The sequence below is a fragment of the Anaerosinus sp. genome, from assembly GCF_965318445.1.
The window spans coordinates 1-57,671 of sequence record NZ_CBDNNH010000016.1; the positions used below are offsets into that span (position 1 = coordinate 1).

A 57,671-nucleotide genomic window follows, 5' to 3' on the forward strand; every position below is an offset into this window, starting at 1 on the left:
AAGACCCCTTGAAGAAGACAAGGTAGATAGGCCAGATGTGTAAGTACAGTAATGTATTTAGCTGACTGGTACTAATAGGTCGAGGGCTTGACTTATAAACAAGCGAAGCAAAGAAGCGGACTGAAAGGAAAGCTGATTTGAGTGAGACGTTTAGTTCCGAGCGAAAGTGAGGAACATCTTATAAAAAATGTAGTTAAGATTAATTTCAAATCTTCTGTATAGTTTTGAAGGAACATATCTAAAAAGAAAGTTCACTTCAAGAAGCACGGATGACTAGAAATGTGCAGATACAAGGCGCAGCGGAAAGAAGAGAGGGAGGCGTAATGAGAATTACGTTGACTGAACGGATTGAGCAGTAACGAAGTAGATGTGCGTTTATAGACAGACGGATCTGGTGTCGATAGCTATAGGGTACCACCTGTTCCCATACCGAACACAGTAGTTAAGCCTATACACGCCGAAAGTACTTGGATGGAAACGTCCTGGGAGGTTAGGTAGTTGCTAGTTAGAGAGGGCCAAATGAATATAAGTATTCGTTTGGCTTTTGTTATATGGTGGCTATGGTGAAGTGGTTAACACGACGGATTGTGGCTCCGTTACTCGTGGGTTCGATTCCCACTAGTCACCCCATATAATACACAGGGGTATAGCTCAATTGGTAGAGTAGTGGTCTCCAAAACCATTGGTTGTGGGTTCAAGTCCTACTGCCCCTGCCAACTTTATATTGTTCATGGAGTGGTACTCAAGAGGCTGAAGAGGACGGTTTGCTAAATCGTTAGACGCGCAAGCGTGCGTGGGTTCGAACCCCACCCACTCCGCCATTATAGGAATGTAAAGCTTTGGATTTATCCAAAGCTTTTTTTGTTAGTATTCTTTACTATTTTGAATGAATTTTCAAATTTTTGTATTAGAAATGACGATAAAGGGAACTTTTAAAATATCGTTAATTACTAGTTGAAGAACGTAAAAAATAACTAATTTATTGTAAATTTTTATTCCTTGACTTTATTGGCAAAATGTGATTTTATTTATGTAGTAGTCTGCCGGATTTTGTCGGGGTACAGGCGTAATTTTATAGAGAAAGGCAGATTTAGTTGATGCATGAACATGAGCAAAATATTATCAATTTAGTCAATCTTACTAAACAATTTGATGATCATACCGTTTTAGATAAGATTAATTTATATATTAGGAAAAATGAGTTTCTAACCTTATTAGGACCTAGTGGTTGTGGAAAAACTACAATGTTAAGGATTATTGCTGGCTTTGAACAAGCAACGGAAGGAACAGTTCTTTTTGAGGGCAAAGATATTAATCATGTTCCACCTTATAAGCGAAGAATTAATACAGTTTTTCAGAAATATGCATTATTTCCGCATATGAATGTATTTGAAAATGTGGCTTTTGGTTTAACGATAAAAAAGGTATCCAAAGATGAAATTAGAAGACGAGTAAAGGAAATGCTCGCACTAGTTAATCTTTCTGGTTTTGAAAAAAGAAAAATTGATTCTTTGAGCGGTGGACAGCAGCAGAGAATTGCTATCGCAAGGGCTTTGATTAATGAGCCAGAGGTATTATTGCTAGATGAGCCGTTAGGTGCATTAGACTTGAAACTTCGAAAGGATATGCAGACTGAATTAAAAAAGATACAGAAACGAGTTGGCATTACCTTTATTTACGTTACGCATGATCAAGAAGAAGCTCTAACTATGAGTGACACTATTGTAATTATGAATGGTGGGCGAATTCAGCAAATTGGTCATCCGGAAGATATTTATAATGAGCCGAAGAATCCTTTTGTTGCTGATTTTATTGGTGAAAGTAATATTATTGATGGAAAAATGATAAAAGATGGTTTGACGTTTTTTGCAGGACGTGAATTTATTTGTGTTGATGGCGGATTTCAAGAGAATGAAGCTGTCGATATTGTTGTTCGTCCAGAGGATATTCAAGTTGTTGACCAAGGATCGGGAATGTTGGTCGGTCGGGTAGAGTCGGTTACTTTTAAAGGAGTACATTATGAGATGATGATAAAAGCGGCCGAGTTTGCTTGGATGGTGCATAGTACAGTAATGGCACCAATTGGAGCAATAATTGGAATGAATATTGGACCAAATGAAATTCATGTAATGAAGAAGGTGAGAGTTTAGTGGAAAAACGTTGGATTGCTTATCCGTATCATATATGGATGGCAATTTTTACAGTTGTGCCGTTAGCATTAATTGTCTTTTATGCTTTTACATTACCGAATGAATTTACATTTTCTTTAGAGAATATAAAGCGTGTAATGGAACCACTTTATTTAGAAGTTTTGTTGCGTTCAATTTATTTGGCATTAGTTAGTACAGTGATTTGTTTTATTATTGGTTACCCAATGGCATTAATTTTATCTGAAACTTCGATAAAGTATCGTAATATGCTAGTTTTGATGGTAGTTATTCCAATGTGGATGAATTTTTTACTTCGTACTTACGCTTGGATGACTCTTTTAGAGAGAAAAGGGTTAATTAACTCTATTTTGACGAATCTACATTTACCTACAATTAATATTCTTTATACCGACTATGCAGTTATTTTAGGGATGGTTTATAATTTTCTGCCATTTATGATTTTGCCTATTTACTCGGTATTAATGAAATTGGATAAGAGTCTTCTAGAGGCGGCTGATGATCTTGGAGCAAATAAATGGACGTCTTTTCGTAAGATTACTTTCCCATTAAGCTTACCAGGAGTCTATGCTGGGATGATTATGGTGTTTATGCCTGCCGTCACTACATTTGTTATTTCACGTTTGCTTGGTGGTGGTCAATATATGTTAATAGGAAACCTAATTGAACAGCAATTTTTGGCGATTGGTGATTGGAATTTTGGAGCATCATTATCTGTTGTTATGATGGCTTTGATTTTATGCAGTTTAGCATTCATGGGACGCTATGAAAAAGATAATAGAGGGGGAGGGATGTTTTGGTGATGAATTTTTTAAAAAAATCTTACACCGGAATTGTCTTTGCCTTTCTGTATGCGCCGATTTTTGTACTCATTATATTTTCTTTTAATGATTCAAAATCTAGAGGCAGCTGGGACGGCTTTACTTTGCGCTGGTATGAGGAGTTATTTAATAATAGTGAAATTTTAACGGCGCTTTATTACACACTCTCTGTTGCAGTAATATCAGCGATTTTAGCGACGATTATTGGAACGGTTGCCGCTTTAGCGATTCATAATCATATGAAGCCTATTCAAAAAAATATCGTTATGAATTTAACGTATCTACCAGTATTAAATCCTGATATCGTAACAGGAATTTCGTTAATGTTGCTGTTTATTTTTGTTAAAATGGACTTAGGATTTTTTTCATTATTGATTGCGCACACGGTCTTTAACGTCCCCTATGTTATTTTGGCAATTTTACCGAAATTGAAACAGTTTAATAATAGCTTATATGAGGCTGCGTTAGATTTAGGAGCCAGTCCATCTTATGCATTTAAGAAAGTTGTTTTACCGGAGATTATGCCGGGGATTATTACTGGAGCATTGTTTGCTTTTACTTTGTCCATTGATGATTTTGTTATTAGCTTTTTTACGACGGGGTCAGGCGTGAATAATTTATCTATTTTAATTTATTCGATGGCGAGAAGAGGGATTCATCCAACAATTAACGCGTTATCTACTTTACTATTTGTTGCTGTTTTGATATTATTATTAGCGGTTAATAGGCGCATTGCAAAAGATGAAGAAAATTTTAAGGAGGCGTGAAATTGGGCAAATTAGCAAAGATTTTATTCTTTATAACTCTATGTGTATTTAGTGTGGTAGCTTTAACTGGTTGTGGTGGCGAAAAAAGTGCACAGCGTCAGTTAAAAGTGTATAATTGGGGGGACTATATTGATCCCGAGGTAATCAAAGATTTTGAAAAAGAAACTGGGATTAAAGTCATCTATGATACTTTTGCAACAAATGAAGATATGTATGTGAAAATTAAATCAGGTGGTAGTGATTATGATGTTGCAATTCCTTCTGACTATATGATTAAACGTATGATTAATGAAGATCTTTTAGAAAAAATTGATTATAACAATGTACCAAACTATAAAAACATTTCTGATAAATTTAAGAATTTAGCATTTGATGCGAAAAATGAATATTCTGTACCTTATATGTGGGGAACAGTAGGTATTATTTATAATAAAGCTATGGTACAAGAGCCAGTGGATAGTTGGGGAATTTTGTGGAATAAGAAATATGCTAAGCAAATTCTAATGGTAGACAGTCCTCGTGATTCTATTGGTGTTACATTAAAATATCTTGGATATTCTTTAAACACTGATAAAGATAATGAAATTGAAGCTGCTAAACTAAAATTAATTGAGCAAAAACCGCTTGTTTTAGCATATGTAGTTGATGAAGTAAAGGATAAGATGATAGCCGGTGAAGCTGCTATGGCTGTGGTATGGTCTGGCGATGCTATGTTCATGAAAGAGAAAAATCCCGATCTAGAATATGCAATTCCAAAAGAAGGAACAAATTTATGGTTTGATTCTATCGTAATTCCAAAAGGCGCAAAACATAAAAAAGAAGCTGAAGAGTTTATCAACTATTTATCAAGGCCAGATATTGCACAAAGAAATGTTGAATACATTGGTTATGCTACGCCGATTCCAGAAGTAGAAAAGAATTTGGATCCAGATGTACAAGCGGATATTGCAGCATATCCTGGAGATCAAATTTTAGCAAACACTGAAGTATTTGATGATTTATCAAAAAATCTTGTAAAATATGATAAAGCATGGACTGAAATTAAAGCAGCGAGATGATATTTAACTAAAATGCATCATTTGATGTAAAAACCGTAAGAAGAACTTTCTTACGGTTTTTTACTTTGGAAAAGCTTTAGAAAAATAGCTGTATCAGGATATAGCTATGATATAATAGTAGAAAATTATTGAATTTATAGGAGATTAGTTATGCTAAGGTTATCTAAGTTAGAGTGGATTACAATTATTTTAGGTATTATATTATTATTGGGAATGGATTTTCAAAATTTAAAATTTTTAGATATTCTCTGTTTGTCTACGTATGGGATATGGATTATTTTAAAAATTGTCGTCATGATGAAAGTTAAAAAACAAAATGGTAATAATAAGAAGGGTAAGAAACCATAAAAATAAAGGTTGAAGATTATATATGGAAAAAAATTTAACGGCAGGAAACCCTGCAAAATTAATTCTAGGCTTTACAATACCGCTAATTATAGGAAATATATGCCAACAATTATATGCTGTAATTGATACCTTAATTGTAGGACGAACCTTGGGAATTCATGCGCTTGCTGCTGTTGGTTCTACTGGAAGCTTAATGTTTTTAATGATCGGTTTTTTAATCGGAGTGACTTCAGGATTCTCTATTGTTACGGGACAACGGTATGGTGCAAATGATAAAATCGGCGTGCGAAAAAGTGTTGTTGCTTGTGTAATTTTAACGTTAATTTCTACTGTATTTTTAACGATTTTTGGTATACTAACTGCACGATTTTTTTTAGAAACTATGCAAACTCCACCAGAACTTCTTGAGGATGCTTATCAATTTATTGTTGTAATATATAGTGGTATAGGAATTACAATGATATTTAATATGTTGTCTAATTTGATCCGTGCTTTAGGAGATAGCAGAACGCCTTTATTTTTTCTTATTGTAGCGAGCTTATTAAATATAGGTCTTGATTTGATTTTTATCTTAGTATTTTCGATGGGAGTTCAAGGAGCTGCTCTTGCTACTGTCATTGCGCAAGCTGTTTCAGCATTATTATGCATCTGGTATATATTAAAATATTTACCCATATTACGTGTTGAGAAATCAGATTGGCGCATTGAATGGAATATCCTTTGGGATCACATAAAAATTGGATTTCCTATGGGGTTTCAGGCGGCGATTATCGCAGTTGGTGCAATTGTATTACAAGTTGCGTTAAATCATCTAGGGGCAAATGCGATCGCCGCATTTGCAGCAGCACAAAAAATTGATATGATTGCAATTATGCCGATGATGTCATTTGGTATGGCAATGGCTGCTTATACGGCACAAAATTATGGGGCGAAAAACATTGCAAGAATTAATCAAGGGGTGAATCAATGCATATTGATGTCTGTTGGTTTTAGCATTTTTATTGCATTGATAAATATCTTTTTTGGCGGTTGGATGACTAGCTTTTTCGTTGGAAATGATGAAACAGAGGTCATTCGTTTAGCACAAATCTATTTAAATATTAATGGTGTGTTTTATTGGGTTCTATCATTATTGTTTATTTACCGATATACTTTGCAAGGGCTGGGAAAAAGTGTAGTTCCTACAGTTGCAGGAATTATGGAACTTATTATGCGGGTATTTGCTGCAATGGTTATGGCAAAATTTTTTGGGTTTGCAGGTGTAGCGAGTGCCAGTCCATTAGCATGGATAGGATCGGCTATCCCACTGATTATTGCTTACTATATAACATTAAAAAAGCTGTTTAAAAAAGAATTTTAGCAGAATAATTAAGCTAAGTAAAACTCTAGGCGAATTAAATCAGTCTGGAGTTTTCTTTAATTTAAGAGCATGAAATTGTAAATATACAGAGAAAATAATTAATGGTATAATAAACTATATGAGTAATATTTTATAAAATAAAAATGAATTTTGTCATTTATATATAGATGCTAGTCATAGTGGAAGGATGTATCTGCATGAAAAAAATAGTAACTTATTTTGAAAATTTTACTCCGCGAATGCTTGAACAATACAATAAAGCTGTACAAAAATTTTATCATGAGCTATATGAAGTTAATGTTACTGATGGAACCTATAAGATTCTTTATCATATGCAGAATAAATATTTAACCTTAATTGAAAATGGGAGTATTGATGAAGGCATAAAAAATGTTACGAACAAAATAATACATCCTGATGATAAAGAGCGTTTTTTAAGATTTGTATCATTGGCGAATGTTAGAGAAAATTTATCTAATGGGAAACCTTTTATTTCAATTGAGCTTCGTCAATTATGGTATGATGGAAAATATCATTGGGTATCGTTATTAATTTTTCCTATGGAGATGGAGGATGAAAAAGAAGCATATATATGTTTTGTAACGGACATTGATGAGAAAATGAAGGTGCAGACTCAATATTTACAGGAGAAACAGTATCAAGATGTCATTATTGCAGATGCTATTCTTTGTGCTGAATTTGATTTAACTAATAATACGATAAAAGAAATAGCTCCAAGAATATTAAAAACCTTATCTTTGTCTAAAAGTGCAAGTTTTTCTGATGTAATTGAAGCAGTTGCAAAGGAGCTTGTTTATCCCAGTGACCGCGAGATGTTTTTGAAGAATTTAAGTATAAATTATTTGGCGTTAGCATCAAATGAAAATAATTATATTTTATCTTTTGACTATCGGTCTTTTCATGCAGCGAGTAATGACTATTTTTGGGCGGCATCTTTTGCCAATTTAATTTATGATTGTAACACTGGGCATCTGTGCTGTCGATGGTATGTAAAAGATATTAATAGTAAAAAGCAATATGAATTAGGATTAAGGGAGCGTGCTGAACGCGATCAGCTAACAGGGGTGTATAATCGCGTTACTTTTGAAATGATCTTAGAAGATCGTCTAAAGAAGATTAGAAGTCAAATGGCCTTGATTGTTCTTGATATAGATGACTTTAAATGGATTAATGATAGTTTTGGTCATGTATACGGTGATCATGTATTGAAAAAAATTACAGCATTGCTAAAATCAATTATTGGCAATTTTGGTGTTATTGGGCGACTCGGTGGAGATGAATTTGCTATTTTTATTTCTTATTTTACTACAAGGGAAGAAGTTTTAAGGAAGGTAGATCAAATATGTAAAGCGATGCCGGATACTATCGATTTTGGCAAAGTGGAATTTAGTTTGTCGTGTTCATTAGGAGTTGCCTTTGCACCTGATGATGGAAAATCTTTTACAGAAATTTATCGATCTGGTGATGAGGCGCAATATCAGGCGAAAAAGAATGGGAAGAATCAATGGAAGATTTACGATAAAAGCATGATTCCTGAACTACAGAAAAAGAAAAATCATCGGATTGAAGGTGTTTATAAAGGAACGGATGAATTTAATAGCTTGCTACCTAATATTTTGTTTGAAAATGGTTTAAACATAGATACGCTAAATATTTTATTAGACTGTGTAGCACGGCATTATGAAATTGATAATATAACGATAGTAAATTTTAGAGAGTTTGGAATTCTTGCACAGTGGTCTGCAAAAAGTAAATTAATTGAATATTTAGATTATTTTACTTTTTTAGGTAAATATAAAGAAGGGGCAATTAGAATAGCTGAAAAAGGTGAAACCTGGATTTGTAATGATGTCAGTTTACTGCCACTTGACCTAAGGAAGTTTTATTTGAATAAAGGGATTCAAGCAGAGTTGGCTATGCCAATTTATTGCGAGAGAAAAGTGAGTGCTGCTGTGATTTTTTCTTTCACAAGGGAAAAACACATATGGACATATGAAGAAATTGAGACTGCCAAACGTGTTGCAAAACTGACCAGTTCTATTTTAGAAAATATTATTTTATTAAAAGATAGTTTAGCAACGACTGCGAAACTTAAGAAGGCGTTAGATGAGTTAAAAGTGAGCGAGGAACGTTTTCGAATTGCTTTAGATAAAACTCATACTTATATATGGGAATTTGATTTGAATAAACATGAGTTTAAGAATGCACAAAAAATAGCTGAGCAATATGATGTTGATTTAATAGTTAAAGATGCGCCATATTCATTGATTAAAGAAGAAATCATACATCCTGATACGGCAAAGGATTATTTAGTTGCTCATCAAAAGATATATAATGGAGAAAAAACAGTCACATGTTTAGTTAAAATTAGAAATATACAAGGAAGATATCTTTGGCATCATATTACGTATACAAATATATTCGATCAATTTGGGCAGCCAATAAAAGCTATTGGAATATCGGAAGAAATAAATACGCAAGAATGACTTTAAATATGTTATAAAGAATCTCGTAAGGTTTTGTTGAAAAATTTTTTTAATATATTTTAATATGAAAATTTTGGCTTTTGTGTAAATCATTTATTTCGTCAAATAAGTAGGATAGTCATTGGATAAAATAAGATGGAGAATTTTTGCTTGGTGAAAATAAAAGAAATATGATAAAATTTATTTATCAAAAATAGGGGCAAGTTTAATTAGCCAAATATGATTGTATTTGGCTAATTTCTATATTATAGGGGGATTAAATAAGTGTTTGTACAAGATCTGATATACCAAGGGCAAGCAGATAAAGTTGCAATTGATGGCGAACTAAAGATTACTTATCGAGATTTACAAATAAGCGTAGAGGAGTATCGTAATTATTTATATTCAATAGGCATTCGTAGAGGTGATAATGTCGGAGTGCTTTCTAAAAATTCTGCGTATTATATTTATGCATATATGGCAATTGTAAGTTTAGGAGCAGTTGTTGTTCCGATCAACTTTCAACTTACTGCACGTGAAATTGCTTATATTGTTCAAGATGCAGAAATGAAGTTTTTTATTAGTGATGTTGAAGTTGAGATTAAAGAAGAACTAGAATTTTATCAGTATAAATTTCCAGTGAAAAAAATGTTGTTAACTGATATTGAAGTCAAAGCAAAGATTAAAGGGAAATATGTTCCTGCACCGAGTTTGCCGGAATCGTTTACGGAAGATGAGGTCTGTGTTATTATTTATACTTCAGGAACAACAGGAAATCCAAAGGGTGCGATGCTTACTCATAAAAATCAGGTGAGTAATGCTCGAATGTTTAAACAGGCAATTGGAATTAATGAAAATGATAATGTTTTGTGTGTACTTCCGATGTATCATTGTTTTGCGTGGACTTGCGCAGTATTAAATCCATTGTATTCAAAAGCTAGAATTACTATTTTAGATGTATTTAATCCAAAAGAAACAGTTGTTGCAATACAAAAGTTTGATGTCAACTTAATTTATGCTGTTCCGGCGATTTGTAATATACTTACCCGTACAGCTCCGATAGAAGCTTTGGCAAATGTTCATACTTTTATCGTTGGCGGAACATCTTTGCCAATAAAAATTGCTACAGATTTTGCGAAAAAATTTAACTTAACAATTTTAGAAGGATATGGATTATCGGAAGCGTCACCTGTTGTCGCGGTAAATACGAAAAATAAATATCGTTTGGGATCTATTGGTTGTCCATTACCAGACATCGAAGTTAAAATTATTGATGCCAATGGAAAAGGGTTGTCTCGGGGTGAAGTCGGTGAATTAATCGTTCGAGGTGATAATGTAATGAAAGGCTATTATCATTTGCCTGAGGCTACAAAGGCTGCACTAAAACCAGATGGATGGCTGCATACAGGAGATATTGCATATCAAGATGAAGATGGATTTATTTTTATTGTTGATCGGTTGAAAGATATGTTAATTAGTAGTGGAGAAAATGTTTATCCGCGCGAAATTGAAGAGGTCCTGTATACGTATGATGGAGTAATGGAAGCTGCTGTTGTTGGTAGGGAAGATAAATTGCGAGGACAGGCTGTAGTTGCTTATATCGTTCCTGCGGATGGTGTAGTCATTGATAAAAAAGAAGTAAAGGATTATTTGCAGCGAAATCTGGCGATTTATAAAGTACCAAGGGAAATTCATATTGTCGATCATTTCCCTAAAAGTCAGACTGGAAAAATATTAAAAAGATTATTATCGTGAGAAGAAAAACAAATTTTTTTGATTTATAAAAATTTAACATGATAATAACAAAAAATCCTCCTTAAGTTGTATGATGAACGTACAAATGTTAAGGAGGATTTTATTTCATGATAAAAATAAAACTAAGAAAAAATTATGTAAAGCAATTCTTACCTCTTAGACAGCTTGGGTATATGGCAGTGAATCCAGAACTTTCTTTTACTGTTCTTTACGTAGTACAACAAGAACAATTGATAACTATTTTGCCGACTCATCAGGCAAAACTTATTGTCAGATAAACCTTTGATTTTCTTATTGAAGTAAAAGAGGTGCAGAAAAAAGGTATTCAAGTAATAATAAATAGAAATTTAGCAGAAAAACATTTTGGAGAACGACGAATAATTCGTTATCAAGTTACTGATGAAAAAGCGATTAAAAAGGTTAAAAATATAATTTTAATGATTGGAGACGGCATAAGTTTGCAGCCAAGAGAATTGTCCCTTATTCCAACTTTGCAAGTTGGAAAACGTGAAATTGCAGATATAATTTAATGCGATATAAAAAAGAAGAGGAATTTTGAAGTTTTGCGCGAATTTTATAAATAAAACAGAATATTTTCGAGAAGATGTAGAGAATGTATTTAATTTAATTATTCATAGGTAAACCTATATACAATGAGACTGGTCTGGCTACTGCTGAATTAGTCTCTTTTTTCTTAAAAAATGATTTTATGGGAGTGGGAGATATGAATAGTCAATTAGTAGAAAAACTCAAATTAAAGTATTCTCCAGTTGCAATTTTGTTTAGTAATGAAAAGCCAAAGGAAGCAATGCAGTTTCAAGAAGGAAAACGCGCTTGCGTAATTGCACTTTTGACTGCGGTCACAAAAGGAAAAACGGCGGTATTTGATCGTAAAACTGCTGGCTGTGTCGGTGGCATGGCAGGAATTTGCTTTGGCAATCAGTATCATTTAATGCCAGGTGGTATTGATTATTTCCTTTCAACGGGTCGGGGCGAAGGCTATCCAGCAGGCGAAGGTTATATAAAAACGCCAGAATTAGCCAAAGCTTTTGTTGATTCGCTTCCGTATACAGATATTGAAGCAGAGTATGTTATTTTCAAACCGTTAAAAGAGGTTGATTGTGCAGCGGAAAAGCCAGCTTTAGTTTGCATGTATGCAAATCCGGATCAGCTTTCAGCATTAGTTGTTTTGGCAAATTATGATAGGGAGACAAATGATAATGTTGTGATTCCATTTGCGGCGGGGTGCCAATCTATCTGTCTATTGCCGTATGCACAAGGGAAAAAATCGTTACCTAAAGCGGTTATTGGTATGACAGATATAACGGCACGCCCAATTGTTCCTGCTGAAACGCTTTCTTTTACAGTTCCTTTTGAAATGTTTCAAGAGATGGAAAAAAATTCAGCAGGGTCTTTTTTAGATAAAGAAGATTGGGGAAAAATAGCGAAGCGAATTTAATTGTAGATTTACAGAATTTATTAGACTAGACTCATATAATATGATAGAATAATGAGCTATGGTATGGTTTTTTGAATGGTTAATAAAATATGATAATATAGAAAAAGGATTGATTAAGTAACATATGATTAGTACGAGTGGTTTAACTTTACAATTTGGGAAAAGAATATTATTTAAAGATGTAAGCATAAAATTTACACCTGGAAATTGTTATGGTGTGATTGGTGCAAATGGTGCTGGTAAATCTACATTTTTGAAATTATTAGCTGGTGATATTGAACCGACAAAAGGTACGGTAGACATTACGCCTGGCGAAAGATTGGCAGTATTAAAACAAAACCATTATGAATTTGATGAATATGAAGTTTTGCGTACAGTAATTATGGGGCATAAACGTTTAGTCGAAATTATGGATGAAAAAGATGAAATTTATGCAAAACCTGAATTTTCTGATGAAGATGGTATGCGTGTTTCAGAACTGGAATGTGAGTTTGCTGAGTTAGATGGCTGGGAAGCAGAGCCAGAAGCAGCTCGTTTATTAAATGGTCTTGGAATTCCAGAGGAACTTCATACACAAAAAATGGCGGATTTGAGTGGGAAAGAGAAAGTACGTGTATTATTAGCACAGGCTTTATTTGGTAATCCTGATATTTTATTATTGGATGAACCGACAAATCATCTTGATATTGAATCCATTAATTGGTTGGAAGATTTCTTGGCAAATTTTGAAAATACAGTTATCGTTGTATCACATGATCGTCATTTTTTAAATCAAGTATGTACGCATATTGCCGATGTTGATTTTGAAGGTATTCAACTGTATGTTGGTAACTATGATTTTTGGCTAGAATCTAGTCAGTTAGCATTACAATTGGCAAAAGATGCAAATAAGAAAAAAGAAGAAAAGATGAAAGATTTGCAAACGTTTATTCAACGCTTCAGTGCAAACGCATCAAAGTCTAAACAGGCAACGTCTCGTAAAAAATTATTAGAAAAAATTACGCTTGATGATATTAAACCATCAACGCGCCGTTATCCATATATCGCATTTAAACCAGAGCGCGAAGCCGGCAATCAATTGTTACAAGTTGAAGGTTTAACGAAAGTTATTGATGGTGAAAAAGTACTTGATAACGTCAGCTTCTTTGTAAATAAAGGCGACAAAATTGCATTTGTAGGTTCAGATGGGTTGGCAAAGACGACGTTGTTTAAAATTCTTATGGGTGAAATGGAAGCGGACGCTGGTGAATTTAAATGGGGAATTACTACAACGCAGGCATACTTGCCAAAAGATAATTCCGCTTATTTTGATGGCGTGCATTTAAATTTGGTAGATTGGCTTCGTCAATATTCTGTTGACCAGGATGAATCCTTTATTCGTGGCTTTTTAGGCAGAATGTTATTTTCCGGAGAAGAATCACTAAAAGAAGCATCTGTACTTTCAGGGGGAGAAAAAGTTCGTTGTATGCTTTCTAAGATGATGCTGAGTGGCTCAAACGTATTGCTATTAGATGAACCAACAAATCATCTTGATTTGGAATCTATTACATCTTTGAATAATGGGCTTATTGCATTTACGGGCACGATGCTTTTCGTATCGCATGACCATGAATTTATTCAAACGATTGCAAATCGTATCATCGAAATTACGCCAAATGGATTAATTGATAGAACGATGACTTACGATGAATATTTAGAAAATGCAGAAGTAAAAAAGCAACAAAAAGAAAAATATAAAAATTAAAATGAGAACCTCGAAGATGATTCTTTGCTTCGAGGTTCTTTTTTACTTATTATGTAATTGTTGTATTAGATGTTAAAGAATTTTTATGAATGATAAGAAAATATGGAGTAAAGTCATGCAGCAAAGCGTACCTGAAGTATGATGGAATGGTCATAAGAAGCATAGAAAGAAGCTTACTAATTCAAAGAAGAAAATATTCAGTTTGGTAGTTTTATCAATGATGGGGTCTAAGACATCTGATAGTCTGCAAATGAATTTGCAGGCATGATAGCATAGCCTTTCCTCAGAATATTATATAATTCTTTTCGACATATTTGCAAAAATTTTATTCTATGATGTTAAAAAGGATACGATTCTATTTCTAGAAAATCGTATCCTTTTCTTGGCTAAAAAAAAATTTTTTTGATAACTGATACAGTCATTTGTTATATGACTACGCAAGCAATTATTTTAACAATGAATTTATACAAAAAGAAAGGAAATGATTGCTATTTTAATTGAAACCGAATATAGAAAGTCGTACCATTTTCAGAGGAGTCAATATTTATAGTAGCGTTATGTTTGATTGCGATATTATAGCAAATTGCTAAACCTAACCCAGTTCCATTTTCTTTTGTTGTAAAAAATGGCGTACCAATTTTCTTGATAATTTCGGGAGGAATTCCTAATCCTTGATCACTGATTGATAGTAATACTGTATTTTCATTTTCTAATTTTGTAGTGATTTTTACTTCGCCGCCGTTTGGCATAGCTTCTAATGCATTGCGAACAAAATTTAAAATAAGCTGACGAATTTCTTTCCCATTCATTAAGAATTTAGGAATTTCATTTAAATCTGTATTGATATCTTGATTAATAATTGTCACGCTTGTTTTTAACAAAGGCATAATACGAGTGATTAAGTCATTTAGGTTCTCCGCATTAGGTTTCATTGGTTTACTGCGAGCTAATAGAAGATATTCGGTAATTATTGTATTTGCACGATCAAGTTCTTCAATCATAAGATCAAAAAAAGTTTTATGTTGATTATATTCGGATTTCTTTTGCATCATTTGCAAAAATCCACGAATTGAAGTCATTGGATTACGAATCTCATGACCAACACTAGCTGCCAATTCACTAGTAGTTTTTAGATTTTCAATATAGGAGTACTCTGTTTCAAGATTTTTTTCACTGCTAAAGGATCTTGGCTGAAGAATTTGTACCGAAGTCATATTTAAAATAGAAATTATGCTTTGGCGGTTCGGAAGAACTGTAACAGATATATATACAGTCAAACTTCTATTATCTTTAAATTTTAAATCAATTATGTATTGGGAAGGTACACTACCAGGATTAATATATCGCTGACGATGATTATAAAGTAAATGTTGGTAGCAATCGCTAGAAAGAATAGGTGATTGGAACTTCTTTCCGATAATGAATTTGCGTTTTACTTGGAATAATTTTTCGTAGGCCGCATTTACTTGGAGTACTTTGATATCGTCATCAATAACAAGTAATGCGGTTGGATTATGTTCAAAAGCTTGAGTATAGAAATCGTCAGTGGATTCCCAAAGTTCATTTATCATTGCACTGCTCATTAAATGTAATCTCCCAACGTAAATTTATTTTACAAATTGCACACAAATATATTATATACCACACGTGGCAATAAATACCTTTTTTATTTTTTTGTTTTTTTACCAGTTTTTTTTCGATTCAATTGTATTTCCAGATAATAGACTGAAAAGTATATAATATACTTTAATGTAATAATAGTATATAATCAAATCAATTGTAGCTCTTGGAGGTAATAAATATGTATAATATAATTTTATTTGACTTAGATGGCACTTTAATAGATTCTGAACTGGGAATTGTAAGATGTCTGCAATACTCTTTAAAAAAGATGGGAATAGTAGAAAGTGATACAGAAAAACTACGACGCTGCATTGGACCCTCATTATTGGAAACCTATTGTAATCTATATGGGATGAATATGGAAGACGGATGGAAGGCTATTCATTTCTATCGGGAAAGATTTGATAAAATTGGAATTTTAGAAAATACTTTATATGAAGGAGTTGATACATTAATTAAAAATTTATCTCAAACGGGTAAAATTGTTTTATTGGCAACGGCAAAACCTACTGTGCAAGCGAAAATTATTTTAGAACGATATGAATTAACAAAATTTTTTCATACAATATCGGGGAGTAATCTTGACGGGACGAGAATAAATAAAGCGGAAGTTATTGCATTCGATTTACAACAGCTGCCCCATGTGAATTTAAAGGAAGTCGTAATGGTTGGTGATCGTGAACATGATATTATCGGAGCCAAAGCGAATGGTATTGATTCTATTGGTGTTACTTATGGCTTTGGGGGAGAAGATGAATTGAAAGCTGCAAATGCTGATTATCTTATTCATTCTGTAAAAGAGCTGGAAAAATTACTATTGCTACATTGATTTTATACATAAATTTCATCAAGAATAATGAACTAAATGGAGTTTATTATTCTTTTTTTTCTTATATACTCATAAACTGAAAGGAAATTTATTTTATTAGGTTGTTTTTATCTGAGGGCTATCCCACTCAAATTAGCGAAATACGGATTCATATAAAAATTTTTAGTATGAATTGCTTATAAAAATCCTATTTTTTATTAATGATAGTTAAGAGTGGCTAAGTTCTAGGATAAGAGTGGCTAGGTTATAAAGTAGCTAGTCTTTATCCGAATCTAGTCTACTTTATAGAAATAAATAATCTGTAGTTGAGGTATGAAAGTATGAAGAAAAATCCTGAACAAAAATTTCGTCGCTTAGTTGCAGGCGTAGATGAATGTATTCCTTTACTTGACGGTTCTGAAGTAGTTGGAATAAATTTTGACAATGCGGCGACAACACCACCTTTTAAAAGTGTGTTAAAAGAGTTAAATGATTTTGCACCATGGTACTCATCTATTCATCGAGGGACAGGATATAAATCAATTTTATCCTCGGATTTATTTGAAAATGGTAGAAAACTTATCAAAAAGTTTGTAGGCGCTGATTGTGATGATATTGTAATTTATACAAAGAATACGACAGAAGCAATTAATATTGTCGCAAATGCATTGCGTTATCAGGCAGAAGGAAAAATTGTGCTTAGTACGGATATGGAGCATTTAGCAAATGATTTACCTTGGCGTAGTAGTTTTGCGATGGACTATGTGAGGATAAATCATGAGGGGAAACTTGATTTAAATGATCTGGAGTATAAATTAAAAGGATACCAAGGAAATGTTCGATTGGTTGCGGTCACTGGAGCTTCTAATGTTACAGGCTATATTAACTCCATTCCACAAATCAGTTACTTAGTACATCGGTATGGAGCTGAGCTTTTGATTGATGGAGCTCAATTGGTTCCACATCGTGAGATTCATATGAAAGAAGAAGGAATTGATTATCTAGCTTTTTCGGCGCATAAAATGTATGCACCTTTTGGTTCTGGAGCGCTGATTGGAAAACCAGAAATATTTACTCACTGCCAACCAAACACAAAAGGTGGTGGAGCTGTAACACTTGTTACCCATGATTTTGTTGATTGGGATAAACCTCCTTATAAAGAGGAAGCAGGGACGCCAAATGTCATGGGGGTGGCAGCCCTGTTAGCTGCGATTCATTGCCTGCAAAAGCTGGATATGGAAGAGGTTCATGAATATGAACAAGATCTGATTACGTATATTATTAAAGGACTCCGAAAAATAAAGGGAATTGGGCTGTATGGATGCCCTAGGGAATGCAAGGATAAAGTTAGTATCATTGCATTTACACTTCCAGAAATAGAGCATCGTTTGATTGCGAAAATTCTTTCTTATGAAGGTGGAATTGCTGTACGTAGCGGATTATTTTGTGCACATCCGTATGTTCAGAAGCTGTTGGGATTAAGCAAGGCAGATATTGAATGGTATCGGCAAAATCCGCAAGTAAATTTTCCGGGTTTAGTTAGAGTAAGTTTGGGGATATATAACACATATCAAGAGGCGGATAAACTTATCCAGCACGTTTGCCGAATTGCAGAAAATATTAGCTACTATAAAAAGAAATACCAAAAAATATATGAGCAAAAGGAAAATAAGTTATTACATCCATTATGTCGGCAGCTACCATAAGCTATTCTTTTAAATAGCCTTGCAAGATGTTGTATTTTCGAATGAAATAATAAGCGAGGATAAATGTGCATAAATCTGCAAACGGTACAACAAGCCATATTCCGTTGATTGAGAAAATTTGTGGCAGGATTGCCATTCCAAGAAGAAAGAAAAATAGGCTTCGGGAAAAAGAAATGATGGCAGATATTTTACCATTAGACAGAGCAGTGAAAAGAGCAGAGGTAAATATATTACTTCCGCTCAATAAAAAACTTAAAGCAAAGATTTTAAAACCGTTTAAAGTAATATCGTAGACTGTTTTTTCTGAAACGGAAAAAATGGCAATCAAATCATCAGCGATAAGAAATGCAACGAAAAATGATAGTACTGAGGTGATACCGATAAAAGTGTAGCTGTACCTTATTAGTACCTTTAAGTTCGGAATATTTTTTCTACCTAGATTATAACTGATTAATGGGGCTGTGCCAGAAGAAAAGCCTATATATCCAGCGGTAAGTAAAAATTCAGCATAAAGAACAATTGTAATTGCAGCAACGCCGCTTTCACCTAGATATTTCAGCATAACAAAATTAAATAAGAACGTTGTGATACCGACAGATAGCTGTGTAATCATTTCAGAATAACCGTTGCTACAAGCTTTTATAATAATTTTAAAATCAAAGATAGGTTGACAAAAAGATAAAAGATTTTTTTTATTAAAGAAAAATAAACTCCCCGTGATTGCCGGTAAGATGTAGCCGAAAATAGTTGCTAATGCAGCACCGCTTATCCCTAATTGATAAACTACAATGAAGATATAGTCTAAAAGAATATTTGTAAATCCACCGAGTAAGGAATTATAAAATCCTAATTTGGGTTTTCCAGCTGTAACGAAAAAATAATCAAATAACATTTTTATGATAATGATGGGAGCACCTGCAATCATGATTTTTCCATAATCAAGGCAATAAGAATAAAGTGCCTGTGTAGCACCTAAAAGAAAAAGTATTTCGTTCAAAAACATAACCCCTAAAATAGCAATGATAAAGCCAGCGATAGTTGCGAAGAAAGTAATGAAGCTAAATTGTCGTTTGGCTAAATCTAAATTACCTTCTCCCATTGTTTTAGCAATAATCGCTGATCCTCCTGTTGCAAACATGATTGCTGTACCTAAAATAAGGTTGATGAGAGGATAAACAATATTTGTTGCAGCTAAGGCATCATCACCCACGAATCGTGCAATAAAAACGCCATCAATGATTGTATAAAGTGAAAATATTACCATCATAATGACAGAAGGGATAGTAAATTTTATTAAGGTAAAAAAGCTAAATGTTTTATTTAAATTATTTGTCATAAAAACTCCTGTATTTGTAAAAATAAATTAAAGCCTAGCTATCTGCTGGGCTTTTTTTATCGTAATTTTATTTGCTAGCTAAGTTGGTTATCTAGAAATTTAAGTGATTTGTACCAAATCAAAGCTTTTAGTTCAGCACTTTACATATCTTGGTTTTGGTAAAAACTAGGGGTTTATAGAGACTTAGATTGCGACTATGTTTTTAGTTAAAATAAAAATATTGGCTGAAGCTTTGCTTATTATAACATGGAAATATTGATTATAGTATGAGGAAAGATTTAATAAAAAATGCACAAGTAGTCCATATATTAAAAATGCGTTAGAAAGGATTTAAGAAATATTTTGTAAAGCTGATAGGATTTTTGACAAATAGTGCGAATAAAAACAGTGTAAGGTTTTATTTTTAGGAGGTTTGACTTTTGCAAGGGATACGGGGCGCAATTACTGTAGGTGAAAATAAAAAAGAAATAATTTTTGAAGCTGTACAAGATCTATTGAATCAATTAGTAGAAAAAAATGATTTAGCGTTATCTGATATTGGAGCTGCTATTTTTAGTGCAACACCAGATTTAAATGCCGCTTTTCCAGCAGCGGCAGCGCGGAAAATTGGTTGGAATTTAGTTCCTTTGTTTGGAACGCAAGAACTTGATGTTGAAAATGGTCTAGATATGTGTGTGAGAGTTCTTTTATTGGTAAATACAGATAAAAAACAAGAGGAAATTGTTCATGTATATTTAGGAGAATCTAACTGTTTAAGACCGGATTTAGCAAAGAATATATTAGATTAATTCATGATAAGGAGTGATGAAATAGTGAAAAAAGTTGTACATTCTAAATGTGCCCCAGCGGCTATTGGACCATATTCGCAAGCAATTAAATCAAATGGTTTTTTATTTGTATCAGGACAAATTCCAATCAATCCAGAAAGTGGTGAGATTGTTGAAGGCGGAGTAGATGTTCAGACAAGGCAATCTTTAGAAAACTTAAAAGCAATTTTAAATGACGCTGGAATTGGTTTTGAAAATGTGGTCAAAACAACTGTATTTTTAAAAAATATTAATGATTTTGTAGCGATGAATACAGTTTATGCAAATTATTTTAAAGAACAATGTCCAGCTAGGGCATGTGTTGAGGTTAGTAACCTGCCAAAAGGTGCATTAGTTGAAATTGAGCTTATTGCGACTATGGGAGAATATTCTTATTAATAAAGAAATGACATAGTTATCATAAGAAATTCGATTTGAATTATTTAAAAAATTTCATTGCGTGATATTTTGGAAATAACCGTCAATCCCCTTGGAAAGACGGTTATTTTTTATGAGTAATAGATATTTGTCACGCTTTTGTCACGGTTTTGTGATATGTTTAATTTAAATTTTGTGATTTCATGGGGTGAATAGAGTGAGATATGATTTGTCTAAGCTTGACAAAAAAAAGTTGGTAATTATCTTAATTTTAACGTGTGTAATATTGAGCGGTTTTCATTTTTTATTGAACCGTAATGAGGTTCAAAAAAATAGAGAGGTAGTCAAGCCAGAAGTTCTCACTTATACTGTGCAGAGAAAAGATATGATGAGAAGGATTTCGTTATATGGAGAAACTATTGCTGAGGCGAATATTGATATTGCTCCTAAATATACGGGGCGAATAAAAGATGTGCGTGTGAGTTTAGGGCAAGTAGTACATAAAGGAGATGTATTACTGGTTCAAGATACTGGTGATTTAGATTTATCTATTTTACAAAATAATGCGGCAAGTCGTCAGGCTGAAGCTGACGCAAAGGAAACAATGGCAACTTATCAAGCGTTGTATGATAAAGTGAATGCAAATTATCAGCATGATAAAACGAATTATGAACGATATGCGACGTTATATGATCAAGGGGCAATTTCAAAAGAAGAACTAGATAAAGTATTGCAGCAAATGATTGATAGTAAATCAGCTTTAGATACACTGCTTAATCAACGCATGGCAGAAGAAACTCCTGCGAGTGTAGAATCAAAGCTTGCGGCTTGGGAAAAATCACAAAAAGGTGAAGCAATGCTAGCGAAGCAACGCGATGATTTAATATTGTATGCGCCGCGTGATGGCGTGATTGGATATCGAAATGCTGAAGTAGGTACGATTGCACAGGCTGGGCAAAAATTATTATCTTTGGTGGATAATAGTAAGATTTATGTGGATTGTGAACTTTCTGAAATGGATATTGCAGCAGTTAAAGTTGGTTTGCCTGTCGATATCAATATTGAAGCTTTAGGCAATACATATCATGGGGATGTTATTTATGTCAGTCCAGCTGCGGACGCGGCAACTAAACATTATATAGTAAGAATTGAATTGAAAAATATAGATGCACAAGTGCTAAGTGGTATGTTTGCTCGTACTGACCTCTATAGTTTACAGCGCAGTCAAACGCTAACAATTCCAAAAGAAGCGTTGATGGAGCGCAATGGGAAAGCATATATTTTCGTCGTTGATGCGAAAAACCAAGCGCAAGAGCAGGAAGTTACGATAGGGCTGAGAAATGACGAAGAAATTGAAATTTTAAGTGGTATTGTCGAAGGAGATATCGTCGCGGTCAGCAATTTGGCAAGATTAAAAAACAATATGTCTATCAATGCGATTAGTCAAGAATCGCAGGTGAATCCATCATGAATTTAACGCGATTTTCGATTCAAAGGCCGATTGGCATAACAATGATTGTATTTTTTTTCGTAGTATTGGGCTTGTTTAGCTATTATCGAATTGGCGTGGAACTTCTACCTTCATTAAATACTCCTTATGTTACGGTTTCGGTAGATTATCCAGGTGCAAGTGTTGAATCGGTAGAACAGCAGGTAATAAAGCCGCTTGAGGATGCTTTATCTTCTGTTCCGGATTTAAAACATATGACGGCAGAGGCATCGTCAGGCAATGCGCGGATTTTTTTAGAGCTGGATTTTTCAGCAAACGCAGACTATTCTTCTATTGAAGCGACGAAAAAGGTAAACGCAATCCGAAGTCGTTTGCCGGATGACGTAAAAGAGCCTGTGGTAATGAAACGGGATATGAATGATTCTCCGGTGATTGAACTGGCGATTTTATCTGACGACTCATTAGGCGATATGTATTCCATGGCAAGTAATACGTTTCAAGAGCGGATTCAGCAAGCTTCAGGTGTAGCCGAAATTGAATTATATGGTGGGCGTGATAAAGAGGTTTCCATTGATATCGATAAGGATAAAATGGCATTTTATCACTTGTCTTTGGAACAGATCATCAATAAAATTAATTCAGAAAATGAACTTATGCCGTCTGGTTCTGTTTATACGGATACACGAAAGACGGATATCCGGATAACTGCGCAATACCAGGATGCCTCTGAAATTGAAAAAATAAAAGTTGCCAATAGTCTGGGACAAAACATTCCGATCACAGCTGTAGCAAATATTAAAGCGCAAGATGCCCGTGCCGATCGTTATGGAAGAGTCAATGGTCAGGATGCAATTTCTTTGGCGATTTATAAAAATAGCGATGCGAATATTGTAGCGACTGCGGATGAAGTGTTAAAAAAAGTTGCCGAACTAGAGACGGAATATCCTAAATATCAATTTATTGTCGTAACGAATTCAGCGGAATATGTGCGAAATTCATTGAATAATACATTGATGACGCTCATTGAAGGGTTATGTACAACGGGGCTAGTCTTATTCTTATTTTTGCGGGGCTGGCGCTCGACGCTTACGGTTATGCTTGCAATACCGACGTCGCTTATCTCTACTTTTTTCGTGATGTATATTGCAGGTTTTACCTTTAATATGATGTCATTGATGGGGATGGCTTTATGTGTAGGGATCTTGGTTGACGATTCTATCGTTGTTCTTGAAAATATTTATCGGCATATGAATATGGGGAAAGAGAGCAAGCTTGCAGCTGAAGAAGGAAGAACTGAAATTGGCATGGCGGCAATTGCAATTACACTTTGCGATGTTGTGGTATTTCTGCCGATTGCCTTTATGACTGGAATGACGGGACAGTTTTTTCGGCAGTTTGCTTTGACGATCGTTTTTGCTACGTTATTTTCGCTGTTTGTTTCTTATACGCTCACGCCAATGCTGGCATCAAGATTTTTTCCCAATGGCATAAAAATGCCTGTGGGGAAAGTTTGGCGATGGATGGATTGGTTAGAAGAATCAGCCGTAGCAAAATATGAGAAAATTTTAAGGTGGAGTTTATCCCACGCAAAACAAATTTTAGCGGGGGCATTATTTCTCTTTGTTTTAGCAATGAGTTTATTTCCCTTAGGCATTATTGGTGCAGAATATATGCCAAAGACTGATGAGAGTAGTTTTGAAATCAATGTGGAATTACCAGTAGGTGCAACGGTTGAACAGACCGATATGGTAATTGCGCGAATTGAAAATTGTGTAGACCAAATACCAGAAGTAAAGCATTATTTATCGCGCATTGGGGGAAAAACGTCAAATAGCGGGAGAATCATGGTACAAACGGTTGATCGTAAAGAGCGGTCGCGCAGTATTTGGGAAATTGCTGATGAAGTAAGATTATTCTGCAAAACAGAGGTAACGGATGCAACGGTAAGGGTAACAGAAACGCAGTCGTCCATTGCCGGGGTATCCGGTGGTGGCAGTAAAGGTGGGAGCGGGAACTCTTTACAAGTCGAATTGTATAGTAATAATTTAGATACGTTGGTAAACACTTCATATCAGGTACAGGATCTTCTCGAAAATATTTCAGGTGTAAAAGATGTGCGCAGTTCCTATACGGAAGGAATGCCAGAAATGCAGCTAACGCTTGACCGAGAAAAATTGAATTATTACAATACTTCAATTGGCGATGTGGAAAAAGCGTTTGCATCAGCGATTGCAGGAAAAGGTGCAGGTGTAATTGCCAATGATGCACATAATAATGATAAAGATACAGACATTAATGTTCGCTTTAAAGGCAGTGACGGGTTTAAACGCTCTGATATCGAGAGAATACCGATTTACTCCAATGGCAGAGCGATCTTTTTGGGGGATATTGCAAAAATTGAAGAAGGTGTTGGTCCGGTTACAATTCGACGTGTAGATAAACAACGCGCAATTAATATCAGCGTGAATCCAGGCGATCGCACGTTAAATGAATTGATGACAGAAGTAAAGCAGGTGCTGGATGGAGCAAATTTAGATAAAAGCATTTCCTATAAATTTAAAGGTGCAGCCGATCGTATGATGGATACTTTTACTGAAATGCTGCAAGCTTTATTTTTATCACTGATTCTCGTTTATATGCTATTAGCTGTTCTGTATGAATCTGTACTTACTCCATTTATTCGGATGTTTTCTTTGCCGCTTGGCATGATTGGTTCATTGTTATTTTTGCTGATGACAAATAATTCAATCAATCTATATTCGTTAATTGGAATTTTAGTGATGGATGGATTGGTAGCGAAAAATGGTACCTTATTACTAGACTATACCTTGACACTTATGGATCGAGGAATGAATGCATACGATGCGATTATTGAGGCTGGCAAGGTAAGATTAAAACCTATTTTTATGACAACGCTTACGATGGTCGTTGGCATGATGCCGACAGCTTTAGCGATGACAGAAGGATCTGAAACTCGCGTAAGTATGGCATGGGTAATTATCGGAGGGCTAGTATCTTCAACTATATTTACTCTACTCGTTATACCAATTATCTTCTTATTTTTTGAGAAAATTCAGCTTGGCATAAGAATTAATCAATGGTATAAGAAAATTTTTTCTTAGTAAAATTCTATTTTTTTATTAAAAAAAATTGCCCTTGCGAATCTAAAACTGCGTACATTACTTCATGTGGACTAATGATATTTTGGTTTTGAAGTTGTGCATCTAGCCATTCTCTTGATAGGTGTTGTTTTACTAGATTTTTATGAATAATTTCACCGTCCATGATCAACTCAATAGGCATTTGGATTTCTTTTGGTGTGATGTTTAAATCTTTTTTGCTTACAGGTTGGTCTTGGACTTTTTTTATTATACTTAACTCGCCAGTAGTTTCAAAGATTGCAAACTGTACTTCGCTAATATCTAAAATTCCCTGTTGGCGTAATTGAGCATTTAATTCATCTAAGTCATAGCGCAAAGATTTCATATTGTCGCGCAGTATCTTTCCATTTTCAATAATAATTGTTGCTGACCCTTCAATAATATGACGAAGATACCTGTTTTTTATTGTAGTTACTGAAAGAAGATAAGTTAAGGTAACAAACAGAATTAGATCATAAAAATGGGGAATAAATTTTTCTTGTTCGGCGGCAACGATATTGCCGGCAATAGAGCCAATCGTGATACCACTGATATATTCATAAAAAGTAAGTTGTCCAACTTGTGTTTTACCAAGAAATCTTGTGAAGATAAGTAAGCTGAGAAAAACGAGAGCTGTTTGCCACGTGTCGCGTAATATTTCATGAAATTCCATTTATACACTCCTTGAATGATATAATTTTAAATAGGTCGCTAATTTTTTTAGGAAAAATGATATTTAAAGATTTTTGTTTATTGTTTGTAGAATCGGTTTATACTATGTGTGCTTTTTTAAATTTTTACGTAAAATAATAAACAAAATGTGATATAATAATATGCATGCTTACAGGGGGCTTGATTTGATGAACAACCTCTTTAAAATTCTAGAATTTTAAAAGAAGAATCAAGTCTCACTTTAAAAGGAGTGTCTAAATGAATATTTTTCGGAGAAAAAGTATGGAAGTTTTATCTCAGGAAGCTTCCAATACATCGTTAAGAAGAACGCTTGGAGCGTTTGATGTTGTTATGCTAGGCGTGGGGATTATTATTGGAACTGGGATTTTTGTTTTAACTGGTGTAGCGGCGGCGCAATATGCGGGGCCAGCGCTAATGCTATCTTTTGTGATTGCGAGTGTCACTTGTGCATTTGTAAGTTTGGCATATGCAGAGTTAGCTTCAATGGTTCCGGTTTCTGGTAGTGCTTATACATATACATATGCTTCAATGGGAGAATTTCTCGCTTGGCTAGTTGGATGGAATTTAATTTTAGAATATTCAGTGGGTGCTAGTGCTGTAGCTGGTGGATGGTCTGCTTATTTTGTTGGATTGATAAAATCGGCTGGCATTGATATCCCTTTAGCAATTACTGCAGTTCCGGCCGATGGCGGAATCGTGAATTTACCAGCGATTATTATTACTTTGTTGATGACTTATTTATTAGTTTTAGGAATTAGAGAAAGTACTACAGCAAATAAAATTTTAGTAACTGTAAAATTTGGTGCGATTTTCTTATTTTTATTTCTTGCGGGGCCTAAAGTAGATGTAACAAATTGGCAGCCATTTATGCCATTTGGTTTTGCTGGTGTTTCAGCAGGGGCAGCAGTTATTTTTTTCGCCTATTTAGGATTTGATTCTGTCGCAACAGCAGCAGAAGAAACAAAAAATCCTAAGAGGGATATGCCAATTGGTATTATTGGGTCCTTGATAATTTGTACGCTGCTATATATTTTGGTGTCAGGTGTTATGACGGGGGTTGTCCATTATGAATTACTTGATACAGCAGAACCGGTTACTTTCGTTTTAAGGCAACTTGGTTATCATTTTGGTTCAGCGATTGTGGGGACGGGTGCATTAGCAGGTCTTACGACTGTTTTATTGGTTATGATGTATGCGCAAACACGGGCATTTTATGCAATTTCACGTGATGGACTCATTCCTGAATGGCTTTGTACAATTCATCCGCGCTTTGGAACACCTCATATCATTACAATTTTAGTTGGTTTAGGTGTTGCATTGATTAGTGGATTTACACCAATTCATTTAGTTGCTGAAATGTGTAGCAGTGGAACATTATTCGCATTTATTATTGCCTCAATTGGTGTTGTTGTGATGAGAAAAAAATATCCTGATGCAGAGAGACCCTTTAAATGTCCGGCAGTTTATGTGATTGCAGCTTGTGCAGTCATATCATGTGCTTATGTTATGTTGAATTTGGCATTTATGACATGGGTTAGATTTATTGCATGGAGTATATTAGGTACAATTATTTATTTTGTGTATGGTTATTCACATAGCGGATTAAATCATAAATAAAAGCTATTCTTTTTTATAAGTATAAGAGAAGCAAAAATCTTTTGTAAAAAGATTTTTGCTTCTCTTATTGATAGTGTAATAAATTTTATTTATAAATACCGGCTTTCTTATAGATTATAATAATATGATTAAGCGGTATATATTTACTTTTTACTTTCATCATTGTATAATATCAATAATAAAGGAGTAACTGGCGAATAAAAATAAGAAGAAAAAGAATAAAAATACACTAAATGGATATAAAAATAAAATAATTTGCTTATGTATTATAGTAACCTTTGAATATTTTTCTATTTAAAGCGTTACTATATTTCATATAAAGGTAATTTTCTAATTTAGTGAAGTGTTGTAAAATTTTATTGATTATATTACAGGGATGATAAGGAGGATTTATTATGGGAAGAAAAATGAAAACGATGGATGGTAATGCCGCTGCGGGGTATATTTCTTATGCTTTTACTGATGTTGCGGCGATTTACCCAATTACTCCATCATCGCCAATGGCAGAGTATGCTGATGAAATGGCTGCAAAAGGAAAGAAAAATATCTTCGGGCAAACAGTAAAAGTGATTGAATTACAGTCAGAAGCAGGAGCAGCAGGAGCAGTTCATGGCTCATTACAAGCGGGTGCACTTACAACTACTTATACAGCATCGCAAGGTTTATTGCTAATGATTCCTAATATGTATAAAATCGCAGGGGAATTACTACCAGCAGTATTTCATGTTAGCGCTAGAGCTATTGCGGCAAATTCCTTAAATATATTTGGTGATCATCAAGATGTAATGGCAGCTAGGCAAACTGGTTGTGCAATGCTTGCCGAAAGCAGTGTACAGGAAGTTATGGATTTAAGTGCCGTTGCGCATTTAGCCGCGATTAAAGGGAGAGTACCGTTTATTAATTTCTTTGATGGTTTCAGAACTTCACATGAAATTCAAAAAATTGAGGTGCTTGAGTATAACGAGCTGGGAAAACTTCTTGATATGGACGCTGTTGAAGCATTTAGAAAATCAGCATTAAATCCAGATCATCCAGTTTTGCGTGGAACAGCACAAAATCCAGATATTTACTTTCAGGAACGCGAATCTGTAAATAAATTTTATAATGCACTTCCAGAGATTGTTGAAGAATATATGGAAAAAATCAATGCAATTACAGGTAAAGATTATCATTTATTCAACTACTATGGAGCAAAAGACGCAGAAAATATTATTATTGCAATGGGATCAGTTTGTGAAGCGATTGAAGAAACTGTTGATTATTTAAGGGAAAAAGGAGAAAAAGTCGGACTACTAAATGTCCATTTATATCGTCCCTTCTCTATTGAACATTTCTTTAAATACTTACCGAAATCAGTAAAACGGGTAGCCGTTCTTGATAGAACAAAAGAACCTGGAGCCTTGGCAGAACCACTGTATTTAGATGTGAAAAATGCATTTTATAATACTGATATGCGTCCGACGATTATTGGCGGACGTTATGCATTAGGTGGCAAAGATATTACGCCTAGTCATATTGTTTCAATTTACGAAAATTTGAAACAAGAAAAACCAAAGGATAATTTCACAGTGGGAATAGTAGATGATGTAACGTTTACGTCTTTACCATTGCCAGAACATGATATTGATACTACTCCAGAAGGAACTGCGGCATGTAAGTTTTGGGGAATGGGTTCTGATGGTACAGTTGGTGCTAATAAAAGTGCAATCAAAATTATTGGTGATAATACCGATTTGTATGCACAAGCATATTTTGCTTATGATTCTAAAAAATCTGGTGGGATTACAATCTCGCATCTTCGTTTTGGAAAATCCCCAATAAAATCGCCTTATTTAATTCATAAAGCAGGTTTTATTTCTTGTTCACAACAAGCCTATGTAGATAAATATGATTTATTGGCTGGGCTTAAACCAAATGGAGCATTTTTATTGAATACCAGTTGGTCTAGAGAAGAATTAGAGCAAAATCTACCTTTAGCAATGAAACAGTATATTGCAAAAAATAAAATTAATTTTTATACAGTAAATGCAGTTGGTATTGCCCAGGAAATTGGGTTAGGTGGACGTTTTAATATGATTATGCAATCGGCTTTCTTTAAATTGGCTAATATTATTCCGATTGATATGGCAGTAAAGCATTTGAAAGATGCCGTTATTACTTCCTATGGAAATAAGGGTGAAAAAGTTGTCAATATGAACTGTGCGGCGATTGATCGTGGAATTGACAGTTTAGTTAAAGTAGAAGTGCCGGATAGCTGGGCTGATATAAAAATTCCAGAAATGAAGCGAAGAAATATTCCTGATTTCGTTAAAAATATTCTTGAGCCAATGAATCGTCAAGAAGGTGACAGTTTACCAGTTAGTGCATTTCAGGGTATGGAAGATGGTACTTTCCCGCTTGGAACATCTGCATATGAAAAACGTGGAACTGCAATTAAAGTTCCAGAATGGATTGTTGAAAATTGTATCCAATGCAATCAATGTTCTTATGTTTGTCCGCATGCAACGATTCGGCCAGCTTTACTTAATGAAGAAGAGGCAGCAAATGCACCTAAAGAGATGAGGTTAAAAGATGCTGTTGGAGCTAAAGGCTTGAAATATACGATGGCGCTTTCTCCCTATGACTGTACAGGATGTGGAAATTGTGCACAAGTATGTCCGGCGAAAGAAAAAGCATTGGTAATGAAACCTCTTGAAACGCAGATTCATAAAGAAAATACAAATTGGGAATATGCAATGAATGTATCCCCTAAACTAAACCCTATAAATAAAATGACGGTAAAAGGAAGCCAGTTTGAAAAACCTTTATTGGAATTTTCTGGAGCTTGCGCTGGGTGTGGAGAAACCCCATATGCCAAACTGGTTACACAATTATTTGGTGATCGCATGATGGTTGCAAATGCAACGGGGTGTTCTTCTATTTGGGGAGCGAGTGCACCGTCTATTCCATATACAACAAATCATAAAGGGCAAGGACCAGCATGGGCGAATTCATTATTTGAAGACAATGCGGAATTTGGCTTAGGGATGTTGCTTGGAGTGAATGCGATTCGTGAAGGGATTGCAGAAAATGTAAAAGCAGTATTAAATGAAGCGATTAGTCCAGAATTAAAAGCTGCTTTGACAGAATGGCTGGATAAAATGAATGAAGGTGCAGGAACACGTGATCGTGCTGAGGCTGTAGTTGCGATTTTAGAAAAAGAAAAAGGTGATGACAGATTATTAAATAAAATCTATGATAATAAAGATTTCTTAGTAAAACGTTCGCAATGGATTTTTGGTGGCGATGGCTGGGCTTATGATATTGGTTTTGGTGGATTGGATCATGTATTGGCATCAGGAGAGGATGTTAACGTCTTGGTATTTGATACGGAAGTGTATTCCAATACAGGTGGGCAATCCTCGAAATCAACGCCAGCGGCAGCAACTGCACAATTTGCAGCGAAGGGGAAAATGACGCGAAAGAAAGATCTCGGGATGATGGCAATGAGCTATGGTTATATTTATGTTGCGCAAGTTGCGTTGGGAGCGGATAAAAATCAAACATTAAAAGCGATTGCAGAAGCAGAAGCATATCCGGGGCCATCTTTAATTATTGCGTATGCACCGTGCATTAGTCATGGAATAAAACTAGGGATGGGATCCAGTCATTTCGAAACTAAGCGTGCGGTAGATGCAGGATACTGGTCAATGTATCGTTATAATCCGTTATTAAAAGATCAGGACAAGAATCCATTTATTTTGGATTCTAAAGCACCTACAGCAGACTTTAAAGAATTCCTTGAAGGTGAAGTTCGTTATACTGCATTGCAAAAACAATATCCTGATATTGCAGAAAAGTTATTTGCAAAAACTGAGCAGGATGCGAAGGAACGTCGTGAAAACTATGAAAGATTAGCTGGTAAATAATAAAAATTCCTGTAGAAGGTAGATTTTTAAATCTATGACTCTACAGGATTTTTTATGTTTTTTAGAAAATTTAGGACTTGTTTACTATAAGGAAAAAATATAATATATAGGTAAATATAGAGAGATATAATCATAATTTTCTAAATTATGAATGAAATATTTTAGAGAATCGTATAAAATGGGAGGAATGAATAATGCATCAAAAAGGCTGGATTTTAATTGACGTTATTATTGGTATTGTCATTTTAAGTATTGCTTTAGTAGCTATTATTGGCGCATATAATACGATTCCTTATCGGGTAAATTATGCTGAGAATTATCAATCGGCACTCTCTATTGCACGTGAACAAGTAGGATATGTTCGTTTAACAAAAGGAATTCTAAGTAAAGTGGAAAAACAAGTGCCATCAGCAGAAGGAAAACAATATACGGTATTAATAGAACCTACGACAATTACCGGGAATCTACAAAGAATTGATATTACAGTAAAGTGGAATGATATGAATAAAGTTGGGCAAGTGCAGCTGACGAGTTATCATGATGGGAAAGAAGGATGATAACTCGAATGAAAGATATGGAGGAAAGCGGTTTTACACTAATTGAATTATGCATTGGTATTGCATTATTTGCTATCATTTTTGCAGGAATGTCACAAATTTTCGTAGCTGCTTATCAGGTTTATGAAAGCTCGATACAGCGCGATACGGCTTTACAAAGTAGTCGAGCCGTATTAACGATTGTAAAGGGCGAGATAGAAGCAGCTGAAAGTATTAGCAGTCCAATTGTAGAGGAGAAGGAGCCCATGGCAGTTTCTCTCTTGCAATATCAAAAGAATGGTCAGCTTTATGCGTTATATCAAAATGCAAATAAACAAGATGAATTGCGCCTTGAGTCAAATGCAGATACTAAGACTTTTCATATTGAAGGTTTGCAATCAATAAGTTTTAATAGGATAAATCAACAGCAAATAGAATTTACGGTACATGTTGTATATAAAAAGCAAAGTAAAATAATGAAAGAAGTTATAACGATGCTTAATTAGTTTAGATTTGTGTGAACAGTAAATGGAAGTTTGCCAATCAGAAATTTTTGCTAGGCTGGTGATGAAGTGACCACATTAAAAGAAAAGCAAAGTGGAAGTACCGTGATTTTTGGGCTATTGGTATTGATGGTATTAAGTATCCTCTTAGGTGGTATATTTGCTTTCGCGAATATGGAAGTGAAGGCTGGAGTCGTGGCGCGGGATGCTAGCGAAGCAAAATATGCGGCAGAAGCAGGCATTACGTTTTTAGCATTAGAAGATAAAAAAGCCAAAATGGCAAACTGGTCTTGGCTTCGGACTTTACAGGATTTTCGTAATGGTGGTGTGGCGAACGAGAGTTGCCAAGAAACTTATACAGTGGAAATTGAAAAATTAGTTGGAGAGAATCAATATGAACCTTTTATTCCTGTCGATAATGAACAACTTCCAGCGGGTAATTATAAAATTAAATCAACAGGAAAAGTTAATTCGGCGAAAAAGAAACTTGTTGCTAATCTTAAGGTGATTGATTCCGGAATACCTTTTGATGATCTTAGTAAGTATGTTATTTATTCAGGAAATGACAATGTAATTTATAATTTAGATATAGTTAATAGCCAAATTAATGGTGAAATTTATAATTATAATAAAGGTATAAATGATGGAGTTGGATGGCCATTTGGTACATATAATGAGTTTAAAGAAAAATATTTCAATTTATCATCGTCAAAGGTGATAGCAAAGGATGAGATAAGAACACAATACGTAAAAAAGAATAGTACCTATGTAAATAAGGAAAATAACAGGGTAATAGATGCTACACAATCTACTTTTGTAATTAATAATACGATTGAAAACCAAACGCTTGTGATAGAGGGAAATTTATTTATCGGTGAAAGTGCTAATATCCATAATTGTAGAATTATTGTAGACGGAATAGTGTCTTTATCGCCACTGAATAGTGGAAGGGCTCTTGTGACAAAAGATTGCCTTATTGTTGCCGGTAAAGCGTTAAGTATAATGGGAGCTGGAGGACAAAATGATATTCACGGTAAATGGATGTCTTTTTCTGAAAATGGAGTGCCAGAGGGTGTTTCTAATTCGGTATTAACTGGTGTTCTATATGCAAAAGGAACTTTTAATATATTTTCTTCAACGATTAATTATGAAAAACCATCTGATTCCTCTGATGAAAATGGAACGGGACGGAGCTTTGTACTTAGCAATAAACGGTTTGAATAAGTAAGGAGGATGCCAGAACTGGCATCCTCCCGTCATTCGTAGTAATTAAGATTGTTGGTTTGAATCATAAGAAGAGGTTAAAGAACCTTGATTTGGGGTAGAGTTTTTTTGGCTGCTTTGTGAATTCTTCTTATAATCTTTATTGCTATCTTCTAAAGCGGTCATTGTACCGTATTCACTCATGCTTTCTGAAGTAATAGAGCTTGTAGCTGAATTGCTGCCAGTTGAGCTAGTATAATCGTTGTTTGCATCCGCTGAAGCAGTCATTGTACCATATTTCTTTTTGCTGTCTGCAGTTTTGTTTTTGTTTGTTTTCATAGAAAAAGCCTCCTTTTATATCTTGAATTTTGGGAACGACATTATTATTTGTTTTTTCAATGAAAGAATACGTGACATTATTTGTTGTGTATGTTTTTTAAAATAAAGATTTTTGTTGCAAAAAATCTTTACTAAAAATACGGACTTTACAAAAAAACCTTGACAAAGTTTAAAAATACTGCAATAATGTATACAAATTTGATTTAAATTTACAAGTTTACATATTGATTTTTGATTTAACTTGGTGTAAAATGAATAAGCAAAAGCGATGAAGAGGTAAAGGATTTTACAAGAACATTTCAGAGAGCCGATGGTTGCTGTGAATCGGTATGGAAGTATAATCTGACTTCGCCTGTGAGCTTTTCTGCTGAAACTTCTTGAGTTAGGCGGAAACGTTGACCCAACGTTAGAGGGGAGCCTGGTTACGGGTGATATAAGTATAATGTAGGGTGGTACCGCGGATTTTATCCGCCCCTATTGATGGAGTAGATTCTGTCAGTAGGGGCGGTTTTTATTTGGTTATTTTAGGAGGGGAAAGCGGTGAGTAAGCGACATATTGTATCAGTCTTGGTACAAAATCAGCCAGGTGTATTAGTTCGTGTGGCTAGTATGTTTTCTCGCAGAGAATTTAATATTGACAGTTTATCTGTTGGTGTAACTCAATCACCAGAGTATTCTCGGATGACAGTTGTTATTCATGGTGATAAAGGTGTAATATCACAAATGGTAAAGCAGCTAGAAAAACTTTTGGAAGTCGTTGCTGTGCAGCTTTTAGAAGCTGATTCAGCTGTATATAGAGGAATGACACTGCTTAAAGTCAAAGCGGAGGAAAGCAATCGCTTAGACATTTTAAAAATTGCTGAAATTTTTAGGGCAAAAGTAGTAGATGTGCAGAAGGCAACACTTATTTTTGAGATTACTGGCGATGATGAGAAAATAGATGCTTTTACAAGGCTGTTATCACCGTATGGTATTCTTGAGACAATTCGTACAGGTCTCATTGGACTTGAACGGGGTGATCATACGATTTATCAACAACGAGAAGAAAGAGATTATTATGGTGAGGATGTATTATAATTTATTTTCAAGTAATAATTAATCTTTATTTTATTTAATTTTAGGAGGAGTTAAAATGGCGAAAATTTATTATCAACAAGATTGTGATTTATCTTTATTGAAAGGGAAAACAATCGCTGTAATTGGTTATGGTAGCCAAGGTCATGCGCATGCATTAAATGCAAAGGAATCCGGTTGTGATGTTATTATCGGTTTATATGAAGGAAGCAAATCTTGGGCAAAAGCCGAAGCACAAGGTTTTAAAGTATATACAGCAGCCGAAGCTGCAAAACTTGCTGATGTCATTATGATTCTTATTAATGATGAAAAACAAGCAAAAATGTATAAAGAGTCTATTGAGCCAAACTTAAAATCCGGAAATATGTTAATGTTTGCACATGGTTTTGCAATTCATTTTGGGCAAATTGTAGCGCCAAAAGATGTAGATGTAACGATGATTGCTCCTAAAGGTCCTGGACACACGGTAAGAAGTGAATACCAAGCTGGTAAAGGTGTTCCAAGCTTAGTTGCTGTACATCAAGATGCAACAGGGAATGCTCTTCAAATGGCACTTGCTTATGCTGCAGCAATTGGTGGTGCTAGAGCTGGTGTTCTTGAAACTGATTTTAGAACTGAAACGGAAACTGACCTTTTCGGTGAACAAGCTGTACTTTGCGGTGGTGTTTGTGCTCTTATGCAAGCTGGTTTTGAAACATTAGTTGAAGCTGGGTATGATCCTAGAAATGCATACTTTGAATGTATCCATGAAATGAAATTAATCGTTGATCTTATTTATCAAAGTGGTTTTGAAGGGATGAGATATTCCATTTCTAATACAGCCGAATATGGTGACTATATTACTGGCCCAAAAATCGTTACTGAAGATACGAAAAAAGCAATGAAAAAAGTTCTATCCGATATTCAAGATGGTACTTTTGCAAAAAATTGGTTAGTTGAAAACGAAGTAGGTTGTCCACAATTTAATGCAATGCGCAAAAATGCAGTGTTGCATCCATCGGAAGAAATTGGTAAGGATTTGCGTAAATTGTACAGCTGGAATGGCGAGGATAAATTAATTAATAACTAATTGAATAGAAAGCTAGATAAAGGCGGGTCCATAAATTAAGACTCTGCGTGAAAGAGAGGGGATGTTGCTGAGCAGCATCCCCTTTTATAACGGGATTTCTAAGGATGAAGGAGGCGGAGAAGATGGGAAAAATCAAAATATTTGATACAACTTTGCGCGATGGAGCACAAACATCAGGCGTCTGTTTTGAAACTCATGAGAAAGTTGAAATCGCTGAAGCTTTGGCAAAGATGAAAGTAGATATCATCGAAGCGGGTTTTCCTGTTGCTTCCAAGAGTGATTACCATGCAGTAGAAAAGATTAGTCAAACAATTTCCACTTCAATTGTTTCGGCATTGGTACGGGCAAATCAAAAAGATATTGATATTGCAAAGCAGGCGCTGGGGAAAAATGAGAACGTGAGAATTCATACTTTTTTAGCGACGAGTGATATTCAATTAGCGCATAAATTGAATATGTCGCGAGCGCAAGTTATGGCACATGCGCAAGAAGCTGTACGTTATGCGAAACAATTTATTGATGATGTAGAATTTACGGCTGAGGATGCTTCACGTTCTGATTGGGATTTTCTTTGTCAGGTTTTTAATGGTGTAATTGCAGCTGGTGCGACGACAATTAATATTGCTGATACTGTAGGATATGCTACACCAGATGAATTTGGACATTTAGTGAAGTATGTGAAAGAGCATGTTCATGATATAGATAAAGTAACAATTGGTGTACATTGTCATAATGATTTAGGAATGGCAACAGCGAATTCTTTGGCTGGGGTTATCTATGGAGCAACGCAGGTGGAGTGTACGATAAATGGGTTGGGCGAGAGAGCTGGCAATGCCAGCTTGGAAGAAATCGTTATGACGTTGGCAACTCGTTATGAATATTACAAGAAATCGACGAATATTGATACTCGGCAAATTTATCGTGCATCTAGATTGGTAAGTACATTAAGTGGAATTATGGTGTCGCCGAATAAAGCAATTGTTGGAGATAATGCGTTTATTCATGTGGCGGGAGGTCATCAGCATAGTGTAGCAAATCATGCGCCGACCTTTGAAATTATGCGGCCTGAATCAATCGGAATCAGCCGAAATACGATGGTTCTTAATAAATTATCGGGAAGACAGATGTTTGAAGAACGAGTAGCGCACCTTGGCTATGAATTAAGTGCAGATGTGGTTAACCAGTTATATGTACAATTTAGAGAATTGGCAAAGCGGAAAAAACTTGTTTACGATCGTGATATTGAAGCGCTAATTAATTCAAAAAAACAACAAATTCAGGAACATTATCGTTTGCTTTCTCACAGTATTTTAAGTGGGAGTGCTACGATTGCAACAGGTTCAGTTCGGTTAGAAAATATGAATGGTGATGTCTTGGAGGAAGCGAGTTGTGGTGACGGGCCAGTAGATGCATTATTTAAGGCGATAAAAAAAGCAATTGGCAGAGAGTTTTCTTTAAAGGATTATCAACTAAAGGCTGTTACGTCTGGGCAGGATGCATTGGGGGAAGCGACTGTTTGGCTTGAAGAGGCCGGCATTGTTTATAGTGGGCGCGGACTTAGTACTGATGTATTGGAAGCAACCGCAAAAGCATACGTAAATGCAATCAATAAACAAGTTGGGTCGAATGGGAGTTTTAAACTGCCGTTATTAAATGAAGCAGAACAAATGAATTAGGGGCTAGCTATTGAATAAATAAAGTGAAGTTATTATGTGGTAACTTGGAGGAGGATTTTTGCATGGGAATGAATATGACAGAAAAGATTTTTGCCAAACATGCTGGGCTAGATAAAGTGGTACCAGGACAATTGATTAAATGTAAATTGGATTTGGTGTTAGGGAATGATATTACAACACCACCAGCAATTAAAGAGTTTAACAAGATTGGTAAGCCTGTATTTGATAAAACGAAAATTGCATTAGTGCCTGATCATTTTACACCGAATAAAGATATAAAATCTGCTGAAATGGCAAAAATCGTACGTGATTTCGCATGTCAGCATGAAATTGTTCATTATTTTGAAGTGGGGCAAATGGGAATTGAACATGTAATTTTACCGGAAAAAGGCTTAGTTGCACCGGGAGATTTAATTATTGGTGCAGATTCACATACTTGTACCTATGGCGCAGTTGGTGCATTTGCTACTGGTGTTGGTTCAACTGATATGGGTGCGGCAATGGCGACAGGTGAAACTTGGTTTAAGGTTCCATCGGCAATCAAAGTTGAATTGACAGGAAAATTAGCACAAGGCGTTACGGGGAAAGATGTCATTTTAACTTTGATTGGCAGGATTGGTGTGGATGGTGCACGCTATCAATCGTTAGAGTTTGCAGGCGCAGGGGTGGCCAGCCTTACGATGACGGATCGTTTAACAATAGCAAATATGGCAATTGAAGCAGGGGCGAAGAATGGAATTTTCCCTGTGGATCAAGTAACGATGGATTATATTACAGGCAGAGTAAAAAAATCTTATGCTTGTGTACGCGCTGATGAAGATGCTGAATATGAACGCACGGTAACGATTCAATTAGATGATTTAAAACCTGTAGTTGCTCTACCTCATTTACCTGAGAATGTAAAAGTGGTTACGGAATTAGAAGACATTAAAATTAATCAGGTTGTTATTGGTTCTTGTACGAATGGTCGTTTAGAAGATATGGAACAAGCAGCTAGTGTATTGAAAGGGCATAAAGTGCATAAAGATGTACGGGCGATTATTATTCCTGGTAGTCAGCAGGTGTATCTTGATGCAATGAAAAAAGGCTATATTGAGACGTTTATTGAAGCTGGTGCGATTGTCAGCACACCAACTTGCGGTCCTTGTCTTGGTGGATATATGGGGATTTTAGCGGCAGGCGAACGTTGTGTATCTACGACAAATCGTAATTTCCGTGGACGTATGGGGCATGTAGATAGTGAAGTGTATTTGGCAGGGACTTATGTTGCGGCAGCAAGTGCTATTTTAGGTAAAATTGCAGTTCCAGAGGAGGTAAAGTAAGATGATATTAGAAGGAAAAGTGTGGCGTTATGGTGATAATGTAGATACGGATGTAATTATTCCTGCACGTTATTTAAATACAGCAGATCCAAAAGAATTAGCAATGCATTGCATGGAAGATATTGATTTGACATTTGCCCAGAAAGTACAAGAAGGCGATATTATTGTTGCAGATAAAAACTTTGGCTGTGGTTCATCACGTGAGCATGCTCCGGTAGCGATTAAAGCGTCTGGTGTGCCTGTGGTCATTGCGGATAGCTTTGCCAGAATTTTTTATCGTAATGGAATTAATATCGGTTTGCCGTTATTAGAAATTGGTGAAGCTGTAAAGAATTTTAATGCAGGTGATAAAATTCGTATTGATTTAAATGCAGGTACCATTGAAAATTTAAATACAGGGATTGTTTGTAATTCTCAGCCACTACCAGGCTTTATTCAAGATATTGCAAAAGCTGGCGGCTTAGTAAATTACGTAAAGGAGAATTACTAATATGGCAAAGATTGTTGTTATACCAGGAGACGGAATTGGGGAAGAAATCACGACTGCAGCAGTTTTGGTCTTGAAAAAAGTTGCTGAAAAGTGTAATCTTAAATTAATATTTGAAACGCATCATGCAGGCGGAACTGCATATGATTTATATGGTACTCCATTGCCGCAAAGTACAATTGATGCTGCTAAGGCATCTGATGGTGTATTATTTGGTGCAGTGGGCGGAGATAAATGGGATAATGTTGATCCTTCATTGCGACCAGAAAAGGCAATCTTAGGATTGCGTAAAGAACTTGGGTTATATGCAAATTTACGCCCGGTAAAAGTGCCAGATTCACTTTGTGAATATTCACCGCTAAAGGGAGAAATCGTAAGCGGTACGGACATTGTAATTGTTCGCGAGTTAATTGGTGGAATTTATTTTGGTGAGAAATGTGAATCTGAAATCGTTGATGGGGTAGAACGTGCATGGGATTTAGAAAACTATAGTGTACCTGAAGTTGATCGTATTGTACGTCTCGCTTGCGAGACCGCACAAAAACGCCAGGGAAAAGTCGTATCGGTAGACAAAGCGAATGTATTAGCTTCTTCTAGATTATGGCGTAGAACCGCGGCGGAAGTTGCTGAAGAATATAAAGATATCGAACTATCAAATATGTATGTGGATAACTGTGCAATGCAATTGGCATTAAAACCGAAAAATTTTGACGTTATCGTTACTGGAAATTTATTTGGTGATATTTTAAGTGATGAAGCCGCAGTACTTGGCGGTTCAATTGGCATGATGCCATCGGCGAGTATCGGCGAATGCACGAGCCTTTACGAACCAATTCATGGTTCGGCACCGGATATTACTGGGCTTGGTATTGCAAATCCAATTGGTACGATTTTATCAGCGGCAATGCTGCTCCGTTATTCTTTAAATGAAGAAAAGGCGGCAGTTTGCATTGAAGAAGCTGTGGAAAACGCATTAAAAGATGGTTACCGGACGGCTGATTTATATAGAGATGGCTTTAAAAAGGTAACAACAGAAGAGATGGCGGCGCGAATTGCCGAACGTATTTAATAAATTTAAGGGGGAATCATCATGCTGGTTACAGGAGCTGAGGCGATAGTACAATGTTTATTAGAACAAGGTGTGGATACCGTCTTTGGTTATCCAGGCGGCATGGTATTACCTCTTTATGATGCATTATATGATGAAAATAAAATTCATCATGTATTAACTGCGCATGAGCAAGGTGCAGCGCATGCGGCAGATGGGTATGCCAGAGCGAGTGGGAAAGTTGGTGTCTGCATTGCAACTTCTGGGCCTGGAGCGACAAATCTTGTTACGGGTTTAGCGACTGCATTTATGGATTCGATTCCAGTTGTTGCGATTACGGGGCAAGTGCCAACTTCACTATTGGGGCGTGATGCTTTTCAAGAGGTCGATATTATTGGTGTGACTATGCCTGTAACGAAGCACAATTTTCAAGTCAAAGATATAAATAAGTTAATGCAGATGATAAGATTAGCTTTTAAAGTAGCAAGTTCAGGCAGACCAGGTCCTGTTCTCGTTGATATTCCACGTGATATTTTTTATCAAAAAGTAAATTTTGACCCTATACCAACGGCAATTATGCCAGAGTGCAAACGAAAAGACGATATAGAAGATTTGATGATGCAAGTAACCGAAGTCTTAAATCAGGCAAAAAAACCATTGATTGTTGCCGGTGGTGGTGTAATTTCAGCAGGAGCAAGTGAAGAATTATTAGCTTTTGCCGAAAGACACCATTTGCCAGTAGTAACAACATTAATGGGACTAGGAGCATTTCCAAGCAATCATGAGCAATTTCTTGGAATGACAGGGCTGCATGGCTTGGAAACTGCAAACAATGCTGTGTATGAAGCAGATGTTATTATAGCGGTAGGCAGCCGGTTTAGTGATCGTCTTACTGGAAATCGTGAAAAATATATTAAAGGAACGAATGTTATACATATTGATATTGATCCGGCAGAAATAGACAAAAATGTAATGAGCAGTATTGGCTTAGCCGGAGATATGAAGGCTATACTTATGATGCTTACAGATATAGAGAGCATTGGGAATCATAATGAGTGGTGGAAGATGATTTTTCAATGGAGAGAAAAATATCAATTTGTATATGATGATACCTATTTAAATGTACCTTGGGTAATGAGAACTCTTGCAGAGCAAACGGAAAATTTAGATATTGTTTTTGTTACAGATGTGGGACAGCATCAAATGTGGGCTGCGCAACATCTTAGGTTAAATGAACCTCGCAGTTGGATTTCTTCGGGTGGACTAGGAACAATGGGGTTTGGATTGCCAGCAGCAATGGGGGCCCAGCTGGCAAAGAAAGAGAAACGGGTTATTCATATTGCTGGTGATGGCGGGATAAAAATGACGGGGAGTGAATACTATACCATTGCAGCACAAAATTTACCAATTATTTCAATCGTCATAAATAACAGCAGTTTAGGAATGATACGGCAGTTACAACATGTTTTCTACCAAGATCGTTATGCTTCATGTTTGCTAGAAAAAGAAATGGATTTTGCTGCCTATGCAAGGAGTTTTGGCATAGAAAGTGTAGCTGTAAATACAAATCAGGAATTTTGTTTAGCATTTAAACATGCATTACAAAATAATACGCCGCAGGTTATTGTTGTCAATGTGATAAAAGAATATGTAAGTCCGATGGCAAAAGCTGGAGCGGCGATTAATCAATTTGTGGATTTGTAATATAATATATATTTGTAAATACTGTAGAACCTTTTGGTTCTATAGTATTTTTTATGATATTTATACGTTATAATATATTAAGAAGGCTTTGAGAGGAGGCGTGAGAATGAATGAATTTTTAGATATTGAACAAGAAGTTGAGAGTTTATGCCGCTGGGGTGCTGCTAGAGCCGGTGCAATTGTTGTTTTACCTCTAGTAGGGAGTTTGACTCTCATGGCAAATGAATTTTATATGATAAAAAAAATTGCTGATTTATATGGATACAAGCTAGATAAAAGTGCAGCAGGGGCGTTTTTTGGTGCTTTAGGAGGCGTATTTGTAGGTCAGACTTTAACTACGGTTTTTCCTTTTCCTCCATTGCAAATACCAATAGGAATTTGCACTACTTATGCAATTGGGAAAGTGGCACATGAGTGGATTAAAGATGGTATGCCTTCTTTTTCAAATAAATATAATGCTATCTTTAAAAAAGCCAAAAAAGAGGCTGAAAGTTTAGTGCTAATGTTAACCCAAAGTCCTTTGAAAGACAAGCCATTGGGCGATGAAAAAGCTAATCTGAACTTCGATTATGGGAAATAATGAAAATTGTATAGTGTATACAAAAGTTAGAATAAATTTAATAATAAATAAAAAAAGTGTTAAAATATTCTTAGTGTAAAAGAAGTTTGTACTTTATTTTAAAAAATAAAGTAGGCATATTGACAAGGGTAATAAAAAAGTAGTATTATACAAAACAATATAAAAATAAGGAAAATAACTTTAAAGAAAAGAAGGTATAGATATATGGCATATTATTTTTCAGAAGCATCTCATACTTTTGGTGAATACTTATTAGTACCTGGATATTCTTCTACAGAATGTATTCCAGCAAATGTGAGTTTAAAAACTCCTCTTGTAAAATTTAAAAAGGGTGAAGAACCTTCGATTTCTATGAATATTCCATTAACTTCTGCGATTATGCAGGCCGTTTCTGATGATAAAATGGCTGTTGCTTTAGCTAAAGAAGGTGGTGTTTCATTTATTTATGGTTCTCAATCTATCGAAAATGAAGCAGCGATGGTTGCTAGAGTGAAAAATTACAAATCAGGTTTTGTAAGAAGCGATTCTAATATTCTTCCAAGTACAACTTTACGTGAAGTTGTCGACTTGAAAGAAAGAACAGGTCATTCTACGATGGCAGTTACTGAAGATGGTACGCCAGAAGGAAAATTACTTGGTATTGTAACAAGTCGTGACTATCGTGTAACAAGAATGTCTATGGATACAAAAGTTGCAGATTTCATGACGCCTTTTGAAAAATTAATCTGGGCAGATGCGGATACGACTTCCTTAAAAGATGCGAATAACTTAATATGGGAACATAAATTAAATATGCTTCCGTTAATAGATGAAAATCAACGCTTAAAATACATGGTATTCCGTAAAGACTATACGGATAATAAAGAGAATACAAATGAATTAATTGATGCGCAAAAACGTTATGTTGTAGGCGCTGGTATTAATACACGTGATTATGCGGAACGCGTTCCTGCGTTGATTGCTGCTGGTGCAGATGTACTTTGTATTGACTCTTCAGAAGGTTTCTCTGAATGGCAAAAAATCACACTTGAATATATTCATAAAAATTTTGGTAGTGAAGTTAAAGTTGGTGCAGGGAACGTTGTAGATCGTGAAGGCTTCCGTTTCTTAGCCAAAGCAGGTGCTGACTTCATTAAAGTGGGTATCGGTGGTGGTTCTATTTGTATCACTCGTGAACAAAAAGGGATTGGACGTGGACAAGCCACAGCGTTGATTGATGTAGTTGCTGCACGTGATGAATATTTTGAAGAAACAGGAATTTATATTCCGGTATGTTCTGATGGGGGTATCGTGCATGATTATCACGTAACTTTAGCTTTAGCTATGGGCGCTGATTTCGTAATGCTCGGTAGATACTTCTCTCGCTTCGATGAAAGTCCAACAAATAAAGTTAAAATTAAAGGCAATTATTTAAAAGAGTATTGGGGCGAAGGTTCCAATAGAGCGCGTAACTGGCAGCGTTATGATATGGGGGGGGATAAAAAATTATCCTTTGAAGAAGGTGTTGACTCCTATGTTCCATATGCTGGTAGCTTAAAGGATAATGTAACAGTTACGTTAAATAAAGTTCGTTCAACGATGTGTAACTGTGGTGCCTTAACAATTCCTGAGTTACAAAAAAATGCGAAATTAACATTGATTTCTGCAACAAGTATCGTTGAAGGAAGCTCTCACGACGTTATCGTAAAAGATAAATATTATCGTAATGAAGAATAAATAGCGGATAACCGCCCTTTGCAAAAATGCAAAGGGCGGTTGTTTTTTATATTGACAGTAAATCAATGGATTGATAAAATTAATTCAAACAATCGTTTGTTTGGAGGTTGAAATGGATAAGGATACGCGTACAAAACTAATTGAAATTGCTACGAAATTATTTGCTACAAAAGGATTTTTTGCTGTATCAGTAAGGGAAGTAACAAGTATAGCTCAGGTGAATGTATCAGCAATTTCTTATTATTTTCAGAGTAAAGAAGGGCTTTATCAGGAGGTACTTAAGAATCAATTAAAACCGGTTTTAGAAGCTTTGGATTTAGTTGAAAAACAAATCGGTTTATCTGCTATGGAAAGATTTCGTTTTTTTGCAAACCAGGTTGCAAAAGTTCATTTAAATTACCCTTACTTGACAAGATTTATGATGAATGAAGTAACAAGTCCGACAGAATATGGAGGAGCGATAGTTGAGAATCAAAGTTTGAAAGTTTATCGTTTTATTTATCAAACGATAAAAGCTGGTGTAGAAGATGGGGAGTTTAAAAGTGATTTAGATATTCCACATACGGCATTTTCTTTAGCTGGAATGATGATTTTTTATTTTGTTACGAAACCGATTCGTAACAAAATTATGCCGAATGAAGAAAATTCAGTGGATACTTATCTAACTAATGTACTAAAAAATTATCTTTATGGGATTGCAAGTGAGTAAATATGATTTAAAAAAGAGGTGAAGGAAATGCAGAAAAAAAAGAAGGTTTTTATTTCCATATTTTTAATTATATTATTCTGTGTAGCAGGCTATAAATTATATAAACAGCAGGAAGATGTACTTGTTTATACAGGAACGGTAGAAGTGACAAAAGTAGATATTACAACGAAGACGAATGGGTATATAGATTTTCTTCAAGCAAAAGAAGGTGATACAATAGCGAAAGGGGCGTTAGTAGCTAGAATTGATCAAGCGGATAGCAGTGCGCAATTAGAGCGTGATACGCTGGCATTAGAAAAAGCAAAAGTTCAGTTAATGGATTTAGAAAAAGGTGCAAGAATTGAAGAAATCAATGCGGCAACGGCAAGTACAGCGGCGATGGATTCAGTTTATCAAAAAGCGTTAGCTGATTATCAGCGTTATCAAGAATTGTATAACAGTGATGTTGTAGCAAAACAAAGCTTAGATAATGCAAAATCAGCTTATGAAGTTGCTTATCAAAATTTACAGGCTGCAAAAGAAAATGAAAAACTGGTTTTAGCAGGGAATCGCAGTGATGTTATTCTAGCGCAAAAAATTGAGGTTGAGCGATTAACGGCTGTGTTAAAGGCATCGAAGCTTAATTACCAAGATCATAATGTTTATAGCCCGATAAATGGTGTTGTATTGACGAAAAACTTTGAGGCTGGTGAATACGTCGGGGTTGGAAACTCACTTTTTACTTTAGGAGACTTATCGGATTGTTGGGTGAAAATCTATATTCCCTCAACTGAGATTGGTAAGGTGAAATTAAAAGAAGAGGTAAAAGTTTTTGTAGATGCTTATCCAGAACGGGTCTTTGTAGGCAGGGTAAAAGAGATTAGTGAAAAAGCTGAGTTTACACCACGACAAAGCATTACGAAAAATGAACGCACGAATATGGTGTTTGCAGTAAAAATTGCGGTGGAAAATACAGAAGGCATATTAAAGCCAGGAATGCCTATGGATGTGAGATTTAATGATTGAGTTCATGAAGGTAACTAAAAATTTTTCGGAGGTAATTGGCGTCCAAGATTTGAATTTACGAATTGAGCAAGGAGAAATTTTTGGTCTCGTGGGACCAGATGGTGCAGGGAAAACGACAACAATCCGTTTAATGTTAGGTCTTTTGAAGAATTTCACAGGGAAAATCACGGTTTTAGGAACAGAGAATATCGAGAGAATCAAAGGTCGCTTTGGTTATGTTCCACAAAGATTTAGTTTATATCAGGATTTAAGTGTGCTAGAAAATATTGAGTTAATCGGTGCATTATATGGTGTAAAAAGCAGTGAAATTCAAGAAAAAGCAGAAGAGATTTTAACATTTACTGGTTTGTGGGAGTTTAGACATCGTTTGAGTGGAAATTTATCAGGTGGAATGAAACAAAAATTGGCGTTGGCGGCAGGCTTGATGCATAAGCCTGAGGTGTTTTTCCTTGATGAGCCGACGACAGGTGTTGATCCTGTAGCGAGAAGAGAGTTTTGGCAGTTACTCTACGAGTTGAATAAAACAGGGATGACAATTATTGTTGCCACTCCTTATATGGATGAGGCCGAATTGTGTCATCGAGTTGTATTGATGAAAGATGGTAGTTTGGTTTCGTGTGCGACACCAAACCAATTGATAGAGAATTATCCCTATAAAATATTATCCTTGGAAACGCCGATGAAAGATGAACGTGTGCTTAGTGAGTTGTTAAAATTTATTGTTTTAGATATTAATTCTTTTGGTGAAAAATATCATTTGATTGTGAAGGATGATAAAGTCGCGAAAAAGGCGATACAAGACACGTTAGTAAATCACAAAATTGCAATAAATCGTTTAGAAAAAATAACCCCGTGTTTAGAAGATGTCTTTGTTGCTATCGCGCATATGGGTGGTGAGAAATAATGGAGTTGGCAATTGAAACTAAGGATTTATTATGTAAATTTGGTGATTTTATTGCAGTGAATAAACTTAATTTTCAAGTGAAACGTGGGCGAATTTGTGGGTTTTTAGGACCAAATGGATCGGGAAAATCTACAACAATACGAATGTTATGCGGTATTTTATCACCAACTTCCGGTAGTGGAAAAGTATTGGACTTTGATATTGCGAAGGAAAGTGAGCAAATCAAACAAGAAATTGGTTATATGTCGCAGAAATTTAGTTTGTATCCTGATTTGACGGTAACAGAAAATTTGGATTTTTATGCAGGAATGTATGGGTTAGCAGGGAGAGAAAAAGAAAATCGAATTCGTGAGGTAATGCAAACGGTAAATTTGGGAAATATGATGTCAACACTTGTAGCCAGTCTATCTGGAGGGATTAAACAACGTTTGGCATTGGGGTGTGCGATTTTACATCAACCGAAATTACTTTTTCTTGATGAACCCACCGGTGGGGTAGATCCAAAAGCGCGACGGATGTTTTGGCAAATTATTTATGACTTGGCGGAGCAGGGAACAACGGTTTTGGTTAGTACGCATTTTATGGATGAAGTAGAACACTGTCATGTTGTTGGGTTTATGTATCAAGGAGAATTAATTGCTTTTGGCAGTGTAGGAGAGCTTAAAAAAAGTATTGATGGGACGTTGATTTTACTGGAAAGTAATGACTCATTAGGCTTATTGCAAGAGATAAAAGAGAACGGGTTACCATTTAAAGATGCATATATTCATGGAAAAACTCTTCGTGTCCTTTTGGAAAAAGATGATGAAAGCTATTTTTCAGCATATACATATAAAAAAATTGTACCGACGATGGAAGATGTATTTGTTTATTATGTCAAGTTAAAGCGAGGTGAGATTAATGATTAGACTTAAAGCATTGTTGAAAAAGGAATTTATTCAAATGCGGCGTGACAATTTAACTTTAGCGATGATGCTGGTCTTACCGATTGTTCAATTGCTGATTTTCGGTTTTGCAATTAATACGGATGTTAAGCACTTAAAAACGGTTGTTTTTGATCAGTCACTTAGTACAGAAAGCAGAGAGTTATTGGCGAGTTTTACCTCCAGTGAATATTTTTCTGTAGAATATGTAGTAGATGATTTTTCAAAGGTAAATCACCTCATTGAAGATGGATCAGCGAAAGTTGGGATTATTATTCCGCCCGATTTAGCAGAGAATATTAAACATGAAAAATCGACACCAATTCAAGTATTAGTGGATGCTTCGGATTCTATGTCAGCATCTTCGGCAATTGGTGCTGCACAATCTATTGGACAGTTAAAATCACAAGAAGTGTTGCTTAACAAAAAAGGAAAAGACACACAGGTGAATTTATATGATATACGAATACGTAGTTGGTATAATCAGGATTTTGTGAGTGCATATTATATGGTTCCTGGAATTATGGGGGTAATTTTAACGATGACGATGGTGATGATTACTTCTATGGCAATTGTTCGAGAACGGGAAAATGGTACGTTGGAACAGTTAATTGTTACACCTCTTAAATCATACGAATTGATGTTAGGTAAAATTATTCCTTATAGCTTTGTGGGTTATGTACAAGCCACTATTGCCTTATTGATAGGGATTATCGTATTTGATTTACCGATTCGAGGTAGTATAGCTTTGCTATATGGGTTGACATCTTTATTTATTATTGCTTCCTTAACTCTGGGAATTTTGATTTCGAGTTATGCAAGAACGCAGATGCAGGCAATGCAGATGTCGTTGTTTATTTTCCTACCAAGTATTTTATTATCTGGATTTATGTTTCCGCGCGATGCGATGCCAGAAATTTTTTATCATCTCGGAAGATTACTACCAATTACTTATTTTCTTGAAATTTTGCGAGGAATTATTTTGAAAGGGAATAGCATTCAGTTGCTTTGGGGGCAGATATTGGCGCTGGTTATTTTTATTACAGCAACATTAGGAATCAGTATTAAAAAGTTTAGCAAAACCTTAGATTAAATGAAAAAATTAATTTTAAGCGAATCTCGATAATAAAATTTTAATTTATGCTATTAGCAAATGAGTCTATAGCATAAATCATTTGACATCATCTATTTATAAATTTGGCAGGAGTTTCAAATTTATTTGAGAATTAAAACAGAAATTATCTTTCATGCTAAAGCAGTAGGAGGAAAAAATGGATTATACATATGCAAAACGTTTAGAAAAATTTGAAACAGGAATATTTGCATCGTTAGATGAAAAAAAGCAACAGCTTATATCACAAGGGCGAAAGGTGTACAATTTATCCATTGGTACGCCTGATTTTAAACCTCCAATACATATTATAGAAGTAGCCAAAGCAGCCGAGGAGCTTGCAGAAATAGCAAAACTAATCGGACGTATGTGAAGTGAAAAGAGCTGTTCTCGTAAGAGTTTTTTCTCTTATGATAACAGCTCTTTTTTATTTCCCGGAAAATAACGGAGAACGTTTTTCTTTAAATGCAGATAGCCCTTCCTGGTGGTCTTTTGTCTGCATGCAGATAGTCTGTAAGGCGGCTTCTTTACTCAATAGCGTATTTAAAGATAAATCATCGGATTCATTTAGCGTTTGTTTTATCATTGCTAAAGCGATTGGAGCTGATTCTTTTAGCTTTTTTGCAAAAGCGTAAGTTTCATCTGCAAGAGCATTATCTTCAGAAATATGGTTAATTAGCCCGAGTTGATTCGCTGCTTCTACATTAATTAAATCTGCAGTAAACATCAATTCTTTTGCTTTAGGCAGGCCGATAATTCTTGGTAATAAGTACATGCCACCGCAATCTGGCACAAGTCCCACCTTGGCGAAGCTCTGGGCAAAGCGTGCGGATTTTGCTGCATAAATAATATCACAGGCAAGGACGAGATTAAAGCCGGCACCAGCAGCTACACCGTTTACCATCGCGATGACAGGTTTTTGAATTGCTTGAATTTGCTTGACGAGATTACCAACCTTAGTGATAAATTCTTTTGCTTTGATTGGTACGGTTAATGTAGACAAGTGCGCTAAATCACCACCGGCACAAAAGGCACGGCCATTCCCTGTGAGGATAATCGCACGGCTTTCATCTTGGCTTGCCCTGGTTAAGTAATGCCCAAGACTGTCAACAAGTTCTTCATTCATTGCATTCAGTGATTTAGGTCTGTTTAATGTAATTGTTGCAATCTCATTTTCCAATGTGTATAATACAGTTTCGTTTTCCATATATTCCCCTCCAAATCTTCTTTAGTTTATTCTAGCACGATTTTTCTTTTTCAGCTATTTTTCATCTTTGCGGTTTATAGTGGTAGCAGTAGATTTAGAAAATAGGTGATTTTGTGGAAAGAAAAAATTTAGATGTGATAATTATATTGATCGTGGCTGGATTTATTATGTTATTTAAATTAGGGGCAGTACCACTTTTAGATCCTGATGAACCAGTGTATATACAAACGGCACTAGAGATGCTAAATCATAATGATTTTATTTCACCAAGAATATATGGGGATTTTTGGTATGATAAGCCGCCAATGTATTATTGGTTGATTGCATTGGCTGTAAAATTTTTTGGAGCAACTGAACTTTCGGCGCGTTTACCGTCAGCAGTATTGGCAATTGCTGGAGCTATGCTCGTTTACTACTATGGTAATCGTTTATTTGATCGTAGGTCAGCGCTATATGGAGCTTTGATTTTAGTAACGAGTTTTGAATATTTTTATCTAGGGAAAGCTGCGGTTACTGATATTACCTTAAGTTGCTTTTTTAGCGGAGTAATATTTGCTTATCTTAGCAGACAATATAGATTAATGTATGCATTTATGGGGTTATCGGTCTTAACCAAAGGTCCAGTAGGCATTGTTTTGCCACTTGCAATTATTTTGTTGCATTTAATTGCAACAAAGAATTGGTTGGAAATCTTTAATTTGAAAATTTTTCAAGGTGGTATAATATTTTTGTTAATTACTGTTCCGTGGTATGGAATGATGTATAATTTACATGGAATGGATTTTATTGAAACTTTTCTAGGCTTTCATAATGTTACGCGATTTTTATCACCAGAGCATGAATCAGGACAGATTTGGTATTATTATCTTCCTGTTCTTTGTATAGGATTTTTCCCTTGGGTCAGTTACTTACTGCCAGCTCTTTATGAAGGGTGGAGGGAGAAAAACAAAGAAAATGGGAAAAATATTTTAGCTTTGATGATATGGCTTAGTATTGTTTTTGTATTTTTCAGTGTTTCACAGACAAAATTAATTTCTTATATTCTACCGATGTATCCACCAATGGCATTATTAACAGGATGGTATATGAATCGCTGTATTAAAGAATTTCGAATAAAAACATTAAATTTTGCCGGAGCAGGAATGCTGTTGATTAGTCTCTTAATTTTTATTGTATTGGAAATAACGGCCGAATATAAATTAGGAATGCAAATTAACGGAATAAAATATCTGGGCGTTCTTTTTGTGGGAATGGTTAGTTGGGTGTTTTTGAGTAATTTTGTAAAGAATAGACGATATTATTTATTGGGAATTGTTGTTGGAATGATGGGGTTTGTTGTTATTTTAATGAATTGCATTTTTCCAGCTATTGCTGACTTTGTATCAGTAAAACCGACTGCTGAGGTTTTTAATGAAGTATATGTCAATCAATCTACACCTGTATATGTTGAAAAGTTTTACCGACCAGGTTTTTGTTATTATACGGGAGTTGCCGGACAGGAATTAAAAACAGATTTACAGGCGGCAGTGAAAGGGGAAAAAGAAGCGTACTTTTTAGTTCGAGAAAAGAATTTTGATCAATTATCAATAAAGGAAAAAGAAAGTTTAATGATTATTAATAAACAAAAAGATGTATTATTACTCTATAAAGTCCAAAGCGGGTGAGTTTATGCGAATTTTATTAGCTGAAGATGATATGAAATTAGGTAAATTAATTCAATATATGTTACAGCAAAAAGGACATTTTGTTGATTGGGTAACATCGGGAGACATGGCATATGAATATGCCATGTTTGATCCTTATGAGATCATTATACTAGACTGGATGATGCCGGTTGAAAGTGGGATAGATGCTTGTAAAAGATTGCGAGAAAATGGTTGTGAAAGTTCAATTCTAATGTTAACGGCGCGTGATTCGATTGAAGATCGAGTGGTGGGACTTGATGGAGGAGCGGATGATTATTTAGTAAAACCGTTTGAATTTGAAGAATTATTTGCAAGAATTCGTGCACTAGCAAGACGGACTAATTTAAAAATACAGAAGGAAACAATTGCTTTTGGAGAGTTTACTCTAGATAGAACACAAAAACTAGTAAAAAGATGGGATAGCGTGATCCAATTATCACCGCGTGAATTTCAGATTCTCGATTTGCTTGTTCAAAATAAAGGAATCGTAATATCGCGTGATCGAATTATTGAACGAGTATGGGGAATGGAAAGTGAAGTTAATTCTAATATTATTGAGTCTTATATAAAATTGTTAAGAAGAAAAATGGGGCTTGATGAAACTGGAACTATGATTAAAACAATTCGTGGGATTGGATATAAATTGGAGGAATAGCTACGTGTTTAATGAAATTCACCGCAAATTAAGTCTATATTATACTGCGATTATGGCGATGTTTTTTATCGTATTAGTTTTTTGTGTACATGAGAGTATGATATGGTCAATTACGAATGAACAAGAGCATGAAGTCTTGTTGTACGCACAGGAAGAAGCGGTTGAACATGCAATATTTTTTCAACATAATGAGTTTTTTATGGATGAAGATGAAGACAACAACAATCGCCGTTTATTTTTTTATGCCTATGACAATAGTGGGCAGTTATTTAATGCGCTGAATCCGGCCGAGGAGATAAAAGGACAGGTATTGGATAAAATTAATCATTGGCAAGATGGTACTGGAAAAATTACGACATTAAAGTTTGATGATGAATATAAAATTATGATGTCAGCGCTTCCAATTGTGGTAAATGGTGAAAAAGTAGGAATGATTTATGTTGGACGTGATGTAACTACGTATTATAAAGGAATGCGTAAGGCCACAACAATTATAATCATTGTATCAATGATTGCTCTCATCATAGCGGCAATCGCTGGTCATGTCATGGCTAAAAAAGCAATGGTTCCGATAAAGCTGGCATACGATAAACAACGACAATTTACTGCGGATGCCTCGCATGAGCTTAGGACTCCATTAAGTGTAATTATGTCTTCAGTTGAGGTGATCGAACAAGAGCAGACATTAAGCAAATCGCCCTTTATTGAACAAATTATCATGGATATGAAAGATGAAATTCGCAAAATGTCAAAGCTGGTTACGGATTTGTTAGCCCTGGCCAGGTCAGAGGGGCAAGGGTATAAATTAAACAAGACCGAGTTTTCTTTAGGAGAAGTAATTGAGGAAACGATACGAAAACTCCGTTCTTTGGCAGGTGAGAAGTCCATAGAAATTCGTTTTTATAATGAATTTGACATCAAAGTTTTTGCTGATTTAGAGCGAATAAAACAACTTATTTTAATCTTGATTGATAATGCAATCAAATATACATCAGATGGAGGCGAAATAATGATTAAAGCTAGCTTGAATCGTTATGAAAATAATGTTTTCATTCAAGTTATCGATACTGGAATTGGAATATCTGAATCTGATCAAAATCATATTTTTGATCGATTCTATCGTGTGGATAAAGCTCGTTCGCGAGCAATAGGTGGAAGTGGCTTGGGCTTATCTATTGCAAAATGGATTGTAACTATGCATAAGGGAGAAATAAAATTGATGAGTAAATTGGGAGAAGGAACTACATTTACTGTAGTCTTACCGAAAAGATGAAATACCGTAATGAATGTTTAATTTTTATTTCTTGTTTAATTTTTTATGGGATGTTTACTTGGAGCTTTCCAATTACAGATCCAGTCGAATCTAATTATGCGCTCACGGCTAAAGAAATGTTGTTAAGTCATGATTTTTTGTCTATGCGAATTTACGGTGAATATTGGTATGATAAGCCGATATTTACGTATTGGATGCTGATTTCTAGCTATAAAATATTTGGGATAAATGAATTTGCCGCACGCTTTCCTATGATATCTGCTAGCTCTTTAAGTGTTGCTTTTATGTATTGGTTTGTATGGCACAATGAAAAAAGCAAAACGATGGCTTTTTTGAGCGCATTCATATTAGCGACATCATTACAATTTTGGGTACTATCTAGAATAATTGTTACAGATGCATTTTTATTTTTCTTTCATAATGCTGCACTAGGTCTATTTTATTTAGCGTGGAAAAAAGAAAGAGTAATTTATGGGATAATCGCTTATATTGCTTTAGGATTGGCAGTGCTGACGAAAGGTCCGATAGGGTTCTTATTACCAATGCTAACGTTACTTGCATATATTTTTATCACGAAGTCTTGGGGGATGTTTAAGTATTTATATGTATGGCAAGGTATTTTAGCCTTTGTTTTCGTAGGAATGCCATGGTATGTTTATATGTTTATCCATCATGGCTGGGATTTTATTGATAGCTTTATTGGTCTTCATAATATTGCAAGGGCTACAATATCAGAACATCCAGAAATGAATGTTTTTTATTACTATCTTTTAGTGTTACCGGTTGCTCTACTCCCTTGGACTGGTATATTTATCAGAACAATTTATGAGATAATCAAAAAAAGAAATCTAACCGATCGAAATTGGTTTTATCTTATTTGGTTGGTTCTACCTGTAGCTTTTTACACCTGTATGGCGACAAAATATTTAACTTATAGCTTTCCGGTTTTATTTCCAGCGGCTATTCTAAGTGCATATACATTAAATGAATTTTTGAAGAGGGACGATAAAAAGATTTGGCTATGGGTAATGATTCCAATGTTATTTTTGCTTCTTGGCATAGGTGTGGGGAATGCAAAAGCGATAAAGACAAATGAAGAATTTATTTATTTTGGCTGTGCTATATTTGCTTTATGGGGCGGGTCTTCAATTTTATTTGCCAGAGAACAAAGGAAAATTTTATGTAATATTGCTGTAAGTTTTATTTTAGGCTATCTTTTATTGGCTGGGATCATTTTACCCAATTACGCACAAATGAGGACTGCAAGACATTTGGCGGCGTTTATTCCACCAAATGCAATTGTAGAAAATATCGGAGATTATCAAACATCAGCTTTATTTTATTGGAATGGTGAAATAAAGTCGGTTATCTTACCAGATGAACATGTAGATACTGGAATTTGGTCAAGAAAATATTTATACCCTAGAGAGAAACTTGAAGATTTTATCGAAAGAACAAAAGAAGAAAAAGAAGTTTATTTAATTGTACACGAATATAGCTTGAGTAAATTTTCACAAATGCAGGTTGCAAAAGATTATTATCCTTTGGTTTCCAGCGAAAAAGGCACACTGTATAAGAAACGTTTATATTAGGGTGATGGATAATCATTATGCTTACCTTTGCTCAATTTATACGATGAGTTTCAAGGATAGAATTTAATAAAGATACTCCATAAAGAATTAGCCAAGGAGACAGGGAATACAGATAGAAATGTTGAAATGAGTAAGTGGATATTTTTTAAGGTGAGGTGTTCATGATGAAGATTGTCGTGTTAGACGGATATGTACTCAATCCAGGGGATTTAAGTTGGAGTGGAATTGAAGCGTTAGGGGAATTAAAAGTTTATGATAGAACTACACCAGAAGAAACTTTAACGCGTATTGGTGATGCGGAGGCCATCTTCACTAATAAGACAGTTTTAACGAATGAAATACTAAAAGCGTGTCCAAAGTTAAAATTTGTCGGTGTTTTAGCTACAGGTTATAATGTGCTTGATGTAAATTATGCACGTAAACTAGGAATTACTGTTTGCAATGTGCCAGCCTATAGTACGATGTCGGTTGCGCAATTTACATTAGGGCTATTATTGGAGATTTGTCATAACATTGGCAGTCATAGCATTGGAGTTATGTCAGGCGAATGGACGAGAAGTAAGGATTTTTCTTATTGGAATACACCGCTTATCGAGCTAGACGGAAAAACATTTGGGATTATTGGTTTTGGCAAAATTGGCAAAGCTGTAGCAAAGATTGTTCAAACATTAGGAATGAAAGTGGTTGTTTATAGTCATTATCGAGATAAGAATTTAGAAAGTGATACGTTTAAATTTGTTTCATTGGATGAGCTCTTTACTGTTTCGGATGTGATTTCACTTCATTGTCCACTATCTGAAAAGACACAAGGGATTATCAATAAAGAAAATATTACAAAAATGAAAGATGGCGTGATTATTTTAAATACAGGACGTGGGGCTTTAGTTGTTGAACAGGACTTAGCTGATTCACTAAATACAGGTAAAGTTTATGGAGCGGCAGTAGATGTAATTGCTGTTGAACCAATGCAAAAAGATAATCCGTTGTTAAAGGCAAAAAACTGCATTATTACGCCGCATATTGCATGGGCACCTTTGGAAGCCCGCAGGAGATTAATGAACATAGCAACGGATAATTTAACAGGTTTTATTTCAAATGCGCCGATAAATGTAGTCAATTAGACAATATATCTGGAAAAGTTTTAAAGAATAACATCAAACGACTATTTACAATAATGATGAAAATGTTGTAATATAAATATGGTTATGGGGTTATGCCCTTTTAACGTGTATTTGGGTTAACAACGATTGCCGATTATTTGGCAGGAGTTTATTTATTTTGAGAGGAGAGCTAATATGATTTACTCGCATGAAGTAGAAGCAATGACTTGTGTAGCACGTGCTACAAATCATGGTGCAGCACCAATTCCGCAAGAAGGAAAATGGACAAAATCCAAAGAAATTAAAGATATCAATGGCTTAACACATGGTATCGGTTGGTGTGCGCCTCAACAAGGAGCTTGTAAATTAACACTTAACGTTAAAGATGGTATTATTCAAGAAGCTTTAGTAGAAACAATTGGTTGTTCCGGTATGACACATTCTGCCGCAATGGCTTCTGAAATTCTTCCTGGTAAAACTTTGTTAGAAGCATTAAATACTGACCTTGTATGTGATGCAATTAACACAGCTATGCGTGAGTTATTCTTACAAATTGTTTACGGTAGAACACAAACTGCATTCTCGGAAGGCGGACTTCCAGTAGGTGCAGGTCTTGAAGATTTAGGTAAAGGTTTGCGCAGCCAAGTTGGTTCTACATATGGTACATTGGCAAAAGGCCCTCGTTATTTAGAATTAGCAGAAGGCTATATCTTAAAAATTGCTTTAGATGAAAATGATCAGATTATTGGTTATAAATTTGTTCATCTTGGGAAAATGATGGAAATGATTAAAAAAGGCATCGCTCCAGCTGAAGCTATG

Annotated in this window: 49 protein-coding genes, 3 tRNA genes, 2 rRNA genes and 1 other annotated feature (1 of these 55 running past the window's edge); of the genes, 49 read left to right on the top strand and 5 right to left on the bottom strand. The window is 35.2% G+C overall.

Annotation, left to right across the window (positions count from 1 at the left end; genetic code table 11):
- From ACWZFG_RS07020 to ACWZFG_RS07100, 17 genes are all read left to right on the top strand, one after another.
- Positions 1–95: ribosomal RNA gene (locus tag ACWZFG_RS07020) — 23S ribosomal RNA — on the top strand; the annotation flags it as partial.
- Positions 96–390: 295 nt separating this feature from the next.
- Positions 391–507 (top strand): 5S ribosomal RNA (gene rrf / locus ACWZFG_RS07025).
- A gap of 47 nt (positions 508–554) precedes the next feature.
- Positions 555–630, top strand: a tRNA-His gene (locus tag ACWZFG_RS07030).
- A gap of 10 nt (positions 631–640) precedes the next feature.
- Positions 641–716, top strand: a tRNA-Trp gene (locus tag ACWZFG_RS07035).
- A 16-nt stretch (positions 717–732) separates the two neighbouring features.
- Positions 733–821: transfer RNA gene (locus ACWZFG_RS07040), tRNA-Ser, on the top strand.
- 276 nt (positions 822–1,097) lie between these two features.
- On the top strand, positions 1,098–2,150 hold the full coding sequence (gene potA / locus ACWZFG_RS07045) for a spermidine/putrescine ABC transporter ATP-binding protein (protein ID WP_177504819.1): 1,053 nt from the start codon (positions 1,098–1,100) through the stop codon (positions 2,148–2,150).
- The gene (locus tag ACWZFG_RS07050) at positions 2,150–2,971 is read left to right on the top strand and encodes an ABC transporter permease (protein WP_177504820.1); all 822 of its coding nucleotides are present in this window, start codon (positions 2,150–2,152) and stop codon (positions 2,969–2,971) included. Before potA ends, ACWZFG_RS07050 begins: the two co-directional genes overlap by 1 nt.
- Complete coding sequence (locus ACWZFG_RS07055; protein WP_177504821.1) at positions 2,971–3,756, top strand: ABC transporter permease; 786 nt, start codon at positions 2,971–2,973, stop codon at positions 3,754–3,756. The genes ACWZFG_RS07050 and ACWZFG_RS07055 overlap by 1 nt, the downstream gene beginning before the upstream one ends.
- Positions 3,757–3,758: 2 nt before the next feature.
- Positions 3,759–4,814 (top strand): ABC transporter substrate-binding protein, encoded by a 1,056-nt coding sequence (locus tag ACWZFG_RS07060; protein WP_455577298.1) that lies wholly within the window; start codon positions 3,759–3,761, stop codon positions 4,812–4,814.
- Between the two features lie 150 nt (positions 4,815–4,964).
- The gene (locus ACWZFG_RS07065; protein ID WP_177504823.1) at positions 4,965–5,162 is read left to right on the top strand and encodes a hypothetical protein; all 198 of its coding nucleotides are present in this window, start codon (positions 4,965–4,967) and stop codon (positions 5,160–5,162) included.
- A 22-nt stretch (positions 5,163–5,184) separates the two neighbouring features.
- Entirely contained in the window at positions 5,185–6,522 is a 1,338-nt protein-coding gene (locus tag ACWZFG_RS07070; protein ID WP_177504824.1) for an MATE family efflux transporter, read from the top strand.
- 197 nt (positions 6,523–6,719) lie between these two features.
- Positions 6,720–9,029: a diguanylate cyclase domain-containing protein gene (locus ACWZFG_RS07075; protein WP_177504825.1), complete on the top strand. Its 2,310-nt coding sequence runs from the start codon at positions 6,720–6,722 to the stop codon at positions 9,027–9,029.
- 264 nt (positions 9,030–9,293) lie between these two features.
- Positions 9,294–10,763, top strand: a complete 1,470-nt coding sequence (locus tag ACWZFG_RS07080; protein WP_177504826.1) for an AMP-binding protein — start codon at positions 9,294–9,296, stop codon at positions 10,761–10,763.
- Positions 10,764–10,870: 107 nt separating this feature from the next.
- A complete protein-coding gene (locus ACWZFG_RS07085) occupies positions 10,871–11,041 on the top strand; it encodes a hypothetical protein (RefSeq protein WP_177504827.1) in 171 nt (56 codons plus the stop codon).
- Positions 11,042–11,071: 30 nt separating this feature from the next.
- The gene (locus ACWZFG_RS07090) at positions 11,072–11,293 is read left to right on the top strand and encodes a hypothetical protein (RefSeq protein WP_177504828.1); all 222 of its coding nucleotides are present in this window, start codon (positions 11,072–11,074) and stop codon (positions 11,291–11,293) included.
- Positions 11,294–11,487: 194 nt separating this feature from the next.
- Positions 11,488–12,222 carry a DUF169 domain-containing protein gene (locus ACWZFG_RS07095; protein ID WP_177504829.1) on the top strand — a complete coding sequence of 245 codons (735 nt, stop codon included), beginning with the start codon at positions 11,488–11,490 and terminating at the stop codon, positions 12,220–12,222.
- 124 nt (positions 12,223–12,346) lie between these two features.
- On the top strand, positions 12,347–13,966 hold the full coding sequence (locus ACWZFG_RS07100; protein ID WP_147669728.1) for an ABC-F family ATP-binding cassette domain-containing protein: 1,620 nt from the start codon (positions 12,347–12,349) through the stop codon (positions 13,964–13,966).
- A 488-nt stretch (positions 13,967–14,454) separates the two neighbouring features.
- On the opposite strand, the gene ACWZFG_RS07105 is transcribed toward ACWZFG_RS07100, so the two are convergent.
- Positions 14,455–15,549, bottom strand: a complete 1,095-nt coding sequence (locus tag ACWZFG_RS07105) for a two-component system sensor histidine kinase NtrB (RefSeq protein ID WP_147669729.1) — start codon at positions 15,547–15,549, stop codon at positions 14,455–14,457.
- A 218-nt stretch (positions 15,550–15,767) separates the two neighbouring features.
- Between ACWZFG_RS07105 and ACWZFG_RS07110 the strand changes: the two genes are divergently transcribed.
- Both ACWZFG_RS07110 and ACWZFG_RS07115 read left to right on the top strand, forming a co-directional pair.
- Positions 15,768–16,418: an HAD hydrolase-like protein gene (locus ACWZFG_RS07110; RefSeq protein ID WP_177504830.1), complete on the top strand. Its 651-nt coding sequence runs from the start codon at positions 15,768–15,770 to the stop codon at positions 16,416–16,418.
- A gap of 320 nt (positions 16,419–16,738) precedes the next feature.
- Positions 16,739–18,103, top strand: coding sequence for an aminotransferase class V-fold PLP-dependent enzyme (locus ACWZFG_RS07115; RefSeq protein WP_177504831.1), 1,365 nt, complete (start codon positions 16,739–16,741; stop codon positions 18,101–18,103).
- A gap of 1 nt (position 18,104) precedes the next feature.
- On the opposite strand, the gene ACWZFG_RS07120 is transcribed toward ACWZFG_RS07115, so the two are convergent.
- Entirely contained in the window at positions 18,105–19,439 is a 1,335-nt protein-coding gene (locus ACWZFG_RS07120; RefSeq protein ID WP_177504832.1) for an MATE family efflux transporter, read from the bottom strand.
- Between the two features lie 419 nt (positions 19,440–19,858).
- Between ACWZFG_RS07120 and aroH the strand changes: the two genes are divergently transcribed.
- From aroH to ACWZFG_RS07140, 4 genes are all read left to right on the top strand, one after another.
- Positions 19,859–20,227 (top strand): chorismate mutase, encoded by a 369-nt coding sequence (aroH, locus tag ACWZFG_RS07125; RefSeq protein WP_177504833.1) that lies wholly within the window; start codon positions 19,859–19,861, stop codon positions 20,225–20,227.
- Between the two features lie 24 nt (positions 20,228–20,251).
- Entirely contained in the window at positions 20,252–20,644 is a 393-nt protein-coding gene (locus ACWZFG_RS07130; RefSeq protein ID WP_177504834.1) for a RidA family protein, read from the top strand.
- Positions 20,645–20,840: 196 nt separating this feature from the next.
- Positions 20,841–22,094 (top strand): efflux RND transporter periplasmic adaptor subunit, encoded by a 1,254-nt coding sequence (locus ACWZFG_RS07135; RefSeq protein ID WP_177504835.1) that lies wholly within the window; start codon positions 20,841–20,843, stop codon positions 22,092–22,094.
- Complete coding sequence (locus ACWZFG_RS07140; RefSeq protein ID WP_177504836.1) at positions 22,091–25,195, top strand: efflux RND transporter permease subunit; 3,105 nt, start codon at positions 22,091–22,093, stop codon at positions 25,193–25,195. Before ACWZFG_RS07135 ends, ACWZFG_RS07140 begins: the two co-directional genes overlap by 4 nt.
- Positions 25,196–25,202: 7 nt before the next feature.
- On the opposite strand, the gene ACWZFG_RS07145 is transcribed toward ACWZFG_RS07140, so the two are convergent.
- On the bottom strand, positions 25,203–25,886 hold the full coding sequence (locus tag ACWZFG_RS07145) for a YetF domain-containing protein (RefSeq protein ID WP_177504837.1): 684 nt from the start codon (positions 25,884–25,886) through the stop codon (positions 25,203–25,205).
- A 257-nt stretch (positions 25,887–26,143) separates the two neighbouring features.
- Between ACWZFG_RS07145 and ACWZFG_RS07150 the strand changes: the two genes are divergently transcribed.
- The 5 genes from ACWZFG_RS07150 to ACWZFG_RS07170 all read left to right on the top strand — a co-directional run bounded on the left by ACWZFG_RS07150 (position 26,144) and on the right by ACWZFG_RS07170 (position 33,694).
- Positions 26,144–27,523, top strand: a complete 1,380-nt coding sequence (locus ACWZFG_RS07150) for an amino acid permease (RefSeq protein WP_177504838.1) — start codon at positions 26,144–26,146, stop codon at positions 27,521–27,523.
- Between the two features lie 395 nt (positions 27,524–27,918).
- On the top strand, positions 27,919–31,431 hold the full coding sequence (nifJ, locus tag ACWZFG_RS07155; RefSeq protein ID WP_455577299.1) for a pyruvate:ferredoxin (flavodoxin) oxidoreductase: 3,513 nt from the start codon (positions 27,919–27,921) through the stop codon (positions 31,429–31,431).
- A 194-nt stretch (positions 31,432–31,625) separates the two neighbouring features.
- The gene (locus ACWZFG_RS07160) at positions 31,626–31,988 is read left to right on the top strand and encodes a type IV pilus modification PilV family protein (RefSeq protein ID WP_177504840.1); all 363 of its coding nucleotides are present in this window, start codon (positions 31,626–31,628) and stop codon (positions 31,986–31,988) included.
- 8 nt (positions 31,989–31,996) lie between these two features.
- Positions 31,997–32,473 carry a PilW family protein gene (locus ACWZFG_RS07165; RefSeq protein ID WP_177504841.1) on the top strand — a complete coding sequence of 159 codons (477 nt, stop codon included), beginning with the start codon at positions 31,997–31,999 and terminating at the stop codon, positions 32,471–32,473.
- 66 nt (positions 32,474–32,539) lie between these two features.
- Positions 32,540–33,694, top strand: a complete 1,155-nt coding sequence (locus ACWZFG_RS07170; protein WP_177504842.1) for a pilus assembly PilX N-terminal domain-containing protein — start codon at positions 32,540–32,542, stop codon at positions 33,692–33,694.
- Positions 33,695–33,739: 45 nt separating this feature from the next.
- On the opposite strand, the gene ACWZFG_RS07175 is transcribed toward ACWZFG_RS07170, so the two are convergent.
- Positions 33,740–34,012, bottom strand: a complete 273-nt coding sequence (locus tag ACWZFG_RS07175) for a hypothetical protein (protein WP_177504843.1) — start codon at positions 34,010–34,012, stop codon at positions 33,740–33,742.
- Between the two features lie 259 nt (positions 34,013–34,271).
- Positions 34,272–34,491 (top strand) — a binding site (T-box leader).
- Between the two features lie 61 nt (positions 34,492–34,552).
- Here ACWZFG_RS07175 and ilvN point away from each other — a divergent pair.
- The 15 genes from ilvN (at position 34,553) to ACWZFG_RS07250 (ending at position 49,713) form a co-directional block, all read left to right on the top strand.
- Positions 34,553–35,089, top strand: a complete 537-nt coding sequence (gene ilvN / locus ACWZFG_RS07180; protein WP_177504844.1) for an acetolactate synthase small subunit — start codon at positions 34,553–34,555, stop codon at positions 35,087–35,089.
- Positions 35,090–35,144: 55 nt separating this feature from the next.
- Entirely contained in the window at positions 35,145–36,155 is a 1,011-nt protein-coding gene (ilvC, locus tag ACWZFG_RS07185; protein WP_177504845.1) for a ketol-acid reductoisomerase, read from the top strand.
- A 122-nt stretch (positions 36,156–36,277) separates the two neighbouring features.
- Positions 36,278–37,831 carry a 2-isopropylmalate synthase gene (locus ACWZFG_RS07190; protein WP_177504846.1) on the top strand — a complete coding sequence of 518 codons (1,554 nt, stop codon included), beginning with the start codon at positions 36,278–36,280 and terminating at the stop codon, positions 37,829–37,831.
- Between the two features lie 62 nt (positions 37,832–37,893).
- A complete protein-coding gene (leuC, locus tag ACWZFG_RS07195; RefSeq protein ID WP_177504847.1) occupies positions 37,894–39,153 on the top strand; it encodes a 3-isopropylmalate dehydratase large subunit in 1,260 nt (419 codons plus the stop codon).
- A 1-nt stretch (position 39,154) separates the two neighbouring features.
- Positions 39,155–39,643, top strand: a complete 489-nt coding sequence (gene leuD, locus ACWZFG_RS07200; protein ID WP_177504848.1) for a 3-isopropylmalate dehydratase small subunit — start codon at positions 39,155–39,157, stop codon at positions 39,641–39,643.
- A 1-nt stretch (position 39,644) separates the two neighbouring features.
- Complete coding sequence (gene leuB, locus ACWZFG_RS07205; RefSeq protein WP_177504849.1) at positions 39,645–40,709, top strand: 3-isopropylmalate dehydrogenase; 1,065 nt, start codon at positions 39,645–39,647, stop codon at positions 40,707–40,709.
- Between the two features lie 21 nt (positions 40,710–40,730).
- On the top strand, positions 40,731–42,392 hold the full coding sequence (gene ilvB / locus ACWZFG_RS07210; protein ID WP_177504850.1) for a biosynthetic-type acetolactate synthase large subunit: 1,662 nt from the start codon (positions 40,731–40,733) through the stop codon (positions 42,390–42,392).
- Positions 42,393–42,498: 106 nt separating this feature from the next.
- Positions 42,499–42,972 (top strand): hypothetical protein, encoded by a 474-nt coding sequence (locus ACWZFG_RS07215; RefSeq protein ID WP_177504851.1) that lies wholly within the window; start codon positions 42,499–42,501, stop codon positions 42,970–42,972.
- A gap of 204 nt (positions 42,973–43,176) precedes the next feature.
- Positions 43,177–44,688 (top strand): IMP dehydrogenase, encoded by a 1,512-nt coding sequence (locus tag ACWZFG_RS07220; protein WP_177504852.1) that lies wholly within the window; start codon positions 43,177–43,179, stop codon positions 44,686–44,688.
- A gap of 112 nt (positions 44,689–44,800) precedes the next feature.
- On the top strand, positions 44,801–45,397 hold the full coding sequence (locus ACWZFG_RS07225; protein ID WP_177504853.1) for a CerR family C-terminal domain-containing protein: 597 nt from the start codon (positions 44,801–44,803) through the stop codon (positions 45,395–45,397).
- 27 nt (positions 45,398–45,424) lie between these two features.
- Positions 45,425–46,402: an HlyD family secretion protein gene (locus tag ACWZFG_RS07230; RefSeq protein WP_177504854.1), complete on the top strand. Its 978-nt coding sequence runs from the start codon at positions 45,425–45,427 to the stop codon at positions 46,400–46,402.
- A 4-nt stretch (positions 46,403–46,406) separates the two neighbouring features.
- Positions 46,407–47,306, top strand: a complete 900-nt coding sequence (locus ACWZFG_RS07235) for an ABC transporter ATP-binding protein (protein WP_455577300.1) — start codon at positions 46,407–46,409, stop codon at positions 47,304–47,306.
- Positions 47,306–48,214: an ATP-binding cassette domain-containing protein gene (locus tag ACWZFG_RS07240; protein WP_177504856.1), complete on the top strand. Its 909-nt coding sequence runs from the start codon at positions 47,306–47,308 to the stop codon at positions 48,212–48,214. The genes ACWZFG_RS07235 and ACWZFG_RS07240 overlap by 1 nt, the downstream gene beginning before the upstream one ends.
- The gene (locus ACWZFG_RS07245) at positions 48,207–49,322 is read left to right on the top strand and encodes an ABC transporter permease (protein WP_177504857.1); all 1,116 of its coding nucleotides are present in this window, start codon (positions 48,207–48,209) and stop codon (positions 49,320–49,322) included. Before ACWZFG_RS07240 ends, ACWZFG_RS07245 begins: the two co-directional genes overlap by 8 nt.
- A gap of 178 nt (positions 49,323–49,500) precedes the next feature.
- On the top strand, positions 49,501–49,713 hold the full coding sequence (locus tag ACWZFG_RS07250) for a hypothetical protein (protein WP_177504858.1): 213 nt from the start codon (positions 49,501–49,503) through the stop codon (positions 49,711–49,713).
- 54 nt (positions 49,714–49,767) lie between these two features.
- Here ACWZFG_RS07250 and ACWZFG_RS07255 read toward each other — a convergent pair whose 3' ends face one another.
- Positions 49,768–50,547, bottom strand: a complete 780-nt coding sequence (locus ACWZFG_RS07255; RefSeq protein WP_177504859.1) for an enoyl-CoA hydratase-related protein — start codon at positions 50,545–50,547, stop codon at positions 49,768–49,770.
- Between the two features lie 113 nt (positions 50,548–50,660).
- Between ACWZFG_RS07255 and ACWZFG_RS07260 the strand changes: the two genes are divergently transcribed.
- The 6 genes from ACWZFG_RS07260 to ACWZFG_RS07285 form a co-directional block, all read left to right on the top strand.
- Positions 50,661–52,211: an ArnT family glycosyltransferase gene (locus tag ACWZFG_RS07260; RefSeq protein ID WP_177504860.1), complete on the top strand. Its 1,551-nt coding sequence runs from the start codon at positions 50,661–50,663 to the stop codon at positions 52,209–52,211.
- 4 nt (positions 52,212–52,215) lie between these two features.
- On the top strand, positions 52,216–52,887 hold the full coding sequence (locus ACWZFG_RS07265) for a response regulator transcription factor (protein WP_177504861.1): 672 nt from the start codon (positions 52,216–52,218) through the stop codon (positions 52,885–52,887).
- 4 nt (positions 52,888–52,891) lie between these two features.
- Entirely contained in the window at positions 52,892–54,160 is a 1,269-nt protein-coding gene (locus tag ACWZFG_RS07270) for an ATP-binding protein (protein ID WP_177504862.1), read from the top strand.
- The gene (locus ACWZFG_RS07275) at positions 54,157–55,752 is read left to right on the top strand and encodes an ArnT family glycosyltransferase (RefSeq protein WP_177504863.1); all 1,596 of its coding nucleotides are present in this window, start codon (positions 54,157–54,159) and stop codon (positions 55,750–55,752) included. Before ACWZFG_RS07270 ends, ACWZFG_RS07275 begins: the two co-directional genes overlap by 4 nt.
- Positions 55,753–55,916: 164 nt before the next feature.
- Complete coding sequence (locus tag ACWZFG_RS07280) at positions 55,917–56,873, top strand: D-2-hydroxyacid dehydrogenase (protein ID WP_177504978.1); 957 nt, start codon at positions 55,917–55,919, stop codon at positions 56,871–56,873.
- Positions 56,874–57,047: 174 nt separating this feature from the next.
- Positions 57,048–57,671: the 5' portion of an iron-sulfur cluster assembly scaffold protein gene (locus tag ACWZFG_RS07285; protein ID WP_147669762.1), read on the top strand. The gene runs 69 nt beyond the window's last position; 624 of the gene's 693 nt are visible here — the first part of the coding sequence; it begins with the start codon at positions 57,048–57,050; the stop codon falls past the right edge of the window.

Bases quoted from the DNA above. Each gene is read 5' to 3' on its own strand.
- ACWZFG_RS07145 (WP_177504837.1), bottom strand. From the start codon at position 25,886: ATGGAATTTCATGAAATATTACGCGACACGTGGCAAACAGCTCTCGTT.
- ACWZFG_RS07100 (WP_147669728.1), top strand. From the start codon at position 12,347: ATGATTAGTACGAGTGGTTTAACTTTACAATTTGGGAAAAGAATATTA.
- ACWZFG_RS07175 (WP_177504843.1), bottom strand. From the start codon at position 34,012: ATGAAAACAAACAAAAACAAAACTGCAGACAGCAAAAAGAAATATGGT.
- ACWZFG_RS07110 (WP_177504830.1), top strand. From the start codon at position 15,768: ATGTATAATATAATTTTATTTGACTTAGATGGCACTTTAATAGATTCT.
- ACWZFG_RS07140 (WP_177504836.1), top strand. From the start codon at position 22,091: ATGAATTTAACGCGATTTTCGATTCAAAGGCCGATTGGCATAACAATG.
- leuD (WP_177504848.1), top strand. From the start codon at position 39,155: ATGATATTAGAAGGAAAAGTGTGGCGTTATGGTGATAATGTAGATACG.
- ACWZFG_RS07230 (WP_177504854.1), top strand. From the start codon at position 45,425: ATGCAGAAAAAAAAGAAGGTTTTTATTTCCATATTTTTAATTATATTA.
- leuB (WP_177504849.1), top strand. From the start codon at position 39,645: ATGGCAAAGATTGTTGTTATACCAGGAGACGGAATTGGGGAAGAAATC.
- ACWZFG_RS07240 (WP_177504856.1), top strand. From the start codon at position 47,306: ATGGAGTTGGCAATTGAAACTAAGGATTTATTATGTAAATTTGGTGAT.
- ACWZFG_RS07275 (WP_177504863.1), top strand. From the start codon at position 54,157: ATGAAATACCGTAATGAATGTTTAATTTTTATTTCTTGTTTAATTTTT.
- ACWZFG_RS07235 (WP_455577300.1), top strand. From the start codon at position 46,407: ATGAAGGTAACTAAAAATTTTTCGGAGGTAATTGGCGTCCAAGATTTG.
- ACWZFG_RS07225 (WP_177504853.1), top strand. From the start codon at position 44,801: ATGGATAAGGATACGCGTACAAAACTAATTGAAATTGCTACGAAATTA.
- ilvC (WP_177504845.1), top strand. From the start codon at position 35,145: ATGGCGAAAATTTATTATCAACAAGATTGTGATTTATCTTTATTGAAA.
- leuC (WP_177504847.1), top strand. From the start codon at position 37,894: ATGGGAATGAATATGACAGAAAAGATTTTTGCCAAACATGCTGGGCTA.
- ACWZFG_RS07065 (WP_177504823.1), top strand. From the start codon at position 4,965: ATGCTAAGGTTATCTAAGTTAGAGTGGATTACAATTATTTTAGGTATT.
- ACWZFG_RS07115 (WP_177504831.1), top strand. From the start codon at position 16,739: ATGAAGAAAAATCCTGAACAAAAATTTCGTCGCTTAGTTGCAGGCGTA.
- ACWZFG_RS07055 (WP_177504821.1), top strand. From the start codon at position 2,971: ATGAATTTTTTAAAAAAATCTTACACCGGAATTGTCTTTGCCTTTCTG.
- ACWZFG_RS07280 (WP_177504978.1), top strand. From the start codon at position 55,917: ATGAAGATTGTCGTGTTAGACGGATATGTACTCAATCCAGGGGATTTA.
- ACWZFG_RS07250 (WP_177504858.1), top strand. From the start codon at position 49,501: ATGGATTATACATATGCAAAACGTTTAGAAAAATTTGAAACAGGAATA.
- potA (WP_177504819.1), top strand. From the start codon at position 1,098: ATGCATGAACATGAGCAAAATATTATCAATTTAGTCAATCTTACTAAA.
- ACWZFG_RS07190 (WP_177504846.1), top strand. From the start codon at position 36,278: ATGGGAAAAATCAAAATATTTGATACAACTTTGCGCGATGGAGCACAA.
- ACWZFG_RS07220 (WP_177504852.1), top strand. From the start codon at position 43,177: ATGGCATATTATTTTTCAGAAGCATCTCATACTTTTGGTGAATACTTA.
- ACWZFG_RS07150 (WP_177504838.1), top strand. From the start codon at position 26,144: ATGAATATTTTTCGGAGAAAAAGTATGGAAGTTTTATCTCAGGAAGCT.
- ACWZFG_RS07120 (WP_177504832.1), bottom strand. From the start codon at position 19,439: ATGACAAATAATTTAAATAAAACATTTAGCTTTTTTACCTTAATAAAA.
- ACWZFG_RS07160 (WP_177504840.1), top strand. From the start codon at position 31,626: ATGCATCAAAAAGGCTGGATTTTAATTGACGTTATTATTGGTATTGTC.
- ACWZFG_RS07095 (WP_177504829.1), top strand. From the start codon at position 11,488: ATGAATAGTCAATTAGTAGAAAAACTCAAATTAAAGTATTCTCCAGTT.
- ACWZFG_RS07165 (WP_177504841.1), top strand. From the start codon at position 31,997: ATGAAAGATATGGAGGAAAGCGGTTTTACACTAATTGAATTATGCATT.
- ACWZFG_RS07085 (WP_177504827.1), top strand. From the start codon at position 10,871: ATGATAAAAATAAAACTAAGAAAAAATTATGTAAAGCAATTCTTACCT.
- ACWZFG_RS07070 (WP_177504824.1), top strand. From the start codon at position 5,185: ATGGAAAAAAATTTAACGGCAGGAAACCCTGCAAAATTAATTCTAGGC.
- ACWZFG_RS07215 (WP_177504851.1), top strand. From the start codon at position 42,499: ATGAATGAATTTTTAGATATTGAACAAGAAGTTGAGAGTTTATGCCGC.
- ACWZFG_RS07105 (WP_147669729.1), bottom strand. From the start codon at position 15,549: ATGAGCAGTGCAATGATAAATGAACTTTGGGAATCCACTGACGATTTC.
- ilvB (WP_177504850.1), top strand. From the start codon at position 40,731: ATGCTGGTTACAGGAGCTGAGGCGATAGTACAATGTTTATTAGAACAA.
- nifJ (WP_455577299.1), top strand. From the start codon at position 27,919: ATGGGAAGAAAAATGAAAACGATGGATGGTAATGCCGCTGCGGGGTAT.
- ACWZFG_RS07265 (WP_177504861.1), top strand. From the start codon at position 52,216: ATGCGAATTTTATTAGCTGAAGATGATATGAAATTAGGTAAATTAATT.
- ACWZFG_RS07255 (WP_177504859.1), bottom strand. From the start codon at position 50,547: ATGGAAAACGAAACTGTATTATACACATTGGAAAATGAGATTGCAACA.
- ACWZFG_RS07245 (WP_177504857.1), top strand. From the start codon at position 48,207: ATGATTAGACTTAAAGCATTGTTGAAAAAGGAATTTATTCAAATGCGG.
- ACWZFG_RS07075 (WP_177504825.1), top strand. From the start codon at position 6,720: ATGAAAAAAATAGTAACTTATTTTGAAAATTTTACTCCGCGAATGCTT.